The organism is Rhizobium croatiense (genome assembly GCF_019793465.1).
In the GTDB taxonomy this organism is placed as follows: domain Bacteria; phylum Pseudomonadota; class Alphaproteobacteria; order Rhizobiales; family Rhizobiaceae; genus Rhizobium; species Rhizobium croatiense.
The window spans coordinates 55,689-111,197 of the sequence record NZ_JAILYJ010000018.1; the positions used below are offsets into that span (position 1 = coordinate 55,689).

The 55,509-nt window shown below is 62.2% G+C and carries 53 protein-coding genes and 1 pseudogene (2 of these 54 running past the window's edge); 25 read left to right on the plus strand and 29 right to left on the minus strand.

Going from position 1 to position 55,509, the window contains the following annotated elements:
• The 6 genes from K6M89_RS25125 to lgt form a co-directional block, all read right to left on the minus strand.
• Positions 1-432, minus strand: the 5' end (the start) of a protein-coding gene (locus tag K6M89_RS25125; RefSeq protein ID WP_010035373.1) for a ribose-phosphate pyrophosphokinase. The gene continues 501 nt to the left of window position 1, outside the view; 432 of the gene's 933 nt are visible here — the first part of the coding sequence; it begins with the start codon at positions 430-432; its stop codon lies beyond the left edge, outside the window.
• 105 nt (positions 433-537) lie between these two features.
• Complete coding sequence (locus tag K6M89_RS25130; RefSeq protein WP_222141383.1) at positions 538-1,356, minus strand: hypothetical protein; 819 nt, start codon at positions 1,354-1,356, stop codon at positions 538-540.
• A 103-nt stretch (positions 1,357-1,459) separates the two neighbouring features.
• The gene (locus tag K6M89_RS25135) at positions 1,460-2,611 is read right to left on the minus strand and encodes a M24 family metallopeptidase (RefSeq protein ID WP_222141384.1); all 1,152 of its coding nucleotides are present in this window, start codon (positions 2,609-2,611) and stop codon (positions 1,460-1,462) included.
• A 5-nt stretch (positions 2,612-2,616) separates the two neighbouring features.
• Entirely contained in the window at positions 2,617-3,411 is a 795-nt protein-coding gene (pgeF, locus tag K6M89_RS25140) for a peptidoglycan editing factor PgeF (protein ID WP_222141385.1), read from the minus strand.
• A gap of 110 nt (positions 3,412-3,521) precedes the next feature.
• The gene (locus K6M89_RS25145; RefSeq protein ID WP_097578599.1) at positions 3,522-4,622 is read right to left on the minus strand and encodes a class I SAM-dependent methyltransferase; all 1,101 of its coding nucleotides are present in this window, start codon (positions 4,620-4,622) and stop codon (positions 3,522-3,524) included.
• A 17-nt stretch (positions 4,623-4,639) separates the two neighbouring features.
• On the minus strand, positions 4,640-5,488 hold the full coding sequence (gene lgt, locus K6M89_RS25150) for a prolipoprotein diacylglyceryl transferase (protein ID WP_222141386.1): 849 nt from the start codon (positions 5,486-5,488) through the stop codon (positions 4,640-4,642).
• A 203-nt stretch (positions 5,489-5,691) separates the two neighbouring features.
• Here lgt and K6M89_RS25155 point away from each other — a divergent pair, with 203 nt between their 5' ends.
• The 4 genes from K6M89_RS25155 (at position 5,692) to K6M89_RS25170 (ending at position 8,024) form a co-directional block, all read left to right on the plus strand.
• Positions 5,692-5,952 (plus strand): accessory factor UbiK family protein, encoded by a 261-nt coding sequence (locus tag K6M89_RS25155; RefSeq protein WP_064684479.1) that lies wholly within the window; start codon positions 5,692-5,694, stop codon positions 5,950-5,952.
• Between the two features lie 389 nt (positions 5,953-6,341).
• Positions 6,342-6,842 carry a type III secretion system chaperone family protein gene (locus K6M89_RS25160; RefSeq protein WP_004680153.1) on the plus strand — a complete coding sequence of 167 codons (501 nt, stop codon included), beginning with the start codon at positions 6,342-6,344 and terminating at the stop codon, positions 6,840-6,842.
• A 1-nt stretch (position 6,843) separates the two neighbouring features.
• Entirely contained in the window at positions 6,844-7,671 is an 828-nt protein-coding gene (proC, locus tag K6M89_RS25165) for a pyrroline-5-carboxylate reductase (RefSeq protein ID WP_222141387.1), read from the plus strand.
• 11 nt (positions 7,672-7,682) lie between these two features.
• Positions 7,683-8,024 (plus strand): tRNA-binding protein, encoded by a 342-nt coding sequence (locus tag K6M89_RS25170; protein WP_097578604.1) that lies wholly within the window; start codon positions 7,683-7,685, stop codon positions 8,022-8,024.
• Between the two features lie 362 nt (positions 8,025-8,386).
• Here K6M89_RS25170 and K6M89_RS25175 read toward each other — a convergent pair whose 3' ends face one another.
• The gene (locus tag K6M89_RS25175) at positions 8,387-9,088 is read right to left on the minus strand and encodes an MBL fold metallo-hydrolase (RefSeq protein WP_222141388.1); all 702 of its coding nucleotides are present in this window, start codon (positions 9,086-9,088) and stop codon (positions 8,387-8,389) included.
• A 286-nt stretch (positions 9,089-9,374) separates the two neighbouring features.
• Between K6M89_RS25175 and K6M89_RS25180 the strand changes: the two genes are divergently transcribed.
• From K6M89_RS25180 to K6M89_RS25200, 5 genes are all read left to right on the plus strand, one after another.
• A complete protein-coding gene (locus K6M89_RS25180) occupies positions 9,375-9,992 on the plus strand; it encodes a DUF1236 domain-containing protein (protein ID WP_097578608.1) in 618 nt (205 codons plus the stop codon).
• Between the two features lie 206 nt (positions 9,993-10,198).
• On the plus strand, positions 10,199-10,468 hold the full coding sequence (locus tag K6M89_RS25185; RefSeq protein ID WP_097578978.1) for a hypothetical protein: 270 nt from the start codon (positions 10,199-10,201) through the stop codon (positions 10,466-10,468).
• Positions 10,469-10,829: 361 nt separating this feature from the next.
• Complete coding sequence (locus K6M89_RS25190; RefSeq protein ID WP_222141389.1) at positions 10,830-11,321, plus strand: MarR family winged helix-turn-helix transcriptional regulator; 492 nt, start codon at positions 10,830-10,832, stop codon at positions 11,319-11,321.
• Entirely contained in the window at positions 11,322-12,023 is a 702-nt protein-coding gene (locus tag K6M89_RS25195; RefSeq protein ID WP_004680166.1) for a response regulator, read from the plus strand.
• Positions 12,024-12,102: 79 nt separating this feature from the next.
• Entirely contained in the window at positions 12,103-13,479 is a 1,377-nt protein-coding gene (locus K6M89_RS25200; protein WP_222141390.1) for an ATP-binding protein, read from the plus strand.
• Here K6M89_RS25200 and K6M89_RS25205 read toward each other — a convergent pair.
• Positions 13,476-13,934 carry a winged helix-turn-helix transcriptional regulator gene (locus K6M89_RS25205; RefSeq protein ID WP_222141391.1) on the minus strand — a complete coding sequence of 153 codons (459 nt, stop codon included), beginning with the start codon at positions 13,932-13,934 and terminating at the stop codon, positions 13,476-13,478. The two genes, K6M89_RS25200 and K6M89_RS25205, sit on opposite strands and share 4 nt — an antisense overlap.
• A 35-nt stretch (positions 13,935-13,969) precedes the next feature.
• Between K6M89_RS25205 and K6M89_RS25210 the strand changes: the two genes are divergently transcribed.
• Entirely contained in the window at positions 13,970-14,842 is an 873-nt protein-coding gene (locus tag K6M89_RS25210) for an oxidoreductase (RefSeq protein ID WP_097578979.1), read from the plus strand.
• A gap of 62 nt (positions 14,843-14,904) precedes the next feature.
• On the opposite strand, the gene K6M89_RS25215 is transcribed toward K6M89_RS25210, so the two are convergent.
• From K6M89_RS25215 to K6M89_RS25225, 3 genes are all read right to left on the minus strand, one after another.
• Positions 14,905-15,366, minus strand: coding sequence for a BA14K family protein (locus K6M89_RS25215; RefSeq protein ID WP_222141392.1), 462 nt, complete (start codon positions 15,364-15,366; stop codon positions 14,905-14,907).
• Positions 15,367-15,515: 149 nt separating this feature from the next.
• A complete protein-coding gene (locus tag K6M89_RS25220; RefSeq protein ID WP_003561293.1) occupies positions 15,516-15,731 on the minus strand; it encodes a cold-shock protein in 216 nt (71 codons plus the stop codon).
• 486 nt (positions 15,732-16,217) lie between these two features.
• Positions 16,218-17,108, minus strand: coding sequence for a DMT family transporter (locus K6M89_RS25225; RefSeq protein ID WP_222141393.1), 891 nt, complete (start codon positions 17,106-17,108; stop codon positions 16,218-16,220).
• Between the two features lie 98 nt (positions 17,109-17,206).
• Between K6M89_RS25225 and K6M89_RS25230 the strand changes: the two genes are divergently transcribed.
• Positions 17,207-17,677 (plus strand): DUF3052 domain-containing protein, encoded by a 471-nt coding sequence (locus K6M89_RS25230; RefSeq protein WP_222141394.1) that lies wholly within the window; start codon positions 17,207-17,209, stop codon positions 17,675-17,677.
• 4 nt (positions 17,678-17,681) lie between these two features.
• On the opposite strand, the gene K6M89_RS25235 is transcribed toward K6M89_RS25230, so the two are convergent.
• The 4 genes from K6M89_RS25235 to K6M89_RS25250 form a co-directional block, all read right to left on the minus strand.
• Positions 17,682-18,824 (minus strand): PQQ-dependent sugar dehydrogenase, encoded by a 1,143-nt coding sequence (locus K6M89_RS25235; protein WP_222141395.1) that lies wholly within the window; start codon positions 18,822-18,824, stop codon positions 17,682-17,684.
• 58 nt (positions 18,825-18,882) lie between these two features.
• Positions 18,883-19,644 (minus strand): class GN sortase, encoded by a 762-nt coding sequence (locus K6M89_RS25240; protein WP_183843321.1) that lies wholly within the window; start codon positions 19,642-19,644, stop codon positions 18,883-18,885.
• A complete protein-coding gene (locus tag K6M89_RS25245; RefSeq protein WP_222141396.1) occupies positions 19,634-22,003 on the minus strand; it encodes a marine proteobacterial sortase target protein in 2,370 nt (789 codons plus the stop codon). Before K6M89_RS25245 ends, K6M89_RS25240 begins: the two co-directional genes overlap by 11 nt.
• A gap of 270 nt (positions 22,004-22,273) precedes the next feature.
• Entirely contained in the window at positions 22,274-23,947 is a 1,674-nt protein-coding gene (locus K6M89_RS25250) for an ArnT family glycosyltransferase (protein WP_222141397.1), read from the minus strand.
• Between the two features lie 238 nt (positions 23,948-24,185).
• On the opposite strand from K6M89_RS25250, the gene K6M89_RS25255 reads away from it, so the two are divergent.
• The 5 genes from K6M89_RS25255 (at position 24,186) to K6M89_RS25275 (ending at position 28,118) form a co-directional block, all read left to right on the plus strand.
• Positions 24,186-25,388 (plus strand): pyridoxal phosphate-dependent aminotransferase, encoded by a 1,203-nt coding sequence (locus K6M89_RS25255; RefSeq protein ID WP_222141398.1) that lies wholly within the window; start codon positions 24,186-24,188, stop codon positions 25,386-25,388.
• 96 nt (positions 25,389-25,484) lie between these two features.
• Positions 25,485-25,751: a type II toxin-antitoxin system Phd/YefM family antitoxin gene (locus tag K6M89_RS25260; RefSeq protein WP_222141432.1), complete on the plus strand. Its 267-nt coding sequence runs from the start codon at positions 25,485-25,487 to the stop codon at positions 25,749-25,751.
• Positions 25,748-26,134 (plus strand): type II toxin-antitoxin system VapC family toxin, encoded by a 387-nt coding sequence (locus tag K6M89_RS25265; protein ID WP_222141399.1) that lies wholly within the window; start codon positions 25,748-25,750, stop codon positions 26,132-26,134. Before K6M89_RS25260 ends, K6M89_RS25265 begins: the two co-directional genes overlap by 4 nt.
• 180 nt (positions 26,135-26,314) lie before the next feature.
• Positions 26,315-27,220, plus strand: a complete 906-nt coding sequence (locus K6M89_RS25270) for a glycosyltransferase family 8 protein (protein ID WP_222141400.1) — start codon at positions 26,315-26,317, stop codon at positions 27,218-27,220.
• A 28-nt stretch (positions 27,221-27,248) separates the two neighbouring features.
• Positions 27,249-28,118 (plus strand): 3-deoxy-manno-octulosonate cytidylyltransferase, encoded by an 870-nt coding sequence (locus K6M89_RS25275; RefSeq protein ID WP_097578633.1) that lies wholly within the window; start codon positions 27,249-27,251, stop codon positions 28,116-28,118.
• 72 nt (positions 28,119-28,190) lie between these two features.
• Here K6M89_RS25275 and K6M89_RS25280 read toward each other — a convergent pair whose 3' ends face one another.
• The gene (locus K6M89_RS25280; protein ID WP_097578635.1) at positions 28,191-29,288 is read right to left on the minus strand and encodes a calcium:cation antiporter; all 1,098 of its coding nucleotides are present in this window, start codon (positions 29,286-29,288) and stop codon (positions 28,191-28,193) included.
• A gap of 231 nt (positions 29,289-29,519) precedes the next feature.
• Between K6M89_RS25280 and K6M89_RS25285 the strand changes: the two genes are divergently transcribed.
• On the plus strand, positions 29,520-29,801 hold the full coding sequence (locus tag K6M89_RS25285) for a DUF2188 domain-containing protein (RefSeq protein ID WP_004671042.1): 282 nt from the start codon (positions 29,520-29,522) through the stop codon (positions 29,799-29,801).
• Between the two features lie 2 nt (positions 29,802-29,803).
• Here K6M89_RS25285 and K6M89_RS25290 read toward each other — a convergent pair.
• Positions 29,804-30,244: pseudogene (locus K6M89_RS25290) on the minus strand (GrpB family protein); the annotation flags it as partial.
• A 147-nt stretch (positions 30,245-30,391) separates the two neighbouring features.
• Positions 30,392-31,294, minus strand: a complete 903-nt coding sequence (locus K6M89_RS25295; protein WP_222141401.1) for a LysR family transcriptional regulator — start codon at positions 31,292-31,294, stop codon at positions 30,392-30,394.
• A 94-nt stretch (positions 31,295-31,388) separates the two neighbouring features.
• Here K6M89_RS25295 and K6M89_RS25300 point away from each other — a divergent pair, with 94 nt between their 5' ends.
• Complete coding sequence (locus K6M89_RS25300; protein ID WP_222141402.1) at positions 31,389-32,414, plus strand: NAD-dependent epimerase/dehydratase family protein; 1,026 nt, start codon at positions 31,389-31,391, stop codon at positions 32,412-32,414.
• On the opposite strand, the gene K6M89_RS25305 is transcribed toward K6M89_RS25300, so the two are convergent.
• From K6M89_RS25305 to trxB, 5 genes are all read right to left on the minus strand, one after another.
• Entirely contained in the window at positions 32,411-33,211 is an 801-nt protein-coding gene (locus K6M89_RS25305) for an aminoglycoside phosphotransferase family protein (RefSeq protein ID WP_222141403.1), read from the minus strand. The genes K6M89_RS25300 and K6M89_RS25305 overlap by 4 nt on opposite strands.
• A 77-nt stretch (positions 33,212-33,288) precedes the next feature.
• The gene (locus tag K6M89_RS25310) at positions 33,289-34,413 is read right to left on the minus strand and encodes an alkene reductase (RefSeq protein WP_222141404.1); all 1,125 of its coding nucleotides are present in this window, start codon (positions 34,411-34,413) and stop codon (positions 33,289-33,291) included.
• A 124-nt stretch (positions 34,414-34,537) separates the two neighbouring features.
• Positions 34,538-34,831, minus strand: a complete 294-nt coding sequence (locus K6M89_RS25315) for an ArsR/SmtB family transcription factor (protein WP_010056174.1) — start codon at positions 34,829-34,831, stop codon at positions 34,538-34,540.
• 552 nt (positions 34,832-35,383) lie between these two features.
• Positions 35,384-36,280, minus strand: a complete 897-nt coding sequence (locus K6M89_RS25320) for a LysR family transcriptional regulator VtlR (RefSeq protein WP_004671024.1) — start codon at positions 36,278-36,280, stop codon at positions 35,384-35,386.
• A 22-nt stretch (positions 36,281-36,302) separates the two neighbouring features.
• A complete protein-coding gene (gene trxB / locus K6M89_RS25325; RefSeq protein WP_097665523.1) occupies positions 36,303-37,277 on the minus strand; it encodes a thioredoxin-disulfide reductase in 975 nt (324 codons plus the stop codon).
• A gap of 231 nt (positions 37,278-37,508) precedes the next feature.
• On the opposite strand from trxB, the gene K6M89_RS25330 reads away from it, so the two are divergent.
• On the plus strand, positions 37,509-37,976 hold the full coding sequence (locus K6M89_RS25330; protein ID WP_009992419.1) for an Lrp/AsnC family transcriptional regulator: 468 nt from the start codon (positions 37,509-37,511) through the stop codon (positions 37,974-37,976).
• A 1-nt stretch (position 37,977) separates the two neighbouring features.
• On the opposite strand, the gene K6M89_RS25335 is transcribed toward K6M89_RS25330, so the two are convergent.
• The gene (locus tag K6M89_RS25335) at positions 37,978-39,324 is read right to left on the minus strand and encodes a sigma-54-dependent transcriptional regulator (protein WP_222141405.1); all 1,347 of its coding nucleotides are present in this window, start codon (positions 39,322-39,324) and stop codon (positions 37,978-37,980) included.
• A gap of 4 nt (positions 39,325-39,328) precedes the next feature.
• Positions 39,329-41,203, minus strand: coding sequence for a sensor histidine kinase (locus tag K6M89_RS25340; protein ID WP_222141406.1), 1,875 nt, complete (start codon positions 41,201-41,203; stop codon positions 39,329-39,331).
• A gap of 224 nt (positions 41,204-41,427) precedes the next feature.
• On the opposite strand from K6M89_RS25340, the gene K6M89_RS25345 reads away from it, so the two are divergent.
• The gene (locus tag K6M89_RS25345; RefSeq protein ID WP_097578648.1) at positions 41,428-42,759 is read left to right on the plus strand and encodes a dicarboxylate/amino acid:cation symporter; all 1,332 of its coding nucleotides are present in this window, start codon (positions 41,428-41,430) and stop codon (positions 42,757-42,759) included.
• Between the two features lie 232 nt (positions 42,760-42,991).
• Here K6M89_RS25345 and K6M89_RS25350 read toward each other — a convergent pair whose 3' ends face one another.
• Both K6M89_RS25350 and greA read right to left on the minus strand, forming a co-directional pair.
• Positions 42,992-44,050, minus strand: coding sequence for a glycosyltransferase family 4 protein (locus K6M89_RS25350; RefSeq protein ID WP_222141407.1), 1,059 nt, complete (start codon positions 44,048-44,050; stop codon positions 42,992-42,994).
• A 27-nt stretch (positions 44,051-44,077) separates the two neighbouring features.
• Positions 44,078-44,554 carry a transcription elongation factor GreA gene (greA, locus tag K6M89_RS25355; protein ID WP_010028762.1) on the minus strand — a complete coding sequence of 159 codons (477 nt, stop codon included), beginning with the start codon at positions 44,552-44,554 and terminating at the stop codon, positions 44,078-44,080.
• A gap of 252 nt (positions 44,555-44,806) precedes the next feature.
• On the opposite strand from greA, the gene K6M89_RS25360 reads away from it, so the two are divergent.
• Both K6M89_RS25360 and K6M89_RS25365 read left to right on the plus strand, forming a co-directional pair.
• Positions 44,807-46,039, plus strand: a complete 1,233-nt coding sequence (locus tag K6M89_RS25360; protein ID WP_222141408.1) for a putative DNA modification/repair radical SAM protein — start codon at positions 44,807-44,809, stop codon at positions 46,037-46,039.
• Positions 46,039-47,493 carry a UdgX family uracil-DNA binding protein gene (locus tag K6M89_RS25365; protein WP_222141409.1) on the plus strand — a complete coding sequence of 485 codons (1,455 nt, stop codon included), beginning with the start codon at positions 46,039-46,041 and terminating at the stop codon, positions 47,491-47,493. The genes K6M89_RS25360 and K6M89_RS25365 overlap by 1 nt, the downstream gene beginning before the upstream one ends.
• Before the next feature lie 113 nt (positions 47,494-47,606).
• Here K6M89_RS25365 and carB read toward each other — a convergent pair whose 3' ends face one another.
• Both carB and K6M89_RS25375 read right to left on the minus strand, forming a co-directional pair.
• Positions 47,607-51,095 (minus strand): carbamoyl-phosphate synthase large subunit, encoded by a 3,489-nt coding sequence (gene carB, locus K6M89_RS25370; RefSeq protein ID WP_222141410.1) that lies wholly within the window; start codon positions 51,093-51,095, stop codon positions 47,607-47,609.
• 170 nt (positions 51,096-51,265) lie between these two features.
• Complete coding sequence (locus K6M89_RS25375) at positions 51,266-52,294, minus strand: zinc-dependent alcohol dehydrogenase family protein (RefSeq protein WP_222141411.1); 1,029 nt, start codon at positions 52,292-52,294, stop codon at positions 51,266-51,268.
• 234 nt (positions 52,295-52,528) lie between these two features.
• Here K6M89_RS25375 and ypfJ point away from each other — a divergent pair, with 234 nt between their 5' ends.
• From ypfJ to K6M89_RS25390, 3 genes are all read left to right on the plus strand, one after another.
• Positions 52,529-53,449: a KPN_02809 family neutral zinc metallopeptidase gene (gene ypfJ, locus K6M89_RS25380; RefSeq protein WP_222141412.1), complete on the plus strand. Its 921-nt coding sequence runs from the start codon at positions 52,529-52,531 to the stop codon at positions 53,447-53,449.
• A 345-nt stretch (positions 53,450-53,794) separates the two neighbouring features.
• Positions 53,795-55,039, plus strand: a complete 1,245-nt coding sequence (locus K6M89_RS25385; RefSeq protein WP_222141413.1) for a TCR/Tet family MFS transporter — start codon at positions 53,795-53,797, stop codon at positions 55,037-55,039.
• A gap of 143 nt (positions 55,040-55,182) precedes the next feature.
• A protein-coding gene (locus tag K6M89_RS25390; protein ID WP_222141414.1) for an MATE family efflux transporter crosses the window boundary here: on the plus strand, positions 55,183-55,509 show its 5' portion. The gene runs 1,077 nt beyond the window's last position; 327 of the gene's 1,404 nt are visible here — the first part of the coding sequence; its start codon is at positions 55,183-55,185; its stop codon lies beyond the right edge, outside the window.

Consider the following 55,509-nt stretch of genomic DNA (forward strand, 5'->3'; position numbering starts at 1 on the left):
CGCGTAAAGATTGTCTGTCGGAATATCGAAGAAGCCCTGGATCTGACCGGCGTGGAGATCGAGCGTCATGACGCGGTCGGCGCCGGCTTCAGTGATCAGGTTCGAGACGAGCTTGGCCGAGATCGGTGTGCGGCCGGAGGCGCGGCGGTCCTGGCGGGCATAGCCGAAATAGGGGAGAACGGCCGTGATGCGGCGGGCTGACGAACGACGCATGGCGTCGATCATGATCAGCAGTTCCATCAAATGGTCGTTGGCAGGATAGGACGTGGGCTGGACGAGGAAAACGTCCTCGCCGCGAACGTTTTCCTGGATTTCCACGAAGATTTCCTGATCGGCAAACCTTCGGACACTGGCTTTCCCCAAGGGAACGTTGAGATAGTTGCAGATCGCTTCGGCGAGTTGCCGGTTCGAATTGCCTGCGAAAACCTTCATGTTGGTCCGCCTGTTATGCGCTGATAGCCGCGCTTTTTAGTCAGCTTCCCCGTGAATGCAAGGGCAAAGGCGCCACAGGCTTCCATATTTGCAAAAAGTTTGTGACTAACCGCCCTGTGTCTGCCGCCAGGAGGTGAATTCCGCGATGGTTTTCGAGGCGATCTGCTGCATCACCGAAGCCGGAACGCCCGCCCAGGGGTCGGCCGCGGCCGTCGGCACGCTTTCCTGCCCCTGAATGCGGTGCAGGCGGGCGCCGCCACTGTCGAGAATGTCCCAGACATAGACCACGGTGACTTTGCCGTCGTCGCTGAAGGCGGAGAGATAGCCTTTGAGGATGTAGTCGCTGCTCGCATCGTTCGAGCTCTTGATGGAAAGGCCGTGCGCCCGCGCCTCGGCGCCGAGCTGGCGCGAAAGCGGCGTGACGGCCTGCACCGGCGCGCCGATGATCGGCAGGAAGCGCACGGTATTGCCGCGGGCGGAAGAGGCGCCGGGCGTGAGGGCGGCGGTCTGTCGCGGCTGCGCGTCGAGCGTCTGGCCGGACTGTGCCTGAGACCCGGCACCGGCCGCCGCCGGCGGCAGCGCCTGTCCCTCGATCGGGGCGGAGGCGGCGGGCGAAGTGCTGTTCCTCGACAGGGCGTCGGCCTGTTCCTGCATCGTTGTCGGCGGGGCGCCGCTGCCGGGCCGATAGGCTCCCTGCGATTGATTATAGGCCGGATGATAGCCATTCGGCTGCGAGCCTGCGGCGAAAACCGGTTGACGCGTGCCCGCCAAACCTTCGGCCTCACGCTGGGTCACCGGGCTTGACGGCGCGCCTCCGGAGGAGTCGCCGATGCCGACCTGCGGCGTCAGCGCGTCGGTGGTGTTGCAGGCGGTGAGCAGGGCCATGACGAACAGGAGCGGGGGCACAGTCGCAGCTCGCGTCATCCCGTGATCCGTCCTTCCCACAATCGCATGAGCCCGCCCGAATTTATGCGGGCGGCGATGGTCGTCTGTCAATTCCGGATTCTCATCCGTCAATCCCCGGGCTTCAAAGGCCGATAAAATCGAGCGGATGACGAGACAGTGCGCGCGGCGAATCCGCCGTCGTCAGATAGGTCTGTCCGAGCGTCATCGCGGTTCCCGTATCGGAATCGGCTATGATCATGTGCACGAAGAGCGACATGTTCGGCTCGATCGGCTGCGGATTGCCGATATGGAACATCTGATGCTCCATCCAGGAGGGCGAGAAGCGGGCGCCGAGCGAATAACCGCAGGCATTCAGCCGGTGGCGGGCGAGGCCGCGCTCGTCGATGATCCTGGCATGCATATCGAAGACGTCGCCGAAGGTGTGACCGGGCTTCAGCACGGTCTCGATCGCTTCGATGGTTTCGCGGCAGGCATTGTAGAGCTCGCGATGGCGTTGCAGCGGCTCGCCGATGACGATCGTGCGCATCATGGCGGCATGATAATGCGCGTAGGCGCCGGCCCATTCGAGCGTCAGCTGGTCATTGGCGTCGAGCTTGCGGCGGCCGGCCTTGTAGCGGCAGAGCAGCGCGTCGGCCGCCGAGCCGATGATGAACTCGTTGGCGGGATAGTCGCCGCCGCCGGAAAAAATCGCTCCCTGCATGGCGGCGAGGATGTCGGCCTCGTCGGCGCCCGGTTTCGTCAGCCGGATCGCGGCGTCGAGCGCGTCGTCGGCGAGGTCTGCAGCCCGTTCGACATAGGCGACCTCGGTCGGGCTCTTGATCAGGCGAAGACGGCTGACGAGATAGGAGGCGTCGACGATCTGGCCGAAAGTGGTCAACTGCGCGTCGAGCAGGCGGGCGACGCGGCCGGTCATGCCGTGCGTATCATATTCGACGCCGATGCGGGCGCCGAGCAGATCCATCTCGACCAGCAGGTTCTTCAGGTCGAGCGTCGGATCGGCATTGACCCTGTCGACCCAGATATGGATGTCCTCAAGGATCGATGTGTGCTTGGCCTGGCGAAGATCGGCCGAGCGGGTGATCAGCGCCATAGTGCCGTCGCTCTTGACGATCAGCGTCTGGAAGAAGCAGTAGCCGAAGGTGTCGTAGCCGGTCAGCCAGTACATGCTTTCCTGGGCGAAGAGCAGCAGGGCGTCGAGCTTTTCTTCCTTCATCTTCTCGGTGAGGCGCGCAAGTCGGCTTGCGAACTCGGCCTTTTCGAAGTGCAGTGCCATTCTGCTCAAGTCTCCCTGATTGATATCGCTGAAATCTGGCGGCCGTAGTCCGGCTCCTGGCGATGCGTCGTCCGGCGATAGGAAAAGAAGCGCTCGCTGTCCGGATAGGTGCAGAGGCCGAGGCTTTCGGCCCGAACGCCGGCCCGGGTCAGCCTGTCGATGGTCAGTGCCGGCAGATCGAACATGGCGTGGCCCGGCGTTGGGGAAGGCATGAAGAAGCGCTCGTAATCGGGATTTTCGGCGATGAAGCGATCGACGAATTCCGGTCCGACTTCGTAACTCTCCTGGCTGATCGAGGGGCCGAGGCAGGCCAGTATGCTGCCGCGGTCGGCACCCAGGGCTTCCATGGCTGCGACGGTGTTTTCGAGCACGCCGGTCAGCGCACCCTTCCAGCCGGCATGGGCGGCGCCGATGACGCGATTTTCGGGATCGACAAAGAGGATGGGGCCGCAATCGGCGGCCAGCACGCCAAGTACAATGCTGGGGACTGCCGTCACCATCGCGTCGGCATCGGGGCGAGCGCCGTCATAGTCGGCGCCGATCGTCACGACATCGGGAGAATGCACCTGATGAACGGTTGCCAGCCGCTCGATCGGCAGATCGAACCAGGCGGCGACGCGGCGGCGGTTTTCCATCACCTTGCCGCGCTCGTCGCTGGAGCCGAGGCCGACATTGAGACCGCGATAGATCCCTTCGGAAACACCGCCGGCCCGGGTGAAATAACCGTGGCGGATGGCGGCGCCGGCCGCTTCGTTCAGCAGCGCGCTTTCGATCGGTGCGGGAGAGGCCGCGTCCTGCATCTGTGATTCCGGGCTTTTCGAGAGGTTTGTTATTGTCCCGAGCGCATCGCATCGGCGGCGCGCTTCAAGTTGCTGTTCGCGGGGATGTTGGCTCAGCCGCGTGCGCCCTGTCAATCCACCGGACGAAAGGGCATGAGATCGACGGCCGGGTGCGAGACGGCCATGACCTTGAAGAGTTCGCCCATCCGGCCCTCACCGGCGCCGGCAAGCCTGTCGACCGCCGTCTGGATGACCTGCTGGGTCTGCCGCTCGCGGTCGCGCCCGAGAGCGGCGGCGCGCTCGAGAATGCCGAGGCCGGTCAGAAAGTCGCCCTGATGCAGGGCGCCGTTCAGATGCAGGCCTGATGTCAGCGCCGTTTCGGCGAGCTGCTGGAAATCGACATGGCTCGTCAGATCGGCTTCGCCGGGATGGGCAAGCGGCGGGTCGAATTCATGCATGCGCACCGCCTGCAGCGTATCGCCGAAACCGGTGACGAGATGGCCGTAGTCGATGACAAGCGCCGTGCCGCCGAAGGCGCGCAGCCGCTCGCAGATCGCCATCATCACCGCCTGGCGGGCAGGGGAAATCTCGAAGAGCGTGCCGAGCGGCAGGTTCTGCACCGGTTCGGGAAGCAGCGCGGGATCGAGGCCGGCGACACCGGCTGCAAAGGTCAGCTCGCCGTCGGCGTCGAGCCCGACCATGCGTTCGCGGAAGCCTGTCTGCGTGCGGACAAACTGGCGGATCGGGATCGCGTCGAACAATTCATTGGCGGCGATCAGGGTGAAGCCGGGCGGGACTTCGTCGAAGCCGTCGTGCCAGGCGATTCTCTCGCCATAGGCTTCGAGCGTCTGGCTCTGGACGTCGCGCAGACGCTCGCTGGTTTCGACAAGATGCACGCTCATGGTGTCGAAAAGCGGCGGGGCGATGCGAGCGATGACGCGCAGCATGTCCGCCATCATCGTACCGCGGCCGGGCCCGATCTCGACGAGGCGCACTTCCGCCGGCGTGCCGTGGCGTTGCCAGGCATGGACGATGAAGACGCCGATCATTTCGCCGAAGATCTGGCTGACCTCCGGCGCGGTGACGAAATCGCCGGAACGGCCGAAGGGCTCGCGGGTGCGGTAATAGCCATGTTCGGGATCGGCGAGGCAGAGCGAGAAATAATCGGTGATGCTGATCGGGCCGTTGGCCTGGATGATCGCCTTGATCTTTTCGCCGAGAGCGGTGTTCATGTCGTTTATCCGCCGTGTCAGAGCTGCAGCGCAGCCTGGCGACGGGCGCGCAGCATCGCCCAGAGGCCGAGCAGGATCATCGGCGAGGAGAGAACCATGCCCATGGTCAGCCAGCTGGTGCCGAGGAGGTAGCCGAGCTGGGCGTCGGGCTCGCGGAAGAATTCGACGAAGATGCGCGACAGCGCATAGCCGCAGACGAAGACGCCGCTGACGAAGCCGGGGCTTTTCAGCGCGCGCATGCCGTAGACGAGGGCGGCTAGAACCAGAAGCAGGACGATGCCTTCGAGGCCGGCCTCGTAGAGCTGGCTCGGGTGGCGGGCGAACGGACCGCCGGTCGGGAAGACCACGGCCCAGGGCACGTCGGTCAACCGGCCCCAGAGTTCGCCATTGATGAAATTGGCGATGCGGCCGAAGAACAGGCCGAAGGGAACGACCGTGGCGACGATGTCGAACAGGCTCCAGATCGGAATGGAATGGCGGCGGGCAAAGAGGATCATGGCGATCGTCGTGCCGGCCAGGCCGCCATGGAACGACATGCCGCCGTTCCAAATCTGAACCGCCCGCACGGGATCATGCAGGACGGCTGTGAAATCATAGAAGAAAATATAGCCGAGGCGACCGCCGAGGACGACGCCGAGAGCTGCCCAGACGATGAAATCGTCGAGCTGCACCCTTGATATCGGCGACGCGTTGCCGGGCCAGAGACTGTCACTGGCGGCAATGCGGCGGGCATAGGCCCAGCCGAGCAGAATGCCGGCGACATAGGCGAGACCGTACCAGTGAATCGCCAGCGGACCGATCGAAAAGGCGATCGGATCGATGTCCGGGAAAGGCATGATGGCAAGGAGATCGGCGGCTATCGGCAAGGTTTTCCCATCCGTTGAAGTCGGCGGAACATGCCGCTGCGATCCCGGACGGTCAAGTCCATTGTTCGTGATCTCGCTTTCGCAGCCCGGGCCGGCGAGGGCTATCCCGTGCAAAGCGCTTGCATCGCCGATGGCGAAGCCCTACCTCAATCTTCGAGGCCCGGAAGGGTCGAATTCACCGCATCCGAAGGGAGAAAAACGCCATGACGACCGGAACGAACCGCATCATGGATGAGTTCGCCAAGCTGATGACCGACGCGGCAGGTGCTGCCCAGGGAGTCCGCAAGGAGATCGAGACGGCTTTCAACGCCCAGGCCGAGCGTTGGCTGAACAGCATGGACGTCGTCAAGCGCGAGGAATTCGAGGCCGTGCGCGAGATGGCGATCAAGGCACGCGACGAAAACGAGGCGCTCGCCGCCCGCATCGCGGCGTTGGAAGCAAGGCTTGCCGGCGAAGGCCACTGAGTTCCGACAGAAAGCGAGACACGGCATGGCCTCATTGCCCTATGCCGTGTCTGTCACAAAAAATTCAGGTGAGTTTTCCACCTGTGGACACTGCCAAAAAAGCCAATACGCAGAGTCGCTTATTCTCCCTTCTGAATTGAGTTTCGAAGTGCTTTCCACAGTGGCTGCGCCCTATTTTCCTCTCAGGGGGCTGGCAGGTGGCAAGGGTCATTATACACTGATTTTAAATGATGATTCGAAGCGACTTGGTAAGCTCCGGGCAGGTTATCTGCGTTAAGTCTGGTAGCGGTTCAACGATCATCCGGTGGTAGTTTCCGGTATTTGCGTGTGTCTTTCTTGTGTTCGTACACGAAGTTAAGTCGCATTCATTCCGGTCAAGAAGGTGCTGCATGAACCTGATGGAATTGGAAGTCGAGCGTCAGTCGAACCCGGTCGATATGATCGAGTACGTGGCCTCCAACAATGACTGGTCGTTCGAACGGTCCGGCGAGGACGAGATCGCGATGACGGTCGAGGGGCGCTGGGCGGACTATCATGTCTCCTTCTCCTGGATGGAGGAATTCGAGGCGCTGCATCTTGGCTGCGCCTTCGATATCAAGGTCCCCGACATCCGGGTCAACGAGGTGGTCAAGCTGCTCTCGGCGATCAACGGGCAAGTGTTGATGGGGCATTTCGATCTCTGGCGCCAGGAAGACGTCGTCATCTTCAGGCAGTCGCTGCTGCTTGCCGGCGGCGCCGAGCCGACCAACCGCCAGGTGGAGGTGCTGCTTTCCAGCGCGCTCGACACCTGCGAGGCCTATTTCCAGGCTTTCCAGTTCGTCGTCTGGTCCGGCATGGATGCGGCCAAGGCAATGGAAGCCGTGCTGTTCGAAACGGTCGGCGAGGCATAGGATGCCAGCCAAGGCTTTCTCCTCGAAGCATCCCGTCGTTCTGATCGGCGCCGGCAATATGGGCGGCGCGATGCTCTCCGGCTGGCTGAAGAGCGGCGTTCCGGGCTCGGCCGTCATCGTCGTCGATCCAGGCCCGTCGCCGGCGATGCTGGCGACGATCGGCGAGGCGGGAGCGACCCATCTTGCGGCGCTTCCGGCAGCGTTGAAGGCAGGCGTCTTGTTCCTTGCGGTGAAGCCGCAGGTGATGGAGGCGGTGTTGCCGGCGGTGAAAAGCGCTGTCGGGCCGGAGACGGTCGTCGTCTCGGTTGCTGCCGGCAAGACGCTCGGTTTTCTCGAAAAGCATCTCGGAAAAGCCGCCATGGTACGTGCCATGCCGAACACGCCGGCGATGGTCGGCCGCGGGGTCACCGGGGCCTATGCCAATTCAGCGGTAAGTGATCAGCAGCGCGAGCGCGTCCATTCGCTTCTGCGCGTCTCCGGCCCGGTCGAATGGGTGCCTGCGGAAGTCGATATCGATGCCGTGACGGCGCTTTCCGGCAGTGGCCCGGCCTATGTCTTCTATCTCGTCGAATGTATGGCGGAGGCGGGCCGTAAGCTCGGCCTGCAGGCGGACCTCGCCATGCGTCTTGCGCGGGAAACTGTCGCGGGGGCTGGTGAACTCTTGCACCAGTCCCCCGACGATGCTTCGCGGCTGCGGCAGAACGTGACTTCTCCGGGCGGCACGACGGCGGCGGCGTTGGCGGTGCTGATGGCCGAAAACGGCATGCAGCCTTTGTTCGATAAGGCACTCGCGGCAGCGCGCAAGCGGGCCGAGGAACTGGCCGGCTGACGGAGCCCCTTATGGCCGAAGAGATCACCTACGCCGATTTCGATCGTGTCGACATCCGTGTCGGCACGGTCGTCGAGGTCAGTCCCTTTCCGGAAGCGCGCAAACCGGCGTTCAAGCTGGTCATCGATTTCGGCCCCGACATCGGCATGAAAAAATCCTCGGCGCAAATCACCGTGCATTATACGCCGGAAAGGCTGATCGGCCGGCAGGTCCTTGGCGTTGTCAACTTCCCGCCACGCCAGATCGGGCCGTTCCGCTCGGAAGTGCTGACGCTGGGGTTTGCGGATGAGAACGGCGCGATCGTGCTCGCCGCGGTCGAGCAGCCGGTGCCGAATGGCCAGAAGATGATGTGAGCCTTAGAGCCTTTCCTGATTAGATTGAAGCATTCTGCCGGAGCAGGTTTTCGTCAGGGCAAAGGCGATTGGCGATGGGCATACCTCATAGTACGTCCGAGCCGATCGCCTCTGATCCTGGCTAGAGATGCCCGGCCCACCGGCCGCACCGCTTCGCCGTGGCGAAGCGATCAGTGCGCCCGGCGATTCCCAAGTCTTGCAGATTTGCCAGGCAAATCTGCGGGAGGGTTGGCTGAAACGGGTCGGCTGCTCGACCGGCCGGCTTGGCCGTAGAGCTTGGCTACGACGCGCGCCGGCCGGTCGACCATCCGACTCCGTTTGAGCCAACAGAATGCTTCAATCTAACCAGGAAAGGCTCTAGCTCACATCCCTTTATCGGGCGTTGCGCCTGATTTGCCGGCATCCGAGCCGTCCCGCGTTCTGATCTCCTGCAGGAACGGATTGCTGCGCCGTTCATCGCCGATGCGGCTGCCAGGGCCGTGGCCGCAGATGAAGCTGACCTCGTCGCCGAGCGGCAGGACTTTGCCGCGGATCGAATCCAACAGCTGCTGATGATTGCCGCCCGGCAGATCTGTACGGCCGATCGAGCCGTTGAAGAGCACGTCGCCGAGATGGGCGAAGTTCTGGGCGCGGTTGAAATAGATGACATGGCCGGGGGCATGGCCGGGCGCGTGATAGACCTCAAACTCGTGGGCGCCGAAGGAAACCTTGTCGCCATCCTTGAGCCAACGGTCGGGCAGGACGTTGCGCAATCCTGATATGCCGTAGTTCGCCGCCTGGGTCTCGATGCGCTCTAACAGCGGCAGGTCGTCCTGGTGCGGGCCGACAATGTCGACGCCCAGGGCTTCCTTCAACTCTTTGGCGCCGCCGGCATGGTCGAGGTGGCCGTGCGTCAGCCAAATTTCCTTGATGGTCAGGCCGCTTTTTTCGATCGCCTGGAGAATGAGCGGCACGTCGCCACCCGGATCGACGACGACGCCTTCCTGGGTGTCGGGATCGAAGAAGACCGTGCAGTTCTGTTGAAAAGGTGTCACCGGAATGATGCCGGCCTGGAGCATGCCCATAAGTGCCTCGCTTGGTGTCTCGGGTGCTCAGGTATAGTTCGAAACGGCGGCAAGGACAGCCGGAATCTGCTGCTGACGCGGGCTGTTTCACGGCAAAAAGACAAGCTGCAACACAAATTTATGGGGTTCTCCGCTATCCCCATACAGCGGTGGAATCATGTTTTTTCTAGATGTTTCAAATGCTTGTGCGCGGCTCGCTGGAGCCGCCCATTTGTCGGGCGCAGCCGAGGGGAACATCGTGGAACGCCGCGCGTTGTCCGGCCATCGAAACCAAGGAGACGCTCACATGACCTTGAAGAGAAACATCCTACTGGCTGGAGCCGTGCTCCTGGCGACCGGCGGTCTGGCGCAGGCGGAGATGGTCGCGACTACGGTCAACGACCTCAACGTCCGCGCAGGTCCCGGTCCGCAATATCCGACGGTCGGCCTTGCTACCCGCGGCTCGACCGCAGTGCTCGATGGCTGCATCGAAGGCAGCCGCTGGTGCCGCGTCGACGTCAACGGCATGCGCGGCTGGGTCTATGCCGATTATCTGCAGATGGATTATGGCGGCAACCAGGTGATCGTCGAGCAGCACCGCGCCGAAATCGGCGTTCCCGTCGTCACTTACGAGTCGACCGCCAGCGTTGTCCCGGCTGACCCGCAGCCGGCGCCAGGCGACGAACTGATCGGCCCGGTCGGGGCTGTCGAGACCATCACTCCGCCGGAGACGGTGCGCACCTATATCGAAACCAATCCAACCGAGACGGTGCGGCTCGGCGGCGATGTCGTCGTCGGTGCGGAGGTGCCGGGTGATGTCACATTCCAGACCATCCCCGACTATGAATACCGCTATACCAGGATCAACGACCGTCCCGTGCTGGTCGATCCCGGCACGCGCCGGATCGTCTATGTCTATCAATAATATGGTCGATCAAAGCTGAAGCGAGGCGGCCACTGGGCCGCCTTTCGTTTGAGAACGCCTCGCGACCCCGGCGGTTCGCTGACTCTCCGCCTTAATCCCGCATCGGTTGATTTTTCTTCATTCTTTCCTCTTGAATATGATAAAATGCTAATATGCCGAAGGCTCGGCATTTAGCGGCGCTCGGGGAGATCGCCAAGGAGGAATTCATGGAAGCGCTACTTCCGTTCATCGTCCAATTGATTGCCGGTGCCATCGGCGGCAACGCTGCCTGCGCCGCCTTGAAGCAGCATGCGATCAATGTCGTCGCTCGTACGATTGCCGGCGCGATCGGCGGTGTCGGCGGCGGCATGCTGCTCGGCATGGTCGGCGGGGACGTCGCAGCGACCGGGCTGATCGCCGACGGTATCGGCGGCCTGATCGGCGGCGGCATTCTCTCGACGCTCGCCGGACTGGTCATGGCGCGGGCGCATAGGTAGCCCGACCGCACTGATCACGTGAAGGGCTTATCCGGCGGCGATCGCCGCCGGAGAGAATGCAGTCGGCCTGCGCCGAAACGCCCATCATCCCGTTGCCGAGCCGGGCGATCGGCCTGACACCTCCGGCGCTTCACCCGCCATGCCTGTTGATTGTTGTCCCCATTACGTTTTATCCACAGACGCAGGGGGAAATTGCGCGTTGCGCCGGATCGGCCTTGGTTCCAAGGAACTGCCAGCAGAGAAAATTCCGTGCGGGGCTGCCGCAGAGTTCGGAAAGCCAGCAGCGACGCAATTTAAGTCAATAAACTGACCTATCCCCGCGAAAACGTCCCGCAGTGCGGGGAAAAGAAAGGAAAGCCGAGTGTCACGACAGACCGGTCCGAAAGCGGGCAAGCCGGAGCCGCTGGCCACGCCGATGGAAGATACCGAGACGATCGATTTCGAGATCATCGAGCTGTTCTTCTTTGCTTATCGCGACTTCGTTTCCGATCCCGACGCCATCCTCGAAAAGAGCGGATTCGGCCGGGCGCATCATCGTGTCGTGCATTTCGTCAACCGCAATCCCGGCATGACGGTGGCCGATCTTCTCGACACGCTGAAGATCACCAAGCAGAGTCTCGCAAGGGTGCTGAAACAGCTGATCGACTCAGGCTATATTCGCCAGGTGGCGGGGCCGGAGGACCGGCGGCAGCGCAAGCTTTATCCGACGAAATCGGGGCGCGAGCTGGCGCTTGCGCTTGCAGAGCCGCAATCGCGCCGCATTGAGCGGGCATTCGAAGGAGCCTCCGCGCCGGTGCGGGAGGGGGTGAAGGCCTTCCTCGGGGGCATGCGGGACAGAAAGAAGGCGGATTGAATGGCGGTCAAGACAGGTATTTCCGATGATGCGGCGCATCTGCTGGTGGTCGACGACGACTCCCGCATCCGCGCGCTGCTCAATCGTTATCTTGCGGAGAACGGTTTTCGCGTCACCGTCGCGGCCGACGGCGCCGAGGCGCAGCGCAAGCTTGCGGGTCTCGATTTCGATCTCATCATCATGGATGTGATGATGCCTGGTGAATCCGGCATCGACGTCACCCGCGGGCTTCGCGCCATCAAGAACGTGCCGATCATCATGCTGACGGCGCTGGCGGAATCGGGCAACCGCATCGAAGGCCTCGAGGCCGGCGCCGACGACTATCTCTCCAAGCCCTTCGATCCGCGCGAGCTGGTGCTGCGCATCAACAACATCCTGCGCCGCAACGCCGGCGGTGAGGGGCTGAAGATCGAACAGGTCATGTTCGGGCCTTATACTTTCTCCTTGACCCGCAAGGAGCTGAAGAAGGCCAGCGAGGTGATCCGGCTCACTGACCGCGAGCAGGAAATCATGCTGCTCTTTGCGCGGCGCGCCGGCGACACGATCCCGCGCCACGAGCTGATCGGCAACGACACCGAGGTCGGCGAGCGGACGATCGACGTGCAGATCAACCGGCTCAGGCGCAAAATCGAGGAGGATCCGGCCAATCCTGTCTGGCTGCAGACAGTGCGCGGCATCGGATACAGGCTGAGCATCGATTAGATTTGAGGAAGCGGAAGATGATGCCGATAATGGTATACACTTTCCGGCACCATGCTCTGAAAGGCCAGGACCGACGCTGATGGCGACAATCGACAGCTTGCGGCGGGAAGACCGCGCTCCTGCTGCGGGCTGGCGCTGGATCGTCCGCTGGCTGCGGCGCCGATTGCCCACCGGGCTTTACGCACGCTCGCTGCTGATCATCATCATCCCGATGGTGCTCTTGCAATCGGTCGTCGCCGCCGTCTTCATGGAGCGCCATTGGCAGATGGTGACGGAGCGGCTGTCGCTCGCCGTTACCCGCGACATCGCCGCGATCATCGAGATCGTCGAGACCTATCCGCAGAATTCGGACTATAGCGAGATCATCCGGATTGCGCGTGACCAGCTCAACCTGCAGATCTCGATCGAGCCTGACGGTGACCTGCCGCCGCCGCGGAACAAGCCGTTCTTCTCGATCCTTGACGGCATCCTCAGCGACGAGATCACCGACGAGATTCGCCGGCCCTTCTGGATTGATACCGTCGGCAACTCGAATCTGGTCGAGATCCGCATCAAGCTGGAAAACAAGATCCTCAGGGTGCTGGCCAAACGCAGTCAGACCTATGCCTCGAATACCCATATCTTCATCGTCTGGATGGTCGGCACCTCGCTGGTGCTGATCGGTATCTCGATCCTCTTCCTGCGGGGACAGATACGCCCGATCCTGATGCTAGCGCGGGCGGCGGAAAGCTTCGGCAAGGGGCAGAAGCCTGACAATTTCTATCCGCGCGGCGCCGACGAGGTCCGGCGCGCCGGCCTTGCCTTCATTCTGATGCGCGAGCGCATCGAGCGGCAGATCGAGCAGCGTACGGCGATGCTCTCCGGCGTCAGCCACGATCTGCGCACGATCCTCACCCGCTTCAAACTGCAACTGGCGCTCGCCGGCGACAATCCCGACCTGCATGGTCTGAATGATGACGTCAATGATATGCAGACGATGCTGGAGGCTTATATGGCCTTCGCGCGCGGCGAGGTCGAAGAGGATGTCGGCGAGCTGAAGCTCAGCGAGATCTTCGCCAAACTGGAGGCCGATTTCGCCCTGCACGGCAAGACATTCGCCTATTCGATCGAAGGCGACGACGAGATCTCGGTCAGGCCGAACGCCTTCATGCGTCTCGTCACCAACCTGGCCTCGAACGCGCGCCGCTATGCCAATAGGCTCGACATCGAAGCCAAACACAATGCCAAATGGCTGACTGTTATCTTCGACGATGACGGGCCGGGCATTCCGGAGAAGAATCGCGAGGACGTGTTCAAACCGTTCTTCCGACTGGATGCGGCGCGCAACCTCGATGCGTCGGGCACCGGGCTCGGTCTTGCGATCGCCCGCGACATTGCCCGCAGCCATGGCGGCAACGTCACGCTCGGCGACAGCCCGCTCGGAGGCTTGAGGGCGACGATCCGCATTCCGGCTTAAACGCTCGCCGCAGTGAGCTTTACGGCGTTGCGCGCATCGAAATCGCCGAGGCGCTCGACGATCCATCGCCAGAGCGTTGCGACCTGCATGAGGAGGTCGCGACCGAGCGGCGTCAATTCATATTCGACCCGCGGCGGCACCTCGGGATAGAGTGTGCGGATGATGAGGCCGTCGCTCTCGAGGGTGCGCAGCGTCTGCGTCAGCACTTTCTGGCTGATGCCCTCGACCCGCTCCATCAGACGCGAGAAACGTAAGGGCGTGCCGGCATCGGAGAGCACGTGCAATATGCGCAGCGGCCATTTCGCCGCCGCCCGCTCGATCAAGGCGCGCGCCCGCGCATCCTGTTCATCCGTCATGTTGCTGCAGAAATCGAATGTGTCGCCGGCCACCTTTGTTACCTCGAGGTGCGTATGGATCGTGTGAGTGCCTTCTTTCGATTGGAAACGATAGAACATACATGGGCAGGGAACCAATGAAGAAGAGGTTTCCGATGTCGAAGGTTTGGTTGATTACGGGGAGTTCGCGCGGTCTCGGCCGGGCGCTGGCGGAGGCAGTCCTGGCCTCCGGCGACTATCTGGTGGCGACGGCACGTAATCCCGCCCAGCTTGCCGATCTTTCCGATCGCTATGGCGGGCAGGTGCTGACGCTGGCGCTTGACGTGACGAACGAGGCGGCAGCGGCCGCAACCGTCGAGGCAGCCGTCAAGAGGTTCGGCCGTATCGACGTGCTCGTCAACAATGCCGGCTATGGCAATGTCGGCTCGATCGAGGATACCAGCCTTGCCGATTTCCGCGCCCAGATCGAAACCAACCTGTTCGGCACGATCATCATGAGCAAGGCGGTGATCGCCTTGATGCGCGGGCAGGGGGCGGGCCATATCATTCAATTCTCCTCCGTCGGAGGGCGTATCGGGCCTGCCGGCCGCGGCGCTTATTCGGCGGCAAAATTCGGTGTCGAGGGTTTCTCCGAAGTGCTGGCGAAGGAGGTTTCGCCATTCGGCGTCAAGGTGACGGTGGTCGAGCCCGGCGGCTTCAGGACGGATTTCGCCGGCGCTTCGACGGTGTTTGCCGAGGGGCGGGCGGAATATGCGGAAACGGTCGGCGCGACCGTGCGCTTTCAGCGCGAGTATGACGGCCGTCAGCCCGGCGATCCTGCCAAAGCGGCTGCGGTCATTATCCACATTGCCGGACTCGACGAGCCGCCGTTCCGGCTGTTGCTCGGCAGCGATGCGGTGCGCAACGTAGAGAAGGCGGATGCGGCGCGCATCGCAGCCGACCGGGAATGGCGCGCCGTCAGCGTCTCGACCGATTTCGAGCCTGATACCGAGGTGGGACCGATGCCTTGGGAAAAGAAGGCCGGGTGAAGGGGTCCAAAAGCAAAAGCGCCGCTGAGAAGCGGCGCTTTGTACCAGAGATAGTCGAGCGTTCAGCCGGCGGTGCAGAAGTGGCTGCGGCCGTCATAACCGATATAGGTGCCCGTGCGCGGATCGAACGAGCGGTAGCGATAGGAGCAGTAACGCTCCCATTGCGGCGACCAGGGCTCCACCGCCCTGCGGGCCGGCGCATAGTATCGCGGCTGCTCGACATATCGCGGCTCTTCGACATAGACGCGGCGTGGGGCGCGATAGACCGGTGCCGGCTCATAATAATCCGGCTCGTAGGCCGGGTCGATATAACGGCGCTCTTCATAGACGGGGCCGTTATTGGCATTGGCGATGGCCGAGCCGACGATCAGGCCGGTCGCAAGGCCGACCGCGCCGCCGACAAGCGCATCGTTGCCGCCGTGGCGGCGCCAATGCCGATCGCGAGCCGATGCCTCGCCGATGGCGGAGAGGGTAAGTGCGGCGGCCGTTGCCGTCAGGAGAAGAGTTTTTGCGAGCCTGTTCATAAGCAGAGAGTCCTAATCCCGGGAACCGAACCCCGGTTCCTTTCTCGATGATGCTAGTCCTACCGTTCGCTAGCTGAACGAAGGCTGAATGACAAAACCCGGCATTGCTGCCGGGCTTCAACTCGAAATTCGACAGCCTTGTTAAGGGTTCAGCCCGCAATCTGCAGATTGACGGCCTTGGGGCCCTTGCCGCGGCGATCCGGCTCCGTGTCGAAGCTTACCTTCTGGTTTTCCGTCAGACCGGCCAACCCGGAAGCCTGAACGGCAGAAATGTGAACGAAGATATCGGCGCCGCCCCGGTCCGGCTTGATGAAGCCGAAGCCTTTGTCGGTATTGAAGAATTTTACAGTGCCAGTCTCGGCCATGCGTCAGGTCCTTTTCTCTCTGCCCGCCATCCACACGGGCAGCATCATAGCATTGCCTCCTTGCGGGAGGTGTTGGCAGGCAATTCTTGAAATGTGAGAAAAAGGTCCCCTCTACCTCGGCCTGCCCCAGACAGGACTTTCGCCTGCCTTTTCGGAACCGGCTGACCGGAATATTAGCGTTTCCGGCGCGCAAATACTTAAGGACTTCCCATGCTCGCAAAATGCCCGAACGAGGCGAGAGTGCGGCGTTTCCGGGATTTTGGCAAGCAAAAGTTTTTTAACGTGTCGTTCAGGGCACACTCCCGCCCGACAGCCAATTTGCGCAAAAACGCAAAATTTCCTTCGCCTAAGGAGCATGATTAACGTTTTGTATCGTCTGCAATATAAATTTCGAGCAGATTTTGCCAAAAATGCAACGTGAACGCGTCTTTACGGTCCAGTGAATTTTTTTTGGGATTGGCCATCCGCCCATATTTGGACGCGCGTTCAGGCGGCCCGCAGGCCCCGGCGGGTGAAGCTCGGCACGAGTTCGACCACAAGCATAGCGATAAACATTAGCGCGCAACCTGTATAGCCCGTCGCCGACATCGACTCACCGAGCAGCAGCGCTGCCAGCGATGCGCCGAAAAGCGCTTCGGAAGAGAGGAAGATCGCCGCCTGCGAGGGCGTCGTGTAGCGCTGGGCGATCACCTGCAGCACGAAGGCCAGACCAGAGGAGAAGATGCCGACATAGAGGATCTCAGGGGCTGCGGCCCATACGGAGGAAAGACTGATCGGTTCGGCGGCGGCCGCAATTGCCAGTGCGCAGACCGCAGTGACGGCGAATTGCGTGGCGGAAAGCGCCAGCGGCCTTGCGGTCTCGGAAACCGTCATGCCGGCAAGGGTGATCTGGATCGACCAGAAGACGGCGCAGACGACGGTCAGCAGATCGCCTGACGTCAGCGCCGACAGATGACCGCCGGACAGCAGGTAAATGCCCGCGACGGCCATCAGTGCTCCCGGCCAGATGATCCAATGCGGGACACGGCGCAGGAAGAACACGGCGATCAGCGGTACGAAGACGACATAGAGACCGGTGATGAAGCTGGAATTCGTCACCGTCGTCGTCTGCAGTCCCACCTGTTGCGTGGCGGCGCCGCCGAAAAGGGCAAGGCCGGTCAGCATGTAGAGTCTCGCATGCCGCTTGCTTGTCTTCGTCTTGGCCTTGCGCGCTTCGAGAAAGACGAAAGGCAGCACGGCAAATGTGGCGACGGCAAAACGCAGGCCGATGAACCAGAAGGGGCCGATCGCCTTCATCGCCGTCGACTGTGCGACGAAGCCGCCGCCCCAGATGGCGGCTGCAAGCAATAGGAGGAGATTCGCCTGAACGCGCGTCATGTCGGCCTCGATGGGAAGGGTATATCCCCAGCGGTTAACAGTTGCGTTTCCTTTCGGCAAGGGTGAAGACTTAATGCCTGAGGACGGAGGCGGGGGGCATGCGAAGCGGAGAGGGGCGGTCGACTGGGGATAGAGCGGCTCCAAAGACGGCAGGCTATTCCGGCACGCCGCTTGCCAGAAAGCTCGGGCTTGCGCGCGGACAGGCGGCTGCTCTCCTCGGCGTTCCCGAGACGATTGGCGACATCCATGACTTCGATGGTTTTTCCTCGGTCGCCTTTGCGCTTCCGGAGACGCCTCGGCGGGCGTTCGACTATGTGCATCTGTTTGTGACCCAACGGACGGCGCTGGAGGCTGTCGCGACTAAGCTCTTCGATGTTCTAAAGCCGGACGGCATGCTCTGGATCTCCTGGCCGAAAAAGAGTTCGCGGGTGCCGACCGATGTCACCGAGGATGTGCTGCGGGAGATTCTGCTCCCGCCAGGTCTGGTTGACGTCAAGGTCTGCGCTGTCGACGAAACCTGGTCGGGGTTAAAATTCGTCATCCGCAAGGAGCTGCGCGGGGCCTTGTGACGTCTCAGCCGTTGTCGGCTTCTGCTCTGGAAACCCTGAGCAAAGCACCGTCATCCTCGTCGGTCACCATCAGAAGCGCGCCGTCGGGTGCGACGACGACATCGCGGATGCGCCCGTAGTCGCCTTCGAACAGGCGTTCCTCGGCAACGAAGGCGCCGCTCTCATCCCGCTGCATTCTCGAAAGTAGCTGGAATTTCAGCGCTGCGACGAGGAAGTCGCCGTCCCATTCCGGGAACATGGCGCCGCGGTAGACCGCGAGCGCGCCGGGCGCAATTGACGGATCCCAGTACTGCAGCGGCTGCTCCAGCCCTTCCTTGGCCGTGCCTTCGCCGATCTCGGCGCCGGAATAGTCGCGACCGTAGGTGATGATCGGCCAACCGTAATTCTTGCCCGCTTCGGGCTGGTTGATTTCGTCGCCGCCGCGTGCGCCGTGCTCGACCGTATAGAGCTTGCCGTCCTTGGCGTCGAAGGTGATGCCCTGCGGGTTGCGGTGGCCTTTCGACCAGAGTTCCGGCAGGGCCTTGCCGCCGTCCTTGAAGGGATTGTCGGCGGGGATGCTGCCGTCGGCATTGATGTGGATGATTGCGCCGGCATTGTCCTGCCAATCCTGGGAACGGTCGCGGTCGCCGCGATCCCCGACGCTGATGAACAGTGTGCCATCACGGGCAATCGCGATCCGCGAGCCATAGTGAATGTTGGTGGATGTGAAGCGCCGCATGCCGAACAGAGGCGTTACAGCCTCCAGGTTCTTCTCGTCAGCAGAAAGCTTCGCGCTGAAGGCTCGGGTGCCGGAGCCCTGGTCGTTCGTCATGGCGGCGGTGAAATAGAGCTTTCTGCTCGTGGCAAAATCCGGGGCGAGCGCCAGATCCAGTAGCCCACCCTGGCCACGGGCACTGACTTTGGGCACGTTAGCGATCGGTTCGGACAGTTTGCCGTCGCGGATAATGCGCATGCGGCCGGGCCGCTCGGTAACGATATAGCCGCCGCCGGGCAGTACCTCGACCGCCCAAGGATGGTCGAGACCATCGGCGAGTTTTTCGACACGAACAGCGGGACCCTGTGTATTGACGGTATCGGCCGCGTTGGCCGATATGGCGCCTGCGAACGCTAGCGCTGCAGCTAAATGGAAGGCGGATACTCTCTTCATCTTGCTCCCCGTCGTCTGTTCATGCTGAACGTGGAGCGGGCAGGGGAGGGCTTCAACCTCATTCGCCCTGCAATAACGGCTTTGTGTTTGCCGGTTGAACGGAGCCGGTCGCCTCGCCGTCGACCAATTCCGCTTCGACAATGTAGCGCAGCGACCCCGGTTCGGTCGCATCGAAGGGCCAGCAGGTGGTCAGCGCCAGGCGGCGACCGTCGGAGGCGGGATCGATGCCGCTCGCATCCCATGGGGCGATGCGGCCTTCGCCAGCCTTGAAGGTCAACAGCTTGCCGTCGCGGCGGGTGATTTCGATGGTATCGCCAGGCCTTACATATTGGAGCCAGCGAAAATGCGTGTCGCGATGGGCGGCGATGACGGAGGTGCCTTGCTCGCCCGGCTGCGGTGTGTTGGCGAGCCAGGCGGGACCGAAGGCGAGGGCCTCGCCGGAGGCACCGGAGAGCACGATCGCCTCCTTGCCGAGGCGCGGCGCGCGCACCTTGGCTTCCGTCGTAAAATCGGCCCAGGGCCAGGGCTTCATCTCTTCGCCGTGCAGTTCGGCGGCGAAAGCGCGCTTCAGCAGGACCTGCGAGAGCTCCGCCTTCGCCTTCAGCAGGACACCGTCGCCGATCAGCGCCAGGCCATAAAGGGCAAGACCTGAAATGGCGAAGGCGATCGTCTTTTCGATCGGCGAAAGGCGCCAGAGGAAGAAGCCCTTCTTCTGGCGCGCCTTCGGCCTGTCATGGGCCGTGGCCGCGGCCATGGCGAGTTCCAGGTAGGTCGGAAGCGGCTCGAATTCAGCCGCTTCCTCGTTGCTGCTAGAGGCCATCGCGATTGGCTCCGGCCGTGACGAGGCCCTTGATGCGGCGGCGCCAGATGGCGAGCCCGCTCGCCGCCGTCAGCGCCAGTAGCAGCATGGTAAGCCCGCGCATGATCTGCTCGTCGGCCTTGGTCGCCGTCTGCGGCAGGTTCACGGTCGAGCTCTTCTGAGCGATCAGCGTGGCGGCTTTTGCCGTCGGCGCTGCGGCCATCATGTTTGCGATCTCTGGCGATGCGGCAGGCTCCTGCGTGACGGTTACGGCTTGTTCCGGTGCTGCATTTCCTGCCGGATTCGCGGAGGCCCGGCGTGTCGCGCCGTCGGTTTCGCCGAAGATCTTTCCGAAGTCCCAGCCTTCGGGCAGGTTGATTGGCAGCTTTGCCGAGCCGAGCGGCTCGTTTGCCGGCCGTGACGGCGTGACGTCGACGGCGACGAGGCTGGTGACGCGGGAGACGAGGTGGTGGGCAAGCGCCACCGTCTCGATATCCTTGTCGAGCCCGGCAGGATCCTGGCGTTGATAGGCGCGGGCTTCGAAATCGTCGATCTTGCGCCGCGCCCAGAGCTTGGAGATGCCGTTGCCGTCGGCGGCGTGAGCGATATCCATCTCCACGCGCCACGGCTGGTCGCCCGTCTTGCCGACGATCTGCAGCTTGCCGGCGGGCTTATCCTCAGGCAGTTCCGCCGTCAGCACGACGGGCTCGCCGCTATAAAGGTCGGGCATCGGATTCGGCGTGATCTCCTCGGCCGCGATACCTTCGAAATTCGCGGCGATATCGGTCATGGCGGGGTTCTGCAGCTTGGCGAAGAGTTCGCCCATGCGGCTTGCCACCTGATCGGCCGAGCCGATCTGGGTGAAGGTGCCGCGGCCGATTTCGGCGGCCTTGGTCATGAAGTAAGTATTGGGCGCCGAGCCGATGCCGACGGTGAAGACGCGGGCATCGCCGCGGTTTGCGGTGATTTCCTGAAAGAGCTGCTGTTCGTCGCCGATCGCGCCGTCGGTCAGGAACACGACCTGGCGTAGCACCCCGCTTGCGACCGGGCCCTGGTTGCGCAGCGCGTCCTCGAGGGCGGGCAGCATTTCGGTGCCGCCGTCGGCGGTCAGGCCTCTGACATAAGCGATGGCTTTTTCGCGATTGTCTGGCGTGGCGGCGACGAGGCCCTTGAAATAATCGGTCATCGTGTCGTCGAAACGGATGACGTTGAAGCGGTCATCCGGATTCAGCTTGGAAATGGCAAGGGCCAGGCTCTGTCTTGCCTGCTCGATCGACTGGCCGGACATGGAGCCGGAGTTGTCGATGACGAAGACCACCTCGCGTTTGGCCGGCGCTGCCGCGTCCGGCGTCGTCGGCGGGGTGACGAAGGCGAGCAGATAGGTCTTGCCGTCCTTCACTTCGCGAAAGAGACCGGCGCTCGGCGTCTTGCCGGGAGCAGCCTTCCAGGTGAGCTCGAAATCCTTGTCGGCGGGGACGGAATCCCCTTTCAGGCTGATCGTCCTCGCCTGGTCGCCGTCTTGTCCGATATCGATCCCATGAAAGGACGATTTGACGTCGCCGAGCGGAAAGCCGGCCTTGAGATCGACAGTCAGCGAGACAGGGTTGATTTTGGCATTCTCGCGCGGATCAAGCACCGGGGCTTCGATCTTCTCACGGTTTTCCACCGGATCGCGCGGCGTGGCGAAGCCGGCGCCGTTGTTGAATTCGACCGTCTGGACAATCGGCGCCGGATTGTAGCGCGGCGCGGCGACCATCGGGAAGCGCAGCGAGAACTCGCCGCCCGACTGGCGGACCGTCTGCTGATATTCGATCTGCACGACAATCTCTTCGCCGGGGCCGATATTGGCGACCTGATTGGTGAAGATATTCGGCCGCTGCTGTTCGAGCAATGCCGTCTTCTTGCCCTCGGCCTTGGCCTGCTCGTAGATCTCGCGGGCCTCCTGTCGCGGCTTGATCTGACCTTCGATGAAGCGTTCGCCGATCTGCATCTTCAGCGCGTCGACGGCGGAATTCTCCGGCAGCGGGAAGACATAGGTGCCCTCGACCCAGCCCTGGCTCGGGTTCTGGAAGCGCTGCGTCACCTTCACCCTGGCGATCGGGCCGGAAACGTCGATGGTGACGTCGGTCTTCAGTCGCGGCGCTTCGACGTAGAAGCCGGGCTCCTTCGACGGGAAGAGCAGCGAGCCGCTATTGACGTCGTTCGGCCGGACAAGGGCCGCGAGCTGACCGGATGTCTGCTGCGCCTCGGCGCGCGCGGCTGAGGCAAGTCCCAGCATCGCTGCGAGGCAGGCGACAAAGGCGGTGGCGGCGACAAGAAATGAAATGGAAATCCGGCGCATGCGCATGCGCCCGATGGCGAACTCATCTTCCAGAAACATTGGCGTACCCTCAATAACCAATTTTGGATAACGCAATGATGCGGCTTCGATCTCGGCGCGCTCGCGACCGAATTGCGGCGGTGTACGGCATTTGTTGCGGCTTATTCGTGGCGAAGGGCGAATCCGACAATACCCCTGATTTCTAAGGGCTTAGGTGACAAAACGCGACCGTTGCCACCGCGAGTGCCGGACGTGATACGGTCGAATGCGTGGCCCTGAATCGTCGAGGCCCATTCCGTCCAAAGCCCATGGCTCAAACTGTCGCGGCTCTCATGGACGGGTGATCCTGTAGACCAGCAAGTCCTCTGAATCCGTAAGCTTGGTTGCGGTCCTGTCCAGATAGTCGATCAGGCCCTTATGATGCTCGACGAACAGCAGGTCCTGCTTGTCCGTGGCGTTCTTGGCGACGCCGAACAGATCCGCGCCCTGCGCGCGCAGTTCCTCGAGCTGTGCGATCGCGGTGGCGTCATCGGCGACGAATTTCGACCATTCGGAATCGCCTCCGCCAGGCGGGAATACCCAGCCGCGCGCCCTGCTGTAGTAAACTGCGACGGGATCACCGACTTCGGGCGCGATGGCGACGACCAGATCGCCCGGTTGCGTCAGCCGCGCCAGTTCCTCGCCAAGCAGCTTGCCCTTCATCGCGATCGGCTTCTTCATCGTCCTGACCAGCGGAAGGGTCGACCAGCCGAGCGCTATGGCCACGATACAGATCGAGCGAAGCATCACCGCCGGCGTGAGAAAGGTTCTCGATGAAAGCGTTGCCAGAAGAAGCGCGCCATGGCCGCAGAATATCGCGACCGGCACATGGAAGATGTGGAGGTTCCACACATTGCTGGTGATCTCGCCCGCCGCCGCCAGATAAAGAATCAACGCCGCAGCCAGCCACACATAGGGAATGGCCGAAAGGATGCGCTGCTTCGGGTCTTCGGCCGGTGCGGGCGGCATCCACATGCCGACGGCGAACAGCACCATGAACGGATAGCCATAGAACCATAAGACCGAGGTGTTCCATGCGGATTTGAAGTAGAACCTGTCCCTGACATATGTCCAGAAGCCGTAATCCCAGATATAGCCGCCGCTGCCGGCGAAATGAAACGGCGGATAGCTGCGGGCGAGATAGATCGCCCAGCTGAAATAAGCGCCGATGATGGCCAGGCTCAAAAGCCCTGACAGGAAAACCAAGCTCGCCGGTTTCCACTTCTTCTCCAGAATCCAGCAGACCATCAGATAGAAGATGACGGCGCCGGCGGCGACGCCCGGAGGCTTTGACAGCACGCCGAGCGAGAAGCTGGCCGTGGCGAGCGGCAACAGCCAGCCGCTGCCGCCGACCCAGTATTTGGTAAACAGCCAGACACCAAGGGTGACCAAAGCCAGCATCGCGGGATCGGGAAGAAACGAGCTGTCGATCTGGATTGCCGCCGGCATCAGCGCGTAGGCCAATGCCGCCGCATGGGCGTGCCTCTCGCCCCAGCACAGCGCCGTCAGCCTGTGTAGCGAAAACACGGTCAGCAGACCGAAGAAGGCTGCAACCACGCGGCCGAACCAGTCGTGCCAGCCGAAGAGTTGGTAGAGCAGGGCAGAGAGATAGCTGACGATCTGGAACTCGCGGCCCTGATAGCTTGGCCCGGGCCCGGTCCAGCTGACCTCGGGAAAGAAGATGTTCCAGCTGCGCTGCTGGAAGTTGTCAGCCATCATGGCGGTGCTTATCTCACGCCAGCTGAAGCCATCGACCAGCGGCAAAGTGATCTTGTGGAACCTGAAGACGATCGCAATAATCAGGATCCCCAGCAAGATCGCCGTGTCGAGGTTCAGATAGTTGCGAGCAGCCATTTCCCGGTCGATCGTCTCCTGCGGGTATTGCCGACGTTCGAGCCGATTCAATTCCAGGTCGTCCGGCGGGAGACGCAGCGGTGCGGAGGGCTTGCGGGGCGGCTTTTTCATGCCGGCAGTTCATCAACAGCCGCTTAAAAAGCAATTCATCCAAATTGAGTATTGACCCTCCTCCCTCGTGCTAAGATGGCAAGTACCCCGGCTCGCCCTGTGTGGCGAAAACGATCAATAAGAATCATTGCCCCCATCACGCCTTTGCGCTTGAAATGCCGTCATACATTGGACATAGAGCTAACCGCAGAACTCCGGTCCCGGCTTTCTGCCCGTTTCAACCATTAGGACCGATATCATGGCCTTCCTTGCCGATGCTCTTTCCCGTGTGAAGCCTTCAGCCACCATCGCCGTCTCCCAGAAAGCGCGCGAGCTGAAAGCAAAAGGACGCGACGTCATCGGCCTCGGCGCCGGCGAGCCGGATTTCGATACGCCCGAGAATATCAAGAAGGCTGCCATCGACGCGATCAACCGCGGCGAGACGAAGTACACGCCGGTTTCCGGCATTCCCGAACTGCGCAAGGCGATCGCCGCCAAGTTCAAGCGTGAGAACGGCCTGGAATATTCCTGGGAGCAGACGATCGTCGGCACCGGGGGCAAACAGATCCTGTTCAACGCCTTCATGGCGACGCTGAACCCCGGCGACGAGGTCGTGGTCCCTGCGCCCTACTGGGTTTCCTATCCCGAGATGGTGGCGCTGTGCGGCGGCACGCCGGTTTTTGTTTCCGCCACCCAGGAGCATAATTTCAAGCTTCAGGCCGCCGATCTCGAAATGGCGATCACGCCGAAGACCAAGTGGTTCATCTTCAACTCGCCGTCCAACCCGACGGGTGCTGCCTATACGCATGCCGAGCTGAAGGCGCTGACCGACGTGCTGATGAAGCATCCGCATGTCTGGGTTTTGACCGACGACATGTACGAGCACCTGACCTATGGCGACTTCAAGTTCGTCACGCCTGTCGAAGTCGAGCCGAAGCTTTACGACCGCACGCTGACGATGAACGGCGTCTCCAAGGCCTATGCGATGACCGGCTGGCGTATCGGCTATGCGGCCGGCCCGATCCAGCTCATCAAGGCGATGGACATGATCCAGGGCCAGCAGACCTCGGGCGCGACCTCGATCGCCCAGTGGGCGGCCGTCGAGGCGCTGAACGGCACGCAGGACTTCATCCCAGAGAACAAGAAGATCTTCGAAGGCCGCCGCGATCTCGTCGTGTCCATGCTGAACCAGGCCAAGGGCATCGTCTGCCCGGTTCCGGAAGGCGCCTTCTACGTCTACCCCTCCTGCAAGGGCTTGATTGGCAAGACCGCCCCCTCCGGCAAGGTCATCGAGACGGATGAGGATTTCGTCTCCGAGCTTCTGGAATCGGAAGGTGTGGCCGTCGTTCACGGTTCGGCCTTCGGTCTCGGCCCGAACTTCCGCATTTCCTACGCAACCTCGGAGGATTTGCTCGAGGAAGCCTGCCGCCGCATCCAGCGCTTTTGCGCCGCCTGCAAGTAAGCCGGTTGCGCTAACTTCGATCGAAGGCCCGCCGGCGACGGCGGGCTTTTTGTTTGCGTGTTGACGATGTGGCTGCATGTAGCTACATTTGACGTCATGAAGACTGTTTCAATCCGTGACGCGAAGAACCGCCTGACCGAGCTTGCCCGCGAGGTCGAGGAAGGTGAGACCATTGTCGTGACCCGCAACGGCAAGCCGGTGTTCGATCTCGTGCCGCATCAGAAGCGCGGCGGTTTGAACCTGGAGGCTGGTCAGGCTTATCTTCGTGCTCGGGGCATTACCAATCCGGTGCCGTTCATCGCGGACGATTTCGACGATCCGCTGCCTGAAGATTTTCTGCTGAGGCCTTTGCCGGAGCCATGAGGCTTCTTCTTGATACCCATATCGTTCTGGCGATCCTCCGGAAAGACGCTGGCCAGCGATTTCCCGAGATTGCCTCGCTGCTTGGCGACAGCAAAACTGTAGGCTTCGTCAGCGTCGCAAGCCTGTGGGAAACGGCGATCAAGGCTCGTCTGGGAAAGCTGGATCCCGGCATGCCGCTTGAAGATATTGCCGGGTCTCTCGAGGAAATAGGCCTGATACTGTTGCGGATCGAAATCCAGCACGTCATCACCGCCGCCGACTCAGAACCGGAGACGCGCGATCCCTTCGACCGCCTGCTGCTGGCGCAGTGCAAGGTCGAGGGCTTGCAGCTTGCGACGGTCGACCGGCTCCTTGTCGACCATCCGCTGGCGCTGCGGCTATAGGCTTCCATCCTGGTTCAAGATGTTGCGACGTCGATTCCGCTTTGCCTCGCAAGTCGTTGAATTCCGATTCAAATCGTGAGGGGAGCGCCGGCGGCGCGGGTGATCTCAGGTTGCGGGCGGCCGCCAAACCAACTAGATATCCGGCAACGAGTTCAAGTTGCCGCTTTGGGAGGCCGGATTTTGCAGCAGAGTGCCGTCATCGTCTGTTCCGACGTCAACATGCTGCCGGCTGCCTGCTGCACCCTGCTTTCCGTCAAGCGCAATCTGGTGAAGGCCGGTGTTGAGTTCCTGCTTCTCGGCATCGACCTGAAGCCGAACGAGATCGCCGAAGTCGAAAGCTTCGCGCGCCTGCACGACATGACGATCAAAGTGCTGCCCTATGCGACGCCGGATACGGCGCGCCAGGCGCGGGGCCGTTGGTCCGCCGCCACGCTGGCGCGGCTCTATATGGATCTGCAAATTCCGGAGAATATTGAGCGCCTGCTTTACCTCGACGCCGATGTGCTGGCGGTAGCGTCCGTCGACGAACTCTTCACCAGGGATCTCCAGGGCAAGGCGCTTGCCGCCGTCGATGACTATGTCATGGCCTTTCCCGAGAAGGCGGGCGCGCGGCGGCGCAAGATCGGCATGGGCGAGGGCGGACGCTATTTCAATGCCGGCGTCTTGCTATTCGACTGGTCGGTCTGCCGAGCAAAGGGGCTTTTTGCCAGGACCCGGGAAGTCTTCGAGGACCGCTCGCATATGTTCGAGAACAACGACCAGGATGCGCTGAACGTTACTTTCGACGGCGACTGGCTGGTGCTCGATCCGCGCTGGAACACGCAGACGGGGCTTTTGCCGTTCATCGACCGACCGGCCATCCTTCATTTCACCGGTCGTAAGAAACCGTGGCAGGCGACCGTTCCCTGGGTGCACCGTCGGATGGCCGAGCGTTATGCCGAGGATCTCCGCAACACGCCGTGGGCCTCCTTCTGCAAGCAGCCGTCAGTGTCGGGCCGGGTTGCCGGTTTCTTCTCGCATGTGGGAAAGCAGATCGGCGGGCTGGCGCGGCTTGCACGGATGCGCGCCTATTTCAGCAACAGCTAGATCGTCCTTGGAAAGTGCATGTGAGCCGATGGAACCAATTCCGAGCGATATCAGGACTACGGCTGCCGAAGATGGTGGAGTGAATCTCTTGACACCGGAAGCGTGGAAGGCGCTGCTGTCGCGCTATTCCCACATCGTGCTGGTGGCAAACAGCGAGGCGGTCGATTTCGAACGGCTCAGAAGCGAATTGCCGGAGACGGCGCTCTACGTCTTCTTCAACAATGTCTACAAGGTGCTCGACGAGCCCTTCGCCGGTCATGCGGTGCTGGTTGCCCGCAGCGGCGTGATGGGCGCCAATATCGTCCACCGGCGCGAGGTGGGCGATGTCCTGCGCTTCTTTGCCGGCGATGACTTCCTGGGTGTCATCAATATTCGCGTCTCCCCGGAGGAAAATTTCAGCGAGGAAAGCGGCTTCAAAGGCGCCAAGGCCCGCCACCTCGATCTGACGCAAATGCTTGGCGACCTCTACCCGACGGGCAAAATCGCCACGAGCGGCTTTGCAATGGCGCTCTGGCTCGCCGACCTGCAACTGCCGGGCAAGATCCTGCTTGCCGGCTTTTCGGCCAAGAGAAGCGAGAAGTGGAAGGTCTTCGACGTGCACGATTGGACGTTCGAGCAGATCTTCCTGCGCCTCTTTGCCAGAATGGGCTCGATCTCGATGTTGGGCGGGGTCGATGCCAGCCCCTATTCGGCGCTCGCCAAGCGGTTTCCACAGGTGCCGCCGATCGAGATCGCGATGACGGCGGCCGAAGTCTTGTCCGAGCGGCTCCATAATGCGAACGGCCAGATCGACAGGCTGATGTCGGTCACCAAGTCCATCCGCGCCGTCGAAAATTTCTTCCGGCGCTTCAAGCCGAAAACCCGTAAAGAGCGCTTCCTCGAAAAAACGAAGGAATGATTGCCGCCGGTTCTCGTCGGAGGGCGTGACCTGCCGGAAGAGTTTCTTCGGCGATCAATCTCCGCTCCGTCTTCAAAGCCCCAGCGCCGTCAGCATGACGAAGGTGGAAAAAAGGATGAAATGCGTCATGCCCTCGATGGCGTTGGTCTCGCCGTCGTTGAGATTGATTGCCGCGGCAATCAGCGTGATCGCGACCATCACCGACTGCACCGGGGTCATCGCCATGATGAGGGGCTGGCCGGTATAGAGCGCGATCGCCTCCATGGCGGGCACCGTCAGGATCACCGTCGACAGCGAGGCGCCCATGGCGATATTGACCGTCGCCTGCATCCGGTTCCTCAACGCCGCCCTCAAGGCGGTCAGTATCTCGGGGGCGGCCGAAATCGCCGCGACGACGACGGCGGTGACGGCGATCGGGGCGCCGCTATCGCGCAGGCCTTCAGCCATAAAAGCCGACATGAACTCCGCTAGCACGCCGATGATGACTATGCCTGCAAGGATGGTCACGATCGAGACCGCCGCCGACTCCTCGGTGTCGCGTTCGTCGTGACTTTCCTTCTTCCGCTCGGAGCGCGGATAGCTGTAACTGAAGAAATAGCTGTGCTGCCCGACCTGCATCCGCAGGAAAAGGCCGTAAAGCGCAATCATCGCGACGATGGTGAAGGCGGAATAATAGTGCCACTTATCCCTCGGCACGAATTCCGGCACGATCATGGAAATGCCCATGGCGGTGAGGATCATCACGCCGTAGGTCTTGCCTGAATTGTCGTTATAGGGCTGCTCGCCGTGCTTGAGGCCGCCGAGCAGGGCGGCGAGGCCGAGAATGCCGTTGATGTCGAGCATCAGGGCCGAATAGATCGTGTCGCGCACCAGCGTCGGAGAACTCTCGCCAGTCATCATGATGGCGAGGATGATGACTTCGACGGCGAGGGCCGAAAGCGTGAGGATCATCGTGCCATAGGGGTCGCCGACCTTGACGGCGAGCAGTTCGGCATGATGGGCGACGCGGATCGAGGCAAGCACGATGGTGCCGACCAGGGCCGCGGCGGCGAGCAGCGCGACACCGCGTCCCATTTCGATCACTGCGTGTTCCAGGAGATACGCGATCATCGCGGCGGCAAGCGCGGCGACGAGATATTTTTCCGCTTTAAAGCGTGAAGCGATGCCCAAATCAAAGCTCCCGTTGCGATTCATGCCTCTTAACTAAGTCACTGATTCGGGATGGGAAGCGCGCGACGGCACTCTGCTATTTGCAGTCTTCGGCGTTTAATGGAATACTGAACGTCATCGGGGCCGGAAAGCAGATCGCGGCGTCCTCGTATTCTCGTCAAGCGGCCGCGATGATCCGGACCCTGTCCGGAGGCGTGCGAATGCGCAACATAAAGATGAGGAGACGGATGCATGATAAAGGTGGTCTACGAAGTCGTGCCGCATGACGGCGGCTGGGCCTACAGACTGGGAGGCGTCTATTCCGAAGCATTTCCGAGCCATGCCGAGGCGCTCGAAGCTGCGCGTATCGTCGCGGCCGAACAGCAGGTCGGCGGCGATTCCGCCGAGATCAGCTGGCAGGACGAAAACGGCAAGTGGCACGAGGAATACGCCGAGGGCGGAGACCGACCGGAAACGGAAGTGGTGGACGGCCTATGGCAGGATCGCGCGGCCGGAGCCCCGCATGGCGCGTGACGCTAAGCATTGCCCTTCAATGCCCGCGCGACGATCGCGTCGACAAAGTCGCGCTTCTGTGCGGTATAGCGATCGCCGTCCGTCCTGAACGCGGCTGCCAGTCTGCGTTTGAGCGCGGCATACTCGCTCGCCGACTCCGGATGCGCGATGAGATAATCCCGGAAAGCCAGCCTGTTTCGATGCGTGCCGTTGCCGGCCGGGCAAAGGTAGACCCGTTCTGCCGGTGTCGAACCTGTCGATAAAAATGCCCAGACCTCGTCGTCATAGCGATTGCCGCGCGGTGCATAGCCTTCCGCCAGAAGCACCGCTGTGGCATCGGCGATATGCTCGAGGCCGGGAAGAACGATGTCGATGTCGATCAGAGGCTTGGCGATCATGCCCGCTATCGACGTGCTGCCGATATGATCGATGGAGAGCGCCTGCGGCAGCCAGGTGAGCAGCCGGCTGCTGTCAGCAAAATGATGTCGCGATTGGTGTCAGGAATCGCAGGAAAAACAAGGATATAAAGTGATGCACATCCCGGTGGAGACGCGATGCCGATCCCTTGAATTGTGCATGATTCTTTTTGGAAATCGATTCCGATTTTGTGACTATCCGCTGGTCGAATACCGGTAGTAATCCTGCAGGCCGTTGACCAGCGCGTCGAAAGTGACTCGGCAGCGCGGCGAGGATTTCAGGCTCTCATGCATCGCCACCCAGGTGCCGAGCGGGATGTTGAAAGCATCGGCCAGGAGATGCACGAGATCAGCATTCTCCCGTGCAAGCCCGATCTGGCAGAGGCCGATGCCGACACCGGCGCGGATCGCGGCAAGCTGGGCGAGGTTGCTGTCGGTCCTGTAGGCGAATTTGATCCCATCGGGCACCGGATAGCGCTTCATCACCAGGCGGACATAGGCCGTCTGCCGATCAAAGCCGATAAGCCGATGATGTGCGAGGTCAGCCACGCTTTGCGGAATGCCATATCGTTCGAGATAGCGGCGATGGGCATGGAAGCCGAGCGGAATATCGCCGATGCGGCGCACGACGAGCGCATCCTGCTGCGGTTCGGCCATGCGCACGGCAATATCGGCCTCGCGATTCACCAGATCCTCGATCGCATCGGAAGCCGAAAGCTCGATCTGCAGCTCGGGATGGGCGTCCTGTAACGGCCCGAGAATCGCGGGCAGCACTTCGACGGCGATGACCTCGCTGGCGCTGATCCTGATCGTTCCGGTGACGCGTTCGCGTTGGCTGGATGCGGTCCGCAACAGCGCGGCGGTGGTTGCCGCCAGCGTCTCGGCATAGGGCTTCAGCGCTAGTGCTGCGTCGGTCGGCAGCAGACCGTTCGGCGATCGGGTGAAGAGCTCGGCGCCGATCGCCAGTTCCAGGGCATCGACATGGCGGCCTATGGTCGGCTGCGTCAAGCCCAGCTCGCGGGCGGCGGCCGAAAGCGATCCGTGCTGGAGCACGGTAAGAAAACTGCGATAGAAATCCCAGCTCGGTTCGGAAGTCATATATTTTTGTATATCTGATCCACTGATTTCGTCAATTTCGTTTATGTGAGACGGGGAGCATATTCATTTCATGCGATCGAAGGAGATGCATGTGATGAGCAGAGAAATGAAGAAGACCGCCCTTGTTCTTGGTGCAACCGGTGGGATTGGCGGCGCGGTCGCGCGAAAGCTGCTGGGGCGCGGCTGGCGGATCCGCGCGCTGAACCGTGATGCGGAACGGGCGATGGGGAAAGAGCCGGCATTCGAATGGGTGCAGGGCGATGCGATGAATGCTGGCGACGTCCTGAAGGCGGCCGAAGGCGTCGGGCTGATCGTCCATGCCGTCAATCCGCCGGGCTACCGCGACTGGGACAAGCTGGTGCTGCCGATGCTCGACAATACAATTGCCGCTGCCCGCGCTTTCGGCCTGCGCATCGTGCTGCCCGGCAACGTCTATAATTTCGGTCCCGATGCCCTGCCGGCGCCGACGGAGGAGAGCCCGCAGCATCCGGTGACCTGGAAAGGTGCGATCCGGGTCGAGATGGAGGAACAGCTGAAGGCGGCGGCGCAAGCCGGCATCGGCGCCATCATCGTCCGCGCCGGTGATTTCTTCGGCCCGGGCGCCACTACCAACAGCTGGTTCTCGTCCGCCCTGGTGACACCGGGCAAGCCGGTCGGCACGATCAAAAACCCCGGACGGCACGGCGTCGGTCATCAATGGACATACTTGCCCGACATGGCGGAAACCATGGCGCAGCTCATCGAACGGGCCGATCGGCTGCCGTCCTTTGCCGTCTATCATATGGACGGCTTCTGGGATGCCGACGGCATGCAGATGGCGGAAACGATCAGGCGCGTTGCCGGCGGCAAGGCGAAGATCGGGCGTTTTCCCTGGTGGATCGTGCCGCTCGCCGCGCCCTTCCTTCCCTTGATGCGGGAGATCAAGGAGATGCGCTATCTCTGGAAGGTGCCGTTGCGGATGTCGAACAGCAGACTGACGGCTGAACTCGGAAACGAGCCGCGCACACCGATCGACGAAGCCGTCAAGGCGACGCTCGTGGCGCTCGGCTGCCTGTCCGAACCGCAGCATCCTCAGACAGCGGCCGCCGTTATCGGGCATTCACTGCAGGGCGGACGTTAAGCCGCAAGTTCGGAAAGGGCGAGCCGGGCGACCGTCAGAGCCGTCTCGACCTGAGGCGTGTTTGCGTCGCCGAAGAACCAGGCGGCGGAAAGGCCGGAATAGGCGGCGATCCACTGCAAAAGCCGCTTCGGCTCGAGCCTCGCTTCCATCGAGACGATGGCGAGCTGGCGGCGGAAACGGGCGGGATGGGTGATGGTTGGCAGCTCCTCGTTGGCAAAGATATTGGCGAAATCGAAGCCGCGTTCGCCATGGAGGCGCTTCGGATCAATCGCCAGCCAGCCGCGTGTCTCGAAATCAAGAATATTGCCGTGGTGAATGTCGCCGTGGAGGATGGTGACTTCGCGCGGGTTGGAAAGAAGGGCGTTGGCGACCGTCGAGCAATCGGCAAATGTGCCGCCAACTTTATCGGCCGTCGGTTCCAGTTCACGGAACCAGCGGGTGAGGGGTATTGGATCGGGAAGCGGCTTTGGGCGCGGCGCATGCAGCCTTGCGGCCGTCCGGCAGAGGATACGGCTTGCCTCGTCGTCTTCGCCATTCATCGCCATGGCAAGCAGCGAGCGTTTGCCCGTCGCCCGTTCCAAAAGCACGGCGTCGCCCTCATGGGCGTAGACATGGGCCGCGCCGTCGCCGTCCCACCATTGCATCAACAGCGCGCCATATCGTTCGTCGTTGTCGGTCGCAACCTTCAGCATGGCCGGCCTATCCTGCCAGAGGACCGGCAGCAGGCGGCTCGAATGGGTGAGGATCGGCTCGCCGTCGGCAATGAGCGACCAGCGATCGAGATAGGGAGCGAACATGGCGACACCGTACAAAGATGGAGCGGAAATGGAAATCCCGCCTCTCGGCGGGATTTCGCAATTCGGATCCGAAAGCCTCAGGCGACCTTCTCGACAGCGGAATAGTCGATGTAACCCTTGGAGGTGCCGCCGTAGAAGGTCGACTGGTCCGGCGTGTTGAGCGGCAGGTTCTTTGCCAGCCGTTCGACGAGGTCGGGATTGGCGATGAAGGGCTTGCCGAAGGCGACGAGGTCGGCGCGGCCGCTTTCGACGGCATCGACTGCCAGGTCGTGGTCATAGCCGTTATTGACCATCCAGTTGGCCCCGCCGCCGGCCTTTTCATAGGTCCGGCGCAGCGCCTTGTAGTCGAAGGGAGGATTGTCGCCCTGCTGGTAATCACGGTCGCCGCCCGTCTGGCCTTCGATGACGTGGATATAGGCGAGGTCGTATTTGGCCAGTCCCTCGACGACATGGGCGAACGTGGCCTGCGGATTGGAATCGTAGCTCTCGCCCGATGGCGTCACCGGTGAAATGCGGATCGCGGTCCGGCCGGCACCGACTTCGCTGACGACGGCATCCACGACTTCAAAGGCGAGGCGCGTGCGGTTCTCGATCGAGCCGCCATATTGGTCGGTGCGGTCATTGACGCCGTCACGAATGAACTGGTCGAGCAGATAGCCGTTGGCGCCATGGATTTCGACACCGTCAAAACCGGCGTCGATGGCGGCGCGTGCGGCCTTGCGGTAATCCTCGACGATACCAGGGATTTCGGCGGTTTCGAGCGCGCGCGGCTCGGAGGTGTCGGCGAAGCTGCCGCTGCCGTTGGCGTTGACCAGATAGGTCTTGGCCTTGGCGACGCGATTGGTCGAGGAGACCGGCTTGCCGCCATCTGGCTGCAGCGTCGTGTGCGATATGCGGCCGACATGCCACATCTGTACAACGATCTTGCCGCCGGCGGCGTGAATGGCGTCCGTCACACGCTTCCAGCCTTCGAGCGCTGCCTTGCTGTAAAGACCGGGCACGTCGGCATAACCCTGGCCTTGATGGGTAATCGCAGTCGCCTCGGTGATGATCAGCCCTGCCGTGGCGCGCTGGCGGTAATATTCGACGTTGAGGTCGTTGGGGATCGCGCCCGGCGAGCGGTTGCGGGTGAGCGGCGCCATGACGATGCGGTTCTTGACGGTGATGTCGCCAACCTTGGTGGGTTCGAAAAGCTTGGCCATGATGGTCCTTTCTTTTGCGGGAGGATCACTCGGCGGGGGCAAGGGCGGCCCGGCCCCAGGCGGAGAGAAGTCGAGCGCCGTTGCGTCAAGGCCGATCGGGGCCATCAGCGCTGCGGCGGAGATTTTACAGGTCCTGCGTCAGCTGCTTGAGGAAGGCTGCGATCGTGTCTTCGTTGCGCTTGTAGAAGATCCACTGTCCCACGCGTTTGGTGGTGACGAGACCGGCGCGGTGCAGTGTCCCGAGATGGGCCGAAACCGTCGACTGCGACAGGCCGCACCGTTCGAATTGGCTGGCGCAGACCCCCATTTCGAAAGGATGCTCCTGCGTGAGGAAATGTTCCTCCGGATTTTTCAGCCAGTTCAGAATGGCCATCCGGGTGGGATGCGCGAGCGCCTTGATGATCTCGTCTTTGTCCATCGCGGTTTGTCGATCCGTAAATCGTATTTTCTCGATATATGGATCGACGTTCGACGATATGCAAATCACGGAGGCGTGAGGTGACAGCCTGCCGGGGCATGCGCAAATTTTGGGCAAAAAAAGAGGGCCACTGGAAACCAGGGCCCTTATAAGTTGTGAAGGTCAAAAACCTCCAGAGGGGAACAGCTAATGCGGTGGTACTGGGAGAGAAACCACGAAATGCATCAGCTGAAAGGGATATGGTGCTTCCTTAGGCAGCTTTCAATGCTTTTTTGTGCATGCCTGCTATGCGCCGCACAAATTTTTTGCGATGCAGCATTGCCCCGGACGGAAAGGCAAAAAAGAGGGCCGCTGGAAAACCAGGGCCCTTATAAGTGTGAAGGTCAAAAACCTCCAGAGGGGAACAGCTAATGCGGTGGAACTGGGAGGAAAAGCCACCATGTGCATCAGCTATGTGCGATATGGTGGTTTAATGGGCAAACGGCAACCCACATTTGCGCATGCCAGTCATGCGCTCTCTGCATAGTACAGAAATCATTCCATAAATCGGGCTTAGAAGTTCCAGTTTCTGGCCTTGCTGACGATAAAATCGCGGAAGGCCTTCAGCTTGGCGGCGTTCTTGATCTCGTCGGGATAGCAGAAATAGGTGTCGAAGGAGGGGACGTCGGCATTGATCGCCAGCTGAATCAGGCCGGGATCGCGCCCGACGATGTAATCCGGCAGGCAGGCGACGCCGATGCCGAGCAGGCAGGCGCGCTTGATCGAGGTCTGGCTGTTGATCTGCAGATGCGGGATGCGCTTGTTGTCCGACGAGCGGCCGGCGACCTCGAGCCAGTTGACGTCGAGCAGGTAGCTCGGCGCCGGCTCGCCGAAGGTGATGATGCGGTGGTTGTCGAGATCTTCGATCTTCTGCGGCTCGCCGTGGCGGTTGATGTAGGAGGGAGCGGCATAGACGTGCATGTGCACGGTGAAGAGTTTGCGCTGGATGAGGTCGGACTGCTGCGGCTGACGCAGGCGGATGGCGCAATCGGCATGGCGCATGTTCACATCCACTTCCTCATTGTCGAGGATCAGTTGGATCTGCACATCGGGATAAAGCTGCAGGAATTCCTGGATCTTGTCGGTCAGCCAGCCCTGGCCGAGGCCGACCGTCGTCGTCACACGCAGCTTGCCGGACGGCGTCTCGGTCGTCTCGGTGAGCTGCATCTTAACGGTTTCGAGCTTCAGCAGCACGTCATGGGCGGTGCGGTACAGCAGTTCGCCCTGTTCCGTCAGGATCAGGCCGCGGGCATGGCGGTGAAACAGCTTGGTGCCGACATCCTGCTCCAGCGCGCTCACCTGGCGGCTGATGGCGGATTGGGACAGATGCAGCTTATCGGCCGCGTGCGTGAACGAGCCCGCCTCGGCAGCTGCGTGGAAAATACGCAGCTTGTCCCAATCCAGTGGCATTCCCCCGCCTCTCATGCCGATCTTACTCCGCAGCCACGGCGACGGGCATGTGGCCCGTCAGATATCGCTCGGCTTCGAGCGCTGCCATGCACCCCATGCCGGCGGCGGTGACGGCCTGGCGGAACGTGTCGTCGGTCACGTCGCCGGCGGCATAGACACCCTCGAGGCTGGTCGCGGTCGAATCCGGCGCGGTCCAGAGATAGCCGTTATCCTTCAGCTTCAGCTTGTCCTTGAAGAGCTCGGTTGCCGGCGCGTGGCCGATGGCGACGAAGACGCCGTCGATCGGCATCTCGGTGACAGCACCGGTTCTGACGTCACGCAGGCGGGCGCCGGAGACGGATTGCGGCATCGGGGGTTTCGCCGGCGTGCCTGTTATTTCGGCCACTTCGGTGTTCCACAGCACCTTGACGTTTTCCTTGGCGAACAGCCGTTCCTGCAGGATTTTCTCGGCGCGGAAAGTGTCGCGGCGATGCACCAATGTCACCGACTTGGCGATGTTGGAGAGATAGAGCGCCTCTTCGACGGCGCTGTTGCCGCCGCCGACGACGATCACATCCTTGTTGCGATAGAAGAAGCCGTCGCAGGTGGCGCAGGCTGAAACACCGAAGCCCTGGAAATGCTGTTCGCTTTCGATGCCGAGCCACTTGGCCTTGGCGCCGGTGGCGATGATCAGCGTATCGGCCGTCCAGACCTGGCCGCTGTCGGTGCGGGCGACGAAGGGCCGCTGGTTCATGTCGACCTCGGTCACCAGGTCATTGACGATCTCGGCGCCGACATGTTTTGCCTGCTGCAGCATCTGCTCCATCAGCCAGGGGCCTTGGATCGGATCGGCAAAGCCCGGATAGTTCTCGACATCGGTGGTGATCATCAATTGCCCGCCCTGTTCGAGACCGGCGATCAGAACCGGTTTCAGCATGGCGCGCGCGGCATAGACCGCGGCAGTATAGCCCGCGGGTCCGGAACCGATGATGAGCACCTTGGTGTGGCGGGCGGGCATGTCATTTCCTTTCGACTGGCAGGAGGGCGGCGGCTAAATAGCGATTGCGGCCGTTTCGCGGTCCATGCGCCATTTATGAACGACCAATGCTTTTATTCAAGGGCAGCCTTGCGTTACCAACAAGGCAAATCATCCTGTTGTGCAAGAATCCGTCATCGGCGTGAAACTTTCTTGCGTATTCCGCGGCTTTATATAGAAGCTCGCCGCGGAAAATTAAAGAAAGGCCATGATGTGGGTCGCACCGAACTCGACGTCATCGACATAAAGATCCTCCGCGAGCTGCAGGCCGACGGCCGCATGACCAATGTCGAGCTCGCCGATCGCGTCGGTATTTCGGCGCCACCCTGCCTGCGCCGGGTGCGCAAGCTCGAGGAAGCCGGCATCATCGAAGGCTATCACGCCATGCTGAACAGCCCGAAGCTCGGCTTCGATCTGGTCGCCTTCTGCATGGTCGGGCTCAAGCATCAGTCGGAAGGCAATCTCAAGGCCTTCGCCGCCGCCACCACCGAATGGCCGCTGGTGCGCCAAGCCTGGATGGTTTCGGGCGACAGCGATTTCCTGCTGCATTGCGTGGCGGAAAATCTGACCCACTTCCAGGATTTCGTCATCGAGGTGCTGACGGCGAACGAACATGTCGATACCGTGCGCACCATGCTGACGATCCGGCAGGTGAAGAAGCTCGGGCTGGTTGAAGTCTGAACTATTTGCGCGAGGCATAGCCGCCGCGGTTGATGCCGTGGCGCTGGAGCTTGTCGTAGAACGTCTTTCTCGGAATGCCGAGCGCCTCGATGGTGCGTCGCACGTCGCCGTCACTGGCCGCGAGCGCGTCACGAATAATCTCGGCCTCGTAGCGTTCCAGCCGCTCGGGCAGCGTGCCGCCGGTCGGCTGGGGGGGAAGGGACGGCGCTCCGCCGCCTTCGACGCCAAGCACCACGCGTTCGGCATAATGGGAGAGTTCGCGGACGTTGCCGGGCCAGGGGTGCGAGGCAAGATGGCGGCGAACGGCCTCCGAAAGCTGCGGCACATCGCGGCGGAAGCGCTCGGCGGCGCGGGCGGCAAAGTGGGAAAAGAGCAGCGGAATATCGTCGCGACGCTCCCTCAGCGGCGGAATCGAAATCGTCACGACATTCAGCCTGTAATAGAGGTCCTCGCGAAAATCGCCGCGCACCTCGGGGTCGCCAAGGTCGATCTTCGCGGCCGCGACGACGCGCAGGTCGACCGGGCGCACCTCGTTGGTGCCGAGCGGGGTGATTTCGCGCATCTCCAGCACCCGCAGCATCTTGACCTGCGTGGCGACAGGCATGCTCTCGATCTCGTCGAGGAACAGCGTGCCGCCGCTCGCATGTTCGATGCGGCCGGTGCGGCGCTTCTGGGCGCCGGTAAAGGCGCCGGCCTCGTGGCCGAACAGCTCGCTTTCGATGACGGTTTCGGGCAGCGCCCCGCAATTCAGCGCCACGAAATTGCCGTTTCGGCGATGGCTCCACTGATGCAGGATCTGAGCAACGACTTCCTTGCCGCTGCCGGTTTCGCCGGCAACGAGCACGTCGACATCGGTATCGGCGATGTGGCGAAGGATCTTCCTGAGATTGTCCATGGCAGGCGTCTGGCCGATCAGCGGCAGGGTCTCCTGCGCATCGTCGGCAGCCTTGCGCAGCATGCGGTTTTCCAGAACGAGCCGACGTTTTTCGCTGGCGCGGCGGACGCTCTGGACGAGCCGGTCGGCCGGGAAGGGTTTGGCGATGAAATCATAGGCGCCGTCCTGGATGGCCTGGACGGCCATGGGGATATCGCCGTGGCCGGTCATCAGGATGACGGGCAGGTCGGCATCCATGTCTTTAAGCGTGGCGAACAGCTGCAGCCCGTCGATCTCGGGCATGCGGATATCGGTGACGACTGGGCCGGAAAAGTCGGCCGGCAGGTCGGCTAGCGCCGCTTTGGCACCGTCATAGGCGGAAACGGAGAAGCCGGCAAGTTCCAGCGTCTGGGCCGTGGCGCGGCGCAGATCGCCGTCATCGTCGATCAAAGCAACGGGTATGGCCATGTCCATGATCTCAAGCCTTCCTCAGATGAACGATGAACCGGCTTCCATCGCCATCGCTCTCGACCTCCATCCGACCGCCGTAATCGCCGACGATATCCTTGGAGATGACCAGCCCGAGGCCGAGACCTTTTTCCTTCGAGGTGTTGAACGGCGTGAACAGGCCTTTGCGGATTTCAGGCGAAATGCCGGGGCCGTTGTCGGCAACCGTCAGCGTCACCGTCTCCGCATCGGCCGATGTCCTGACCTCGACGCGCCCCTCTTCGGCCTTCGGCGCCACTGCCTCCAGCGCGTTCTGAAGCAGGTTGATCAGCACCTGCTCGAGGCGGATTCTGCTGCCCATGACCTGCAGCTCGGCCGGCGGCAGGTCGATGTCGAGCGTATCCATGCGGCCGGCAAAGCGGCTGCGCAACAGCATCACCGCCCCCTCGATGACGTCCTTCAAGCCTGTCGGTTCAGCGCCGCCGCGGCCCTTGCGGGCGAAGGTCTTCAGTTCCTCGGTGATAGAGCCTATGCGCTCCGTCAGTGCGGCGATGTTTTCTAGATTTTCACCGGCGGGCGCCGTCTGGCCGCGGTCGAGGAAGGTGCGGGCATTGTCCGCATAGGCGCGGATGGTCGCCACCGGCTGGTTGATCTCATGGGCGACGCCGGCGGCAACCTGGCCGAGGATCGCCAGCCGGTTGGCCTGCACCAGATCCTGCTGCACCGCCTGCAGCTTCTGTTCCGTGCTGCGGTGACCGGCGATCTCGGCCTGCAGGCGATCGCGCGCCTGGCTGAGATCCAAAGTCCGCTCGGTCACGCGCCGTTCCAGTTCCTCGCGCGCTTGTTGCTCCCTGAAAATCCTCAGCCTGATCGTCTGGCGGCGGCGCAAAAGGAAGGCTGCGCCGGCCAGGAGCGGTAAAAGCAGGAGCAGCGCCAGCATGCGTGTTTCGCGGACCGCCGCATCGACGGACGGCCCCGATGCAACAAGATGCTGCAGATGCCAGCCCGTCGCAGGGATCGGCATCCCGACATTGAGAAAGCTGGTCTTTCCGGCGCCGCCGGGCGTGACGATCTCGACGACATCAAGCCCGTCGCCGAGGTGCATGATGATATCGAGCGGCAGCGGCTGAAGCGGCGCGTCGCCGAATTGAAGGCTGTCGCGGATCGCGGTCAACCGATCCTCGGCGATGCGGCCAATCGTCATGAACCGCCAGGAGGGGATGCTGGTGATGAGGACGATGCCGCGATCGTCGATGACGTAGGACGGGGCGCCCGAGGCATGCCAATCCGCCTCGACATCGTCGAATTCCACCTTGACGACGACGACGCCCAGCAGACCGTCGCTGCCTGATATCCGCTCGGAAATATAAAGACCGGGCTTCTTGCTGACGGTGCCGAGCGCGAAATGCTCGGCCTGCCCGTGAGCGACTGCGCCCTGAAAATACTCGCGAAAGCGATAGTCGTTGCCGACGAAGCTCGTCGGGTCGCGCCAGTTGCTGGCCGAAACCGCGATGCCGTCCTTGTCGATGACATAGATGACGGCAGCCTTCGTACCGGCGGCCAGTGTCTCAAGCTTCCGGCTCAGCTGCTCGAACGTGCCGGCGTCGCGTCCCGCCAGGGCGGCGGCAAGCGCGGTATCTTGCGACAGCACGAAGGGCAGCGCCCGGTATTTCTCGAGGACCGTGCGCAGCAGCGACACGTTCATCCGCGCATCGGTGCGGGCCTGTTCCTCCAGGGCAGCTTCCGCCCGGTGCCGGCCAACCTCGCCGCTCACCAAGAGGCCTGCGGCGACGGCCGAGAGGGCGAGCACCGCATAAGCCCACCACAGTCGGCGAATGCGGTGGTGCAAGGGCAGGGAGGGCCAAAGCCTTTGCGAGACTGACAAGGACATGGCGGATTTGTGCATTTTTCCGCACGGGACGCAAATGGATTTGTGTGGGTTTTCGCATTGGTAGGGAGGCCGTTGGCCCGTCAGAAATTTTTTCTGACATAAACACAATGACTTAGGTGGATGGCGCGAAACTGGCACGGCGATTGCGAAGAACAGCGCAACAACGGCTGAGCTGTTGGATTGAAGCGAACGGCTCGGGAGGCCGGAGTTCGTTCCGGACGAGCCTTTAGGAGGACATCATGATCGCAGCACCACTCGATGCAGTTGCAGACAGCAAGGGCAGGAAGCCCTTCTATTCCCATCTTTACGTCCAGGTTCTCGCGGCCATCGCCGCAGGCATCCTGCTCGGCCATTTCTATCCCGAACTCGGCACCCAGCTGAAGCCGCTCGGCGATGCCTTCATCAAGCTCGTGAAGATGGTGATCGCTCCGGTCATCTTCCTGACGGTGGCCACCGGTATTGCCGGTATGAGTGACCTGAAGAAGGTCGGCCGCGTCGCCGGCAAGGCGATGCTGTACTTCCTGACCTTCTCGACGCTGGCGCTCGTCATCGGCATGATCGTCGCCAACGTCGTCCAGCCCGGCGCCGGGATGAACATCGATCCGGCATCGCTCGACCCGAAGGCCGTCGCCACCTTTGCCGATAAGGCGCATGAGCAGAGCATCGTCGGCTTCCTGACGAATATCATCCCGACGACGATCGTCGGCGCCTTTGCCGACGGCGATATTCTGCAGGTGCTGTTCTTCTCGGTGCTCTTCGGCATCGCGCTCGCCATGGTCGGCGAAAAGGGCGAGCAGGTCGTGACCTTCCTCAACGCCCTGACAGCTCCGATCTTCAAGCTCGTCGGCATTCTGATGAAGGCCGCCCCGATTGGTGCCTTCGGCGCCATGGCCTTCACCATCGGCAAGTACGGCATCGGATCGATCGCCAATCTCGCCATGCTGATCGGCACATTCTACATCACCTCGCTGCTCTTCGTTCTCGTCGTGCTCGGCGCCGTCGCCCGCTACAACGGCTTCTCGATCCTGGCGCTGCTGCGTTACATCAAGGAAGAGCTGCTGCTGGTGCTCGGCACTTCGTCTTCGGAGGCCGCACTTCCGGGTCTCATGAACAAGATGGAAAAGGCCGGCTGCAAGCGCTCGGTCGTCGGCCTCGTCATCCCGACCGGCTATTCCTTCAATCTCGACGGCACCAACATCTATATGACGCTGGCAGCCCTCTTCATTGCCCAGGCAACCGGCATCCAGCTCTCCTGGGGCGACCAGATCCTGCTGCTCCTGGTGGCGATGCTGAGCTCGAAGGGTGCGGCCGGCATCACCGGCGCCGGTTTCATCACCCTTGCCGCGACACTCTCCGTCGTGCCCTCCGTGCCGGTCGCCGGCATGGCGCTTATCCTCGGCATCGACCGCTTCATGTCGGAATGCCGGGCCCTGACCAACCTCGTCGGCAATGCGGTTGCGACGATCGTCGTGGCACGCTGGGAAAAGGAGCTGGATACCGCGCAGCTTGCCAGAGCCTTGGGCGGAGAGACCGAGGAGACGTCGGCTGCCGGTCTCCAGCCGGCGGAATAATCAGTCTGATTGTTGGCAATCTTTGCGGCGGCCCGTTATCCAACGGGCCGTTTGCTTATTGATAATTTCGTTCTCTACTCGTCGTCATCCTCGGCCTTGTGCCGAGGATCTGCTGCCCTATCGACCCGAGGTAGATGCTCGGGACAAGCCCGGCCATGACGGAGGGAGGGGCTGACTGACCTCTTCAGCGGCCCCATGGCCGTTTACCCTAACGGCCATTTCTCGTTCCGCGTCAGCCGCGATTGCTGCGGAGAAGGCGGTCGTAAACGGCGCCGATCGCGGTTGCTTCCTTCTCCAGTGCAAAATTCGCCCGGACATGGCGCAGCGCATTCTCGCCATGGGCGATCGCCAGCGTGGGATCTGCGATATAGGGGGCGATCGTCCGCGTCAGTGCCTCACCGTCGCCGGCGGCGACGACCGCGCCGGTCTCGCCCTCGGCGATGAGTTCGGCATAGGCGCCGGCATCCGATGCCACCACCGCCGTGCGCGAAGCCATGGCTTCGAGCGGTGTCAGGCCGAAGCCCTCGTTGCGGGAGGGGGCGACATAGAGCGTCAGGCGGCGATACCAGACTTTGATATCGGGCACTTCGCCGAGGAAGAGGATGCGGTCGCTAAGGCCTGCGGCGGCGACATCGGCCGTGAGCTTGTCGCCGAAGCCCACGTGCTCCGCCGTCACCCGGCCGGAGACGACGGCCGTCCATTCGGGGTGCTGCGGCAAGAGTTCGATCATCGCCCGAACGAAGAGATCGGTGCCCTTCTGATGGCGCACGCGGCCGAAACAGCCGACCAGATAGCGGCCGGGCAGACCGGTCGCGGCAATGCCGTCTTCCGCCGTTTCCGGCGGGTGGAACAAGGACAGATCGACCCCGTGCTGGATGACCGTGTGCGGCACCTCGAGGAAGGAGCCGGAGCGGTCGCTGGTCGCAATCACCGCGTCCATGCGGCGGATCAGCCATTTCGTGTAGGCGGTGTGGTGGCGCTGCGCGGCCGAGGTGAAGATGAGCTTCAGCGGCATGCGCAGGAGATGGCGGAGCAGGATGCCGACGGCCATCTCATTGTTGCGGCGGGCGTGCCAGACGCGATGGCGCCGGCGTGCCGGCGGGCGCCAGAGGCTTAAAAGTTGCAGCCATCTCAGTTTCGGCAGGCCTTCCGGCAGGCCCGGTCCAAGGGTCGCGATTCCGATGCCGAGCCGGAGCTGGCATGGGATGAGCTGGACGATGGTCGACGTGACGCCGGAGAGCCGGCGCTTGAAATTGGGCGCGATGATCTCGACGTCACGCATATCAGGCAAGGGAGGGGTCTCGTCTGTGGCGGGCGATCAGCCCCAGGAAACCTGGAGGATTTCGTAGGCCTTGGAGCCGCCGGGCGCGTTGACCTCGATGGAATCGCCGACTTCCTTGCCAATCAGCGCGCGGGCGATCGGGGAGGAGATGGAGATGCGGCCGGCCTTGACGTCGGCTTCCTGGTCGCCGACGATCTGGTAGGTCTTTTCTTCCTCGGTGTCCTCGTCGACGAGCTTCACCTTGGCGCCGAACTTGATCTTGTGGCCCGACATCTTCGTGAGGTCGATGACCTCGGCGCGCGCCGTCAGGTCTTCCAGCTCGCTGATGCGGCCTTCATTGTGGCTCTGGGCTTCCTTGGCAGCGTGATATTCGGCGTTTTCGGAAAGGTCGCCATGGGCACGGGCTTCGGCGATCGCCTCGATGATTCGGGGGCGCTCCTCCTGCTGACGCCAGCGCAGTTCTTCCTGCAGCTTGACGAAACCACCCTGTGTCATCGGTACCTTTTCAACCATTTTTCTGTCCTTCACTCCTTGTATCGGCACGTCAGGCGCAAACACAAAAGAAAACAGGTCCCGAAGGGGAGCTTCGGAACCGTGCCACAATCCTAGTTAAGTGCTTATAGCAGATCGCCAAGGCCGATTTCCAGAAAATTCGCATAAACGCAACGCAACCCCCGCGATATCAGGTGATGCGCCAGAAAATCGGGCGGGGGCGGGATGGAGCCGGATTGACTTTGTATATTAGAACATATAGTGAACATAGGAATGAAGAAGTCGCTTGCCGAACGCTTGGCCATTCTTTCCGATGCCGCGAAATATGACGCTTCCTGCGCCTCCAGCGGCACGGTGAAACGCGATTCGAGCACAAGCGGCGGGCTCGGTTCGACCGAGGGATCCGGCATCTGCCATGCCTATGCGCCGGATGGTCGATGCATTTCGCTTCTGAAGATCCTGCTGACCAATTTCTGCATCTACGACTGCGCCTATTGCGTCAATCGCTCGTCGAGCAATGTCGAACGGGCGCGTTTTACACCGGAAGAGGTGATCTGGCTGACGCTGGAATTCTACCGCCGCAACTATATCGAAGGCCTCTTCCTTTCCTCCGGCATCATTCGTTCGTCCGATTACACGATGGAGGAAATGGTCCGCATCGTCCGTGAACTGCGGGTGGCGCATGCTTTCCGCGGTTATATCCATCTGAAATCGATCCCCGAGGCGTCGCCGCGGCTGATCGAGGAGGCGGGGCTTTATGCCGACCGGCTGTCGCTCAATATCGAGCTGCCGACGGATAACGGCATCAGCCGCTTCGCGCCGGAAAAGAAGCCTGCCAGTATCCGCCGATCGATGGCTGATCTCAGGCTGAAGATCGAGGCCGCCGGCGAGCCGACGCTGAAAAGCAAGAAACGCCAGCGTTTTGTCCCGGCCGGCCAGAGCACGCAGATGATCGTCGGCGCCGACGGCGCGAGTGACGCGACCATCCTTGCGACCAGCGGCCGGCTCTACAGCAGCTACGGCCTCAGGCGGGTCTATTATTCCGCCTTCAGCCCAATCCCGGATTCGTCGAAAAACCTGCCGCTGATCAAGCCGCCGCTGATGCGCGAACACCGGCTCTACCAGGCCGACTGGCTCTACCGCTTCTATGGTTTCGGCATCGACGAGATCACCGCCAATCAGGCGGGCGGCATGCTCGATCTCAACCTCGACCCGAAGCTTGCCTGGGCGCTTGCCAACCGGGCCGAATTCCCCGTCGATGTCAACAGGGCCGAGCGTGAACGGTTGCTGCGCGTGCCCGGCCTCGGCACCAAGACGGTCAAGGCGGTCGTTTCGGCGCGCCGCTTTCGCCGTCTGCGGCTGGATGATCTCTCGCGCCTCGGCGTTTCGATCAAGAAGGTCCAGTCCTTCATCTCGGCGGAAGGCTGGTCGCCGCGCCGGCTGATCGATAGGCCGGACCTTCGCGCCATGTTCGAGCCGCAGCCTGAACAATTGTCGTTGCTGTGATGCGCCGGGTCGTGCTTGCAGGACGCGGAGATCTTGCCGAATGGCGTGATGCCGCGCGCGCCTTGGCGGCCGCCGGCATAGTGCCTGAGGAGATCGAGTGGCGCGAAAGAAGTGCGGAGGCGGATCTTTCCTTTCAGCGCGACGCCATGCCGCCGGCGCCGGCGGCATTACGCAAGCCGATGACGGTGCCGCCCACCTTCATCGAGCTTGCCGAGACGGTTCTTTGCCATTCCGATCCGGCGCGCTTTTCGCTGCTATACCGCCTGCTCTGGCGGCTGCAGCTGGACCGGCAGCTGCTTGAGGTGACCTCCGACGAGGATGTCGTGCGTGCCAGGCTGATGGCGAAAAACGTGCATCGCGACGCGCACAAGATGACGGCCTTCGTCCGCTTCAAGGAGGTTGGCGCGGTTTCCGCAGGGCGGCGAAAATTCATCGCCTGGTTCGAGCCGGACCACCACATCGTCAGGCGGACGGCGCCCTTCTTCCAACGACGTTTCACCGACATGGACTGGTTGATCGCCACGCCCAAGGGATCGGCCGCCTGGGACGGCGAGCGGCTGACGATCAGCGACGAACCTTGCGAGAAGCCCAATCTTTCCGACGTAACCGATGAGCTCTGGCGCACCTATTATGCCAGCATCTTCAATCCGGCCCGGTTGAAGCTGAAGGCGATGCAGGCGGAGATGCCGAAGAAATACTGGAAGAACCTGCCGGAGGCCGATCTCATTCCTGGCTTGATTGCATCGGCCGAAAGCAAGGTGCGGGAGATGGCGGCAAGGGAGGCAACGCAATCGCTGCCTTTTCACGACCGGCTGCAGCAGGCTGCGCGCAATCTTCCCGCCGAGCCCGAGCTTCCGGCAGGCACGCTCGAAGCACTGCGCGCGGAGGCTGCCGTCTGCACGCGCTGTCCGCTTCACGCCAATGCGACGCAGACGGTGTTCGGGGAGGGGCCGCGCGATGCGGATGTGATGTTCGTCGGCGAGCAGCCGGGCGATCAGGAGGATATTGCAGGACGTCCCTTCGTCGGTCCGGCGGGCAGGCTTTTCGATCAGGTGACTGCGGAGGCGGGCATCGACCGATCGACACTCTACGTCACCAATGCCGTCAAGCATTTCAAATACGAGCCGCGCGGCAAGCGGCGCATCCACCAGAAGCCCAATATGGGCGAGGTGCACCATTGCCGCTGGTGGCTCGATCTGGAGTTGGCGCTCGTCAAGCCGAAGCTGATTGTCGCCATGGGGGCGACGGCGCTTGTGGCGCTGACCGATGTGAAAGGGCGCCTGCAGGACGTCAGGGGAAAGGCAATGGCGATCGAAGGAGGGCGCACGCTGTTCGTGACGGTGCATCCGTCCTATCTGCTGCGCATTCCCGACGAACGGCTGAAGGCCGAGGAGATGGCGCGCTTTCGCGAGGATATGATGAGAATTCAGCGACTTATGAAGGCGGCCGCATAAGTTGATTCTGGTTGAACTCAGCGTCAGCGCTCAAGGAGCGCTGACGCAGTTCCAGTTCATACCCTGTTCCGGACGCAACACCGCGGCGCGGTTTTGCTGGAATTGCTCTGATCTCAGGCGAAGTAGCTCTGCAGCGGCCGCACTTCCAGATTGCCGGCCTTCAGCGCCTTGATCGCTTGGGCGGCGGCTTCGGCGCCGGCCATCGTCGTGTAATAGGGCACCTTCTGCATCAGCGTCGCGCGACGCAGCGACTTGGAGTCCGAGATCGCCTTGTTGCCGTCGGTGGTGTTGATGACGAGCTGGACCTGGCGGTTGCGGATCGCGTCTTCGATGTGAGGGCGGCCTTCCAGAACCTTGTTGATCTTGGTGGCGGTGATGCCGTTTTCGCCGAGGAAGCGGGCGGTGCCGCCGGTCGCCAGCACCTTGAAGCCCTGTTCGACGAGGATGCGGATCGCCGGCAGCACGCGCGGCTTGTCCTCGTCGCGCACCGAGACGAAGACCGTGCCGTCACGCGGCAGTTCGACGCCGGCGCCGAGCTGCGATTTGGCGAAGGCCAGCGCAAAATCGGTGTCGAGGCCGATGACTTCGCCGGTCGAGCGCATTTCCGGCCCGAGCAGCGTATCGACGCCGGGGAAGCGGGCGAAGGGGAAGACGGCTTCCTTGACCGCGATGTGGGTGAGCTTGCGCGGATCGGGCTTCGTGCCGTAGGCGGCAAAGGTCGCGTCGAGTTTCTCGCCGGCCATGACGCGGGCGGCGATCTTGGCGATCGGCGCGCCGATGGTCTTGGCGACGAAAGGCACGGTGCGCGAAGCGCGCGGATTGACTTCGAGCACGTAGACGGTGCCGTCCTTGATGGCGAACTGGACGTTCATCAGGCCGCCGACATTGAGCGCCTTGGCCATCGCCTTCGCTTGGCGCTCCAGCTCGTCCAGCAGTTCGACGGGCAGCGAGCGCGGCGGCAGCGAACAGGCGCTATCGCCGGAATGGATGCCGGCTTCCTCGATATGCTCCATGATGCCGGCGACATAGACATCGGTGCCATCCGAGAGGCAGTCGACGTCGACTTCGATGGCGTGGGTGAGGTAGCTGTCGAAGAGCAGCGGGTTCTTGCCGAGCAGGGTGTTGATCTGGCCGGTCTTGTCGTTGGGATAACGCTGCTTGATGTCTTCAGGCACCAGTTCCGGCACCGTGTCGAGCAGGTAGGTCTGCAGCTGGCCTTCCGAATGCAGGATCTGCATGGCGCGGCCGCCGAGCACGTAGGACGGGCGCACGACCAGCGGGAAGCCGATTTCGGCAGCGACGAGACGGGCCTGCTCGACCGAATAGGCGATGCCGTTGTTCGGCTGGTTAAGGTCGAGCTTCATCAGAAGCTTCTGGAAGCGGTCGCGGTCTTCGGCGAGATCGATCGCATCGGGCGCGGTGCCGAGGATCGGGATGCCGTTCTTTTCCAGCGCCTCGGCAAGCTTCAGCGGCGTCTGGCCGCCGAACTGGACGATGACGCCGACGACTTCGCCCTTTTCCTGCTCGGCACGCAGGATCTCGATCACATCCTCCGCCGTCAGCGGCTCGAAATAGAGGCGATCCGAGGTGTCGTAGTCGGTCGAGACGGTTTCCGGGTTGCAGTTGATCATGATCGCTTCATAGCCCGCATCCTTCAGTGCGAAGGCGGCGTGGCAGCAGCAATAGTCGAACTCGATGCCCTGGCCGATGCGGTTCGGACCGCCGCCGAGAATGACGACCTTCTTGCGGTCGGAGACCTGAGCCTCCGAGCGGGCGGCGCCGACGAAGGGCGTCTCATAGGTCGAATACATATAGGCGGTCGGCGAAGCGAATTCGGCCGCACAGGTATCGATGCGCTTGAAAACTGGGCGGACGTTCAGACCGTTGCGCAGTTCGGCCACTTCCTTCGGGCGCTTGCCGGTCAGGGTTGCCAGACGGGCGTCGGAGAAGCCCATCGCCTTCAGCATGCGCAGGTTGTCGGCATCGCCGGGCAGGCCGTGCTCGCGGATGCGGGCTTCCATATCGACGATGTTCTTGAGCTCGGCGATGAACCAGGGGTCGATCTTGCAGCCTTCATGCACCTCTTCGATGCTGAGACCCTGGCGCAGCGCCTGGGCGACCATGCGCAGGCGATCGGGCGTCGGCGTGCCGATGGCGGCACGGATGGCGTTCTGGCTGGATTCGCCTTCCTCGAAATCGGGGATTTCGATTTCGTCGAGGCCGGTCAGGCCGGTTTCAAGGCCGCGCAGCGCCTTCTGCAGCGATTCCGCAAAGGTGCGGCCGATCGCCATGACTTCGCCGACCGACTTCATCGCCGTGGTCAGCACCGGCGAGGCGCCGGGGAATTTCTCGAAGGCAAAACGCGGGATCTTGGTGACGACATAATCGATCGACGGTTCGAAGGAGGCGGGCGTGGCGCCGCCGGTGATGTCGTTTTCGAGTTCGTCGAGCGTATAGCCGATAGCGAGCTTGGCGGCGACCTTGGCGATCGGGAAGCCGGTGGCCTTGGAGGCCAGCGCCGAAGAGCGCGACACACGTGGGTTCATTTCGATGACGACCAAGCGGCCGTCTTTCGGGTTGACGGCGAACTGGACGTTCGAACCGCCCGTCTCCACGCCGATCTCGCGCAGCACCGCGATCGAGGCGTTGCGCATTATCTGGTATTCCTTGTCGGTCAGCGTCAGCGCCGGAGCGACGGTGATCGAATCGCCGGTATGGACGCCCATCGGATCGATGTTTTCGATCGAGCAGATGATGATGCAGTTGTCCGCCTTGTCGCGGACGACCTCCATCTCATACTCCTTCCAGCCGAGCACGGATTCTTCGATCAGTACTTCGGTGGTCGGCGAGGCGTCGAGGCCGCCGCCGACGATCTCGAAGAATTCCGAGCGGTTGTAGGCAATACCGCCGCCTGTGCCGCCGAGCGTGAAGGAGGGGCGGATGATGGCGGGCAGGCCGACATGGTCGAGCGCCTGGGCGGCGATCGCCATGGCGTGGTTCAAATAACGCTGTTTGCGGTCGCTCTCGCCGAGGTTCCACTGGTTTTCCAGTTCGTCCAGCCCCTTGTCGAGGTCGGAGCCCGAGAGGCTTTCGCGCAGCTTGCTGCGCTCGGCCTCGTGCGTCTTGCGATCGAGGTCCTTGATGTCGGTGGCATTCGCCAGCATCGAGCGCGGCGTTTCCAGGCCGATGCGGGCCATGGCCTCGCGGAACAGCGCGCGGTCCTCGGCCATGTCGATGGCGGCTGGCTTGGCGCCGATCATTTCGACATTGTAGCGGTCGAGCACGCCCATGCGCTTCAGCGAAAGCGCGGTGTTCAACGCCGTCTGGCCGCCCATGGTCGGCAGCAGCGCGTCCGGGCGCTCCTTGGCGATGATCTTGGCGACGACCTCAGGGGTGATCGGCTCGACATACGTTGCGTCGGCAAGGCCCGGATCGGTCATGATCGTCGCCGGGTTGGAGTTGACGAGGATGACGCGGTAGCCTTCCTCCTTCAGCGCCTTGCAGGCCTGGGTGCCGGAATAATCGAACTCGCAAGCCTGGCCAATGACGATCGGTCCCGCGCCGATGATGAGGATCGATTTGATGTCTTGGCGCTTCGGCATGGGCGATATCCATTGTCTGGCTGCGCAAAAAGCCGGCCAGGGTGGGAGATCACCGGTCGGGTCGCGCATTGAGGGTCTTTTCAGGCTAGAAGCGGCTTATAGGCAAATGTATTTGCAAACGGAACCCCATAAATCGCGGAATCGACAGGAATCCGGATATGGCGTGAAAGCTATTTCCCGTCCGGCACGACCAGCACCCGGATTTCGCCGCCGCGCGCCGGATTGGTGATCGCTTCCGGGGCCTCATCGAGCCCGATCCGCCGGGATATCAGCGGCTCGACTTCGATACTGCCGGAGGCGATGAGGTCGGCGGCGCGGCCATGGGTGAAGGGGTTGACGAAGGAGCTTATCAGCGCGACTTCGCGAAACAGCAGATCGAAGGGTTCGACCTCGATCATTGCGCCCTGCGGCATGACGCCCAAAATGACGGCGGTGCCGCCGCGCCGCGCAAGCCGGGGCGCCTGCTGCATGGTCTCGGCTACGCCGGCGCATTCGAAGACGACGTCGGCGCCGCCGGGCAGAAACCCGTCTTCGGCGATAATGCGGGCAATGATGTCGCCGCCCCCGGGATCGGCCGTTGCCGTCGCGCCGAGGCTTTCGGCCAGCCGCCGCTTTTCGGCACTGCGCGTCACCAGCACGATGCGGGTCGCTCCGGCGAGCCGTGCCAGCTGTAGGGTGAGCAGGCCGATGACGCCGCCGCCGAGCACGATGGCCGACGCGCCGGTCTTAAGCCCGGCGAGATCGACTCCGTGAATGCAGCAGGCCAGCGGTTCGCAGAAGGCGCCGTGGAGCGGATCGAGATCGGCCGGCAGCGCGAAGGCCTGGCTTTCAGGCATGCAGACATATTCGGCAAAGCCGCCGTCGCGGTGGATGCCGATCGCCTGCAGCTTCCGGCAAAGATTGACCCGGCCGCGCCGGCACTCCTCGCAGCCGCCGCAAGAGATGTTCGGATCGCCGGTCACGCGCATGCCGGGGAGAAAATCGGTCACGCCGCTGCCGACCGCCTCGACGATGCCGGCAAACTCATGGCCGAGCGTCACCGGCGGCTTGGAAGGAAATTCGCCATGGAAGATATGGCGGTCGGTGCCGCAGATGCCGCAGGCCTCAATGCGGACCAGCAATTCGCCCGGCGCCGGCACGGGCTTGCCGATCTCGCAGAGCTGCAATTTTCCGGTTGCTTCCAGGCGTACGGCCTTCATCGGCTTGTCCTCCCGAATTCTTCTCCTGATCAGGAAGAGCCAAAGCGGGAGTCCCGTCAAGCGCTTAGGGCGCCTTCTTTATCTGAAGCGGCGTGCAGATCGGCTGCGCGCTCGCCACGATCGTATGCCCCAAAAGACCTGGCCTGTCGCCCGATGAAGTCGCTGGAATTCCTGCCATCGACGGATATATAGATTCCTGAAGTAAGAAGCATGGGCATCTCGGGGAGAACGAAAATGGAATGGAGAGGCCGGCGTCAGTCCGACAATATCGAGGATCGCCGCGGCGATCCGGGCGGCGGCGGGTTCGGCCGCGGCGGCGGCTTCAACTTTCCTTCCGGCGGCGGCGTTCGCCGCGCCGGCGGCGGCTTGAGCATCGGCACGATCATCTTCCTCGTCGTCATTTATTTCATCTTCAAGCTGATGGGCATCGACCTGCTGCAGGTGCTCGACACCGGCAGCATGACCAGCGGGCCCGGCTACGAGCAGAGCCAGTCCGAAGGAACACGCACGCCAGCCAATGACGAGATGACCGCCTTTATGCGCACTGTGCTCGCCGAGACCGAGGATACATGGAACGGCATCTTCCAGGCACAGGGGCAGAATTACCAGGAGCCGCGCCTCGTGCTCTTCTCGGGACAAACGCAATCGGCCTGCGGCTTTGCCTCTGCCGCGACCGGTCCATTCTACTGCCCGGGCGATCACAAGGTCTATCTCGACACGGATTTCTTCCAGGAACTCTCCGACCGGTTCGGCGCTTCGGGCGATTTCGCCGAAGCCTATGTCGTCGCGCACGAGGTCGGCCACCATGTGCAGAATCTGCTCGGTATCCTGCCGAAATTCAATCAGGCCCGCCAGCGTATGAGTGAGGACGAAGCCAACAAGATGTCGGTGCGCGTCGAGCTGCAGGCCGACTGCTTCGCCGGCATTTGGGGCAAATATACCCAGCAGAGGGGCCTGCTGGAATCCGGCGACCTGGAGGAGGCGCTGAACGCCGCCCAGCAGATCGGTGACGATACGCTGCAAAAACGGTCGCAGGGTTACGTCGTGCCCGAGAGTTTCAACCACGGCACCTCGCAACAGCGCGTCAGGTGGTTCAAGCGCGGTTTCGACAGCGGACAATTGTCGGCCTGCGATACATTCTCGGGGCCGGTTTGAGGAGGAAATGATTGCCCTTCGCTTGCGCGCCGGGCATTCGTTCCTTCGTCACTCACCGCAGGACGCTCGTTTTAGTCCTTCGCCCTGTCTTCACTATCTCTCACTGTCCATATGCCGCAGCATATGTTCGGGATAACGCCCGCCGGCGGCAGCGCGTCATCGCCGTGATCGCAAGGGAGCCGACCACCCGGCCGAGCCCGGCGGTTGAGGGGTTTCATAAACTTCCCGTATAGCTCATCAAAAACTTTGAAATGTTCACGGATTGTTTCGTTTTCTTTTCTGAGCTATGTCACTTGGGCGGCGACGAGATCGTCTTTTCAGAAACAATCGCTGTAGAGATGCTACATGCTTGACCCGAAATTCGTTCGCCGCGGCCTTTTCCTGGTCTTCATCATCCTCTTCCTCGACATTATCGGCATCGCCATCATCATGCCGGTGCTGCCGGCCTATCTGGAGCAACTGACCGGCGGCAGCGTCAGCGATGCGGCAATCGACGGCGGCTGGCTGATGCTCGTCTATGCCGGCATGCAGTTCCTGTTCGCGCCGCTGCTCGGAAACCTGTCGGACCGTTTCGGCCGCCGGCCGATCCTTTTATTTTCGGTGCTGACCTTTGCGATCGACAATTTCATCTGCGGCATCGCCACCAGCTTCTGGATGCTGTTTGTCGGCCGCGTGCTTGCCGGCATCAGCGGCGGCAGCTTCGCCACATGCTCGGCCTACATCGCCGATATCAGCACCGAGGAGAACCGGGCGAAGAATTTCGGCCTGATCGGCATCGCCTTCGGCGTCGGCTTCACCATCGGCCCTGTTATCGGCGGCGTTCTCGGCGAGTTCGGACCGCGTGTGCCGTTCCTTGGCGCGGCAGCGCTGTCGCTTCTCAATTTCATCGCCGCCTGCTTCCTGCTGCCGGAAACGCTGGAAGCGAAGAACCGCCGCCGCTTCGAGTGGAAGCGGGCCAACCCGCTCGGCGCGCTGCGCCAGATGCGCTACTACCCCGGCATCGGCTGGGTCAGCCTCGTGATGTTCCTGTTTTTCCTGGCGCATGCCGTCTATCCCTCCGTCTGGTCGTTCGTCTCGACCTATCGTTACGGCTGGAGCGAGGGGCAGATCGGCCTGTCGCTCGGTATCTATGGGATCGGTGCTGCGCTCGTCATGGGGTTCGTCCTGCCGCGGATCGTGCCCCTGCTCGGCGAGTGGAAGACCGCTCTCCTCGGCCTGTGCTTCTCGGCTGCGGGACTGACCGGCTATGCCTTCGCCTGGGAGGGGTGGGTCGTCTACGTCGTCATCGTCGCGACCGTCATCGAAAACGTCGCCGATCCGCCGCTGCGCAGCATCGCCGCCGGCAAAGTGCCGCCTTCGGCGCAAGGCGAGCTGCAGGGCGCGTTGACCAGCCTCAGCAGCATCACCACGATCGTCGGGCCGCTGATCTTCACGCAGATGTTCGGCTATTTCACGCGGCCCGAGGCGCCCGTCACCTTTGCCGGTGCGCCTTATCTCACCGCCGCCGTGCTCATCCTGCTGGCCGCCGGTGTATTCCTCACCAGGGTTAGGCTCCGTGAGCCGGCCGAGGCGCTGGAAGCGGCGGGCTGATCAATCAGAAATAGTGATGTCATGATGAATTTTTCATCATCTTCCCGTTCTGGGGTAGTTCTTTGCGAGGCTTTGATCTAAGTCCGAATGATATTTTGCCGCTTCATCGCGGCGTTGCAGATTTCAATCACAGGACTGGTGTCATGGACACGCCGATCGACGCGCGCAGGCTTGCGCCGACAAACGATAACCGTTGGGGCGCACATTTCCGTGCGACGCTGGCGCTCGGCATTCCGCTGATCGGCGCCCAGCTCGCTCAGTTGGGCATCCACACCACCGACGTGATGATCATTGGCCGCCTTGGCGCCGAGCAACTGGCGGCCATGGTGCTGTCGGCCCAGTTCCTGTTCACGATCCTGATCTTCGGCTCGGGCTTTTCCATTGCCGTCATTCCGATGGTGGCGCAGGCCTATGGCCGCGGCGACGTCGTCTCTGTGCGCCGATCGCTGCGCATGGGTCTGTGGGTGGTG

Coding starts and splice junctions, on each gene's coding strand:
- K6M89_RS25130 (WP_222141383.1), bottom strand. CDS start 1,356: ATGACGCGAGCTGCGACTGTGCCCCCGCTCCTGTTCGTCATGGCCCTG.
- K6M89_RS25135 (WP_222141384.1), bottom strand. CDS start 2,611: ATGGCACTGCACTTCGAAAAGGCCGAGTTCGCAAGCCGACTTGCGCGC.
- pgeF (WP_222141385.1), bottom strand. CDS start 3,411: ATGCAGGACGCGGCCTCTCCCGCACCGATCGAAAGCGCGCTGCTGAAC.
- K6M89_RS25145 (WP_097578599.1), bottom strand. CDS start 4,622: ATGAACACCGCTCTCGGCGAAAAGATCAAGGCGATCATCCAGGCCAAC.
- K6M89_RS25155 (WP_064684479.1), top strand. CDS start 5,692: ATGACGACCGGAACGAACCGCATCATGGATGAGTTCGCCAAGCTGATG.
- K6M89_RS25160 (WP_004680153.1), top strand. CDS start 6,342: ATGAACCTGATGGAATTGGAAGTCGAGCGTCAGTCGAACCCGGTCGAT.
- proC (WP_222141387.1), top strand. CDS start 6,844: ATGCCAGCCAAGGCTTTCTCCTCGAAGCATCCCGTCGTTCTGATCGGC.
- K6M89_RS25170 (WP_097578604.1), top strand. CDS start 7,683: ATGGCCGAAGAGATCACCTACGCCGATTTCGATCGTGTCGACATCCGT.
- K6M89_RS25175 (WP_222141388.1), bottom strand. CDS start 9,088: ATGGGCATGCTCCAGGCCGGCATCATTCCGGTGACACCTTTTCAACAG.
- K6M89_RS25180 (WP_097578608.1), top strand. CDS start 9,375: ATGACCTTGAAGAGAAACATCCTACTGGCTGGAGCCGTGCTCCTGGCG.
- K6M89_RS25185 (WP_097578978.1), top strand. CDS start 10,199: ATGGAAGCGCTACTTCCGTTCATCGTCCAATTGATTGCCGGTGCCATC.
- K6M89_RS25195 (WP_004680166.1), top strand. CDS start 11,322: ATGGCGGTCAAGACAGGTATTTCCGATGATGCGGCGCATCTGCTGGTG.
- K6M89_RS25200 (WP_222141390.1), top strand. CDS start 12,103: ATGGCGACAATCGACAGCTTGCGGCGGGAAGACCGCGCTCCTGCTGCG.
- K6M89_RS25205 (WP_222141391.1), bottom strand. CDS start 13,934: ATGTTCTATCGTTTCCAATCGAAAGAAGGCACTCACACGATCCATACG.
- K6M89_RS25210 (WP_097578979.1), top strand. CDS start 13,970: ATGTCGAAGGTTTGGTTGATTACGGGGAGTTCGCGCGGTCTCGGCCGG.
- K6M89_RS25215 (WP_222141392.1), bottom strand. CDS start 15,366: ATGAACAGGCTCGCAAAAACTCTTCTCCTGACGGCAACGGCCGCCGCA.
- K6M89_RS25220 (WP_003561293.1), bottom strand. CDS start 15,731: ATGGCCGAGACTGGCACTGTAAAATTCTTCAATACCGACAAAGGCTTC.
- K6M89_RS25225 (WP_222141393.1), bottom strand. CDS start 17,108: ATGACGCGCGTTCAGGCGAATCTCCTCCTATTGCTTGCAGCCGCCATC.
- K6M89_RS25230 (WP_222141394.1), top strand. CDS start 17,207: ATGCGAAGCGGAGAGGGGCGGTCGACTGGGGATAGAGCGGCTCCAAAG.
- K6M89_RS25235 (WP_222141395.1), bottom strand. CDS start 18,824: ATGAAGAGAGTATCCGCCTTCCATTTAGCTGCAGCGCTAGCGTTCGCA.
- K6M89_RS25240 (WP_183843321.1), bottom strand. CDS start 19,644: ATGGCCTCTAGCAGCAACGAGGAAGCGGCTGAATTCGAGCCGCTTCCG.
- K6M89_RS25245 (WP_222141396.1), bottom strand. CDS start 22,003: ATGTTTCTGGAAGATGAGTTCGCCATCGGGCGCATGCGCATGCGCCGG.
- K6M89_RS25250 (WP_222141397.1), bottom strand. CDS start 23,947: ATGAAAAAGCCGCCCCGCAAGCCCTCCGCACCGCTGCGTCTCCCGCCG.
- K6M89_RS25255 (WP_222141398.1), top strand. CDS start 24,186: ATGGCCTTCCTTGCCGATGCTCTTTCCCGTGTGAAGCCTTCAGCCACC.
- K6M89_RS25260 (WP_222141432.1), top strand. CDS start 25,485: ATGAAGACTGTTTCAATCCGTGACGCGAAGAACCGCCTGACCGAGCTT.
- K6M89_RS25265 (WP_222141399.1), top strand. CDS start 25,748: ATGAGGCTTCTTCTTGATACCCATATCGTTCTGGCGATCCTCCGGAAA.
- K6M89_RS25275 (WP_097578633.1), top strand. CDS start 27,249: ATGGAACCAATTCCGAGCGATATCAGGACTACGGCTGCCGAAGATGGT.
- K6M89_RS25285 (WP_004671042.1), top strand. CDS start 29,520: ATGATAAAGGTGGTCTACGAAGTCGTGCCGCATGACGGCGGCTGGGCC.
- K6M89_RS25295 (WP_222141401.1), bottom strand. CDS start 31,294: ATGACTTCCGAACCGAGCTGGGATTTCTATCGCAGTTTTCTTACCGTG.
- K6M89_RS25300 (WP_222141402.1), top strand. CDS start 31,389: ATGAGCAGAGAAATGAAGAAGACCGCCCTTGTTCTTGGTGCAACCGGT.
- K6M89_RS25305 (WP_222141403.1), bottom strand. CDS start 33,211: ATGTTCGCTCCCTATCTCGATCGCTGGTCGCTCATTGCCGACGGCGAG.
- K6M89_RS25310 (WP_222141404.1), bottom strand. CDS start 34,413: ATGGCCAAGCTTTTCGAACCCACCAAGGTTGGCGACATCACCGTCAAG.
- K6M89_RS25315 (WP_010056174.1), bottom strand. CDS start 34,831: ATGGACAAAGACGAGATCATCAAGGCGCTCGCGCATCCCACCCGGATG.
- K6M89_RS25320 (WP_004671024.1), bottom strand. CDS start 36,280: ATGCCACTGGATTGGGACAAGCTGCGTATTTTCCACGCAGCTGCCGAG.
- trxB (WP_097665523.1), bottom strand. CDS start 37,277: ATGCCCGCCCGCCACACCAAGGTGCTCATCATCGGTTCCGGACCCGCG.
- K6M89_RS25335 (WP_222141405.1), bottom strand. CDS start 39,324: ATGGACATGGCCATACCCGTTGCTTTGATCGACGATGACGGCGATCTG.
- K6M89_RS25340 (WP_222141406.1), bottom strand. CDS start 41,203: ATGCACAAATCCGCCATGTCCTTGTCAGTCTCGCAAAGGCTTTGGCCC.
- K6M89_RS25345 (WP_097578648.1), top strand. CDS start 41,428: ATGATCGCAGCACCACTCGATGCAGTTGCAGACAGCAAGGGCAGGAAG.
- greA (WP_010028762.1), bottom strand. CDS start 44,554: ATGGTTGAAAAGGTACCGATGACACAGGGTGGTTTCGTCAAGCTGCAG.
- K6M89_RS25360 (WP_222141408.1), top strand. CDS start 44,807: ATGAAGAAGTCGCTTGCCGAACGCTTGGCCATTCTTTCCGATGCCGCG.
- K6M89_RS25365 (WP_222141409.1), top strand. CDS start 46,039: ATGCGCCGGGTCGTGCTTGCAGGACGCGGAGATCTTGCCGAATGGCGT.
- carB (WP_222141410.1), bottom strand. CDS start 51,095: ATGCCGAAGCGCCAAGACATCAAATCGATCCTCATCATCGGCGCGGGA.
- K6M89_RS25375 (WP_222141411.1), bottom strand. CDS start 52,294: ATGAAGGCCGTACGCCTGGAAGCAACCGGAAAATTGCAGCTCTGCGAG.
- ypfJ (WP_222141412.1), top strand. CDS start 52,529: ATGGAATGGAGAGGCCGGCGTCAGTCCGACAATATCGAGGATCGCCGC.
- K6M89_RS25385 (WP_222141413.1), top strand. CDS start 53,795: ATGCTTGACCCGAAATTCGTTCGCCGCGGCCTTTTCCTGGTCTTCATC.